Source organism: Methanoculleus sp. (genome assembly GCF_035363275.1).
GTDB lineage: Archaea > Halobacteriota > Methanomicrobia > Methanomicrobiales > Methanoculleaceae > Methanoculleus.
The window spans coordinates 1-56,789 of the sequence record NZ_DAOSET010000005.1; the positions used below are offsets into that span (position 1 = coordinate 1).

General features: G+C 62.5%; 53 protein-coding genes (1 of these 53 running past the window's edge). 31 read left to right on the plus strand and 22 right to left on the minus strand.

What is annotated here, in order from left to right; genetic code table 11:
• Positions 1-396: 396 nt before the first annotated feature.
• Positions 397-777: an ArsR family transcriptional regulator gene (locus PLN84_RS01620; RefSeq protein WP_292382897.1), complete on the plus strand. Its 381-nt coding sequence runs from the start codon at positions 397-399 to the stop codon at positions 775-777.
• Here the strand turns inward: PLN84_RS01620 and rpiA are convergent.
• Together rpiA and surE are read right to left on the minus strand one after the other, a co-directional pair.
• Positions 769-1,467 (minus strand): ribose-5-phosphate isomerase RpiA, encoded by a 699-nt coding sequence (rpiA, locus tag PLN84_RS01625; RefSeq protein WP_292382895.1) that lies wholly within the window; start codon positions 1,465-1,467, stop codon positions 769-771. The genes PLN84_RS01620 and rpiA overlap by 9 nt on opposite strands.
• A gap of 16 nt (positions 1,468-1,483) precedes the next feature.
• Entirely contained in the window at positions 1,484-2,275 is a 792-nt protein-coding gene (gene surE, locus PLN84_RS01630; RefSeq protein ID WP_292382893.1) for a 5'/3'-nucleotidase SurE, read from the minus strand.
• An 83-nt stretch (positions 2,276-2,358) separates the two neighbouring features.
• On the opposite strand from surE, the gene PLN84_RS01635 reads away from it, so the two are divergent.
• Positions 2,359-3,246, plus strand: coding sequence for an ATP-grasp domain-containing protein (locus tag PLN84_RS01635; RefSeq protein WP_292382917.1), 888 nt, complete (start codon positions 2,359-2,361; stop codon positions 3,244-3,246).
• A complete protein-coding gene (locus PLN84_RS01640) occupies positions 3,243-4,169 on the plus strand; it encodes a hydantoinase/oxoprolinase family protein (protein WP_292382892.1) in 927 nt (308 codons plus the stop codon). Before PLN84_RS01635 ends, PLN84_RS01640 begins: the two co-directional genes overlap by 4 nt.
• A gap of 77 nt (positions 4,170-4,246) precedes the next feature.
• Here PLN84_RS01640 and PLN84_RS01645 read toward each other — a convergent pair whose 3' ends face one another.
• The gene (locus tag PLN84_RS01645; protein ID WP_292382890.1) at positions 4,247-4,846 is read right to left on the minus strand and encodes a hypothetical protein; all 600 of its coding nucleotides are present in this window, start codon (positions 4,844-4,846) and stop codon (positions 4,247-4,249) included.
• A 377-nt stretch (positions 4,847-5,223) separates the two neighbouring features.
• Between PLN84_RS01645 and fdhF (PLN84_RS01650) the strand changes: the two genes are divergently transcribed.
• The 5 genes from fdhF (PLN84_RS01650) to PLN84_RS01670 all read left to right on the plus strand — a co-directional run bounded on the left by fdhF (PLN84_RS01650) (position 5,224) and on the right by PLN84_RS01670 (position 12,766).
• Entirely contained in the window at positions 5,224-7,290 is a 2,067-nt protein-coding gene (gene fdhF / locus PLN84_RS01650; RefSeq protein WP_292382889.1) for a formate dehydrogenase subunit alpha, read from the plus strand.
• A gap of 2 nt (positions 7,291-7,292) precedes the next feature.
• Positions 7,293-8,444: a Coenzyme F420 hydrogenase/dehydrogenase, beta subunit C-terminal domain gene (locus PLN84_RS01655; protein ID WP_292382887.1), complete on the plus strand. Its 1,152-nt coding sequence runs from the start codon at positions 7,293-7,295 to the stop codon at positions 8,442-8,444.
• Between the two features lie 228 nt (positions 8,445-8,672).
• Complete coding sequence (gene fdhF, locus PLN84_RS01660) at positions 8,673-10,739, plus strand: formate dehydrogenase subunit alpha (protein WP_348531868.1); 2,067 nt, start codon at positions 8,673-8,675, stop codon at positions 10,737-10,739.
• A gap of 2 nt (positions 10,740-10,741) precedes the next feature.
• Complete coding sequence (locus PLN84_RS01665; protein ID WP_292382883.1) at positions 10,742-11,980, plus strand: Coenzyme F420 hydrogenase/dehydrogenase, beta subunit C-terminal domain; 1,239 nt, start codon at positions 10,742-10,744, stop codon at positions 11,978-11,980.
• A gap of 483 nt (positions 11,981-12,463) precedes the next feature.
• Positions 12,464-12,766 (plus strand): hypothetical protein, encoded by a 303-nt coding sequence (locus PLN84_RS01670; protein WP_292382881.1) that lies wholly within the window; start codon positions 12,464-12,466, stop codon positions 12,764-12,766.
• A gap of 258 nt (positions 12,767-13,024) precedes the next feature.
• On the opposite strand, the gene PLN84_RS01675 is transcribed toward PLN84_RS01670, so the two are convergent.
• On the minus strand, positions 13,025-13,519 hold the full coding sequence (locus tag PLN84_RS01675) for a hypothetical protein (protein WP_292382879.1): 495 nt from the start codon (positions 13,517-13,519) through the stop codon (positions 13,025-13,027).
• A 184-nt stretch (positions 13,520-13,703) separates the two neighbouring features.
• Entirely contained in the window at positions 13,704-14,591 is an 888-nt protein-coding gene (locus tag PLN84_RS01680) for a DUF1616 domain-containing protein (protein WP_292382876.1), read from the minus strand.
• Positions 14,592-14,836: 245 nt separating this feature from the next.
• Here PLN84_RS01680 and PLN84_RS01685 point away from each other — a divergent pair, with 245 nt between their 5' ends.
• Both PLN84_RS01685 and PLN84_RS01690 read left to right on the plus strand, forming a co-directional pair.
• A complete protein-coding gene (locus PLN84_RS01685; RefSeq protein WP_292382874.1) occupies positions 14,837-15,394 on the plus strand; it encodes an archaellin/type IV pilin N-terminal domain-containing protein in 558 nt (185 codons plus the stop codon).
• A complete protein-coding gene (locus PLN84_RS01690; protein ID WP_292382872.1) occupies positions 15,372-15,971 on the plus strand; it encodes an archaellin/type IV pilin N-terminal domain-containing protein in 600 nt (199 codons plus the stop codon). Before PLN84_RS01685 ends, PLN84_RS01690 begins: the two co-directional genes overlap by 23 nt.
• Here PLN84_RS01690 and PLN84_RS01695 read toward each other — a convergent pair.
• Complete coding sequence (locus tag PLN84_RS01695) at positions 15,965-16,663, minus strand: metal-dependent hydrolase (protein ID WP_292382870.1); 699 nt, start codon at positions 16,661-16,663, stop codon at positions 15,965-15,967. The two genes, PLN84_RS01690 and PLN84_RS01695, sit on opposite strands and share 7 nt — an antisense overlap.
• Positions 16,664-16,759: 96 nt before the next feature.
• Here PLN84_RS01695 and PLN84_RS01700 point away from each other — a divergent pair, with 96 nt between their 5' ends.
• Positions 16,760-16,951 carry a hypothetical protein gene (locus PLN84_RS01700; protein WP_292382868.1) on the plus strand — a complete coding sequence of 64 codons (192 nt, stop codon included), beginning with the start codon at positions 16,760-16,762 and terminating at the stop codon, positions 16,949-16,951.
• Positions 16,952-17,001: 50 nt separating this feature from the next.
• Here PLN84_RS01700 and PLN84_RS01705 read toward each other — a convergent pair whose 3' ends face one another.
• A complete protein-coding gene (locus PLN84_RS01705; RefSeq protein ID WP_348531869.1) occupies positions 17,002-18,834 on the minus strand; it encodes an ABC transporter ATP-binding protein in 1,833 nt (610 codons plus the stop codon).
• A gap of 412 nt (positions 18,835-19,246) precedes the next feature.
• On the opposite strand from PLN84_RS01705, the gene PLN84_RS01710 reads away from it, so the two are divergent.
• The 5 genes from PLN84_RS01710 (at position 19,247) to uvrB (ending at position 27,034) form a co-directional block, all read left to right on the plus strand.
• Positions 19,247-19,714: a hypothetical protein gene (locus PLN84_RS01710; RefSeq protein WP_292382864.1), complete on the plus strand. Its 468-nt coding sequence runs from the start codon at positions 19,247-19,249 to the stop codon at positions 19,712-19,714.
• 239 nt (positions 19,715-19,953) lie between these two features.
• Complete coding sequence (locus tag PLN84_RS01715) at positions 19,954-20,331, plus strand: PRC-barrel domain-containing protein (RefSeq protein WP_292382863.1); 378 nt, start codon at positions 19,954-19,956, stop codon at positions 20,329-20,331.
• A 426-nt stretch (positions 20,332-20,757) separates the two neighbouring features.
• A complete protein-coding gene (uvrA, locus tag PLN84_RS01720; RefSeq protein ID WP_348531870.1) occupies positions 20,758-23,562 on the plus strand; it encodes an excinuclease ABC subunit UvrA in 2,805 nt (934 codons plus the stop codon).
• On the plus strand, positions 23,559-25,109 hold the full coding sequence (uvrC, locus tag PLN84_RS01725) for an excinuclease ABC subunit UvrC (protein WP_292382859.1): 1,551 nt from the start codon (positions 23,559-23,561) through the stop codon (positions 25,107-25,109). The genes uvrA and uvrC overlap by 4 nt, the downstream gene beginning before the upstream one ends.
• Positions 25,106-27,034 (plus strand): excinuclease ABC subunit UvrB, encoded by a 1,929-nt coding sequence (gene uvrB, locus PLN84_RS01730; RefSeq protein WP_348531871.1) that lies wholly within the window; start codon positions 25,106-25,108, stop codon positions 27,032-27,034. The genes uvrC and uvrB overlap by 4 nt, the downstream gene beginning before the upstream one ends.
• 606 nt (positions 27,035-27,640) lie before the next feature.
• Here uvrB and PLN84_RS01735 read toward each other — a convergent pair.
• The 3 genes from PLN84_RS01735 to PLN84_RS01745 all read right to left on the minus strand — a co-directional run bounded on the left by PLN84_RS01735 (position 27,641) and on the right by PLN84_RS01745 (position 30,095).
• Positions 27,641-27,865: a PspC domain-containing protein gene (locus PLN84_RS01735; protein WP_292382856.1), complete on the minus strand. Its 225-nt coding sequence runs from the start codon at positions 27,863-27,865 to the stop codon at positions 27,641-27,643.
• 84 nt (positions 27,866-27,949) lie between these two features.
• On the minus strand, positions 27,950-29,221 hold the full coding sequence (locus tag PLN84_RS01740; RefSeq protein ID WP_292382855.1) for an ATP-dependent DNA helicase RecQ: 1,272 nt from the start codon (positions 29,219-29,221) through the stop codon (positions 27,950-27,952).
• Between the two features lie 82 nt (positions 29,222-29,303).
• Positions 29,304-30,095, minus strand: coding sequence for an N-formylglutamate amidohydrolase (locus PLN84_RS01745; RefSeq protein WP_292382853.1), 792 nt, complete (start codon positions 30,093-30,095; stop codon positions 29,304-29,306).
• Positions 30,096-30,303: 208 nt separating this feature from the next.
• Here PLN84_RS01745 and PLN84_RS01750 point away from each other — a divergent pair, with 208 nt between their 5' ends.
• A complete protein-coding gene (locus tag PLN84_RS01750; protein ID WP_292382851.1) occupies positions 30,304-31,605 on the plus strand; it encodes a sodium-dependent transporter in 1,302 nt (433 codons plus the stop codon).
• Positions 31,606-31,667: 62 nt separating this feature from the next.
• On the opposite strand, the gene PLN84_RS01755 is transcribed toward PLN84_RS01750, so the two are convergent.
• Positions 31,668-32,162: a redoxin domain-containing protein gene (locus PLN84_RS01755; protein ID WP_292382849.1), complete on the minus strand. Its 495-nt coding sequence runs from the start codon at positions 32,160-32,162 to the stop codon at positions 31,668-31,670.
• A 142-nt stretch (positions 32,163-32,304) separates the two neighbouring features.
• Between PLN84_RS01755 and PLN84_RS01760 the strand changes: the two genes are divergently transcribed.
• A complete protein-coding gene (locus PLN84_RS01760; RefSeq protein ID WP_292382848.1) occupies positions 32,305-33,621 on the plus strand; it encodes a hemolysin family protein in 1,317 nt (438 codons plus the stop codon).
• Between the two features lie 4 nt (positions 33,622-33,625).
• Here the strand turns inward: PLN84_RS01760 and PLN84_RS01765 are convergent, their stop codons facing one another.
• From PLN84_RS01765 to PLN84_RS01785, 5 genes are all read right to left on the minus strand, one after another.
• Positions 33,626-34,174, minus strand: coding sequence for an FKBP-type peptidyl-prolyl cis-trans isomerase (locus PLN84_RS01765; protein ID WP_348531872.1), 549 nt, complete (start codon positions 34,172-34,174; stop codon positions 33,626-33,628).
• Positions 34,135-37,329 (minus strand): tetratricopeptide repeat protein, encoded by a 3,195-nt coding sequence (locus PLN84_RS01770; protein WP_292382844.1) that lies wholly within the window; start codon positions 37,327-37,329, stop codon positions 34,135-34,137. Before PLN84_RS01770 ends, PLN84_RS01765 begins: the two co-directional genes overlap by 40 nt.
• Positions 37,330-37,578: 249 nt before the next feature.
• Positions 37,579-37,965 (minus strand): rubredoxin, encoded by a 387-nt coding sequence (locus PLN84_RS01775; protein ID WP_292382842.1) that lies wholly within the window; start codon positions 37,963-37,965, stop codon positions 37,579-37,581.
• A 160-nt stretch (positions 37,966-38,125) separates the two neighbouring features.
• Entirely contained in the window at positions 38,126-38,554 is a 429-nt protein-coding gene (locus tag PLN84_RS01780) for a DnaJ domain-containing protein (protein ID WP_292382840.1), read from the minus strand.
• Between the two features lie 18 nt (positions 38,555-38,572).
• Positions 38,573-38,962 carry a DUF126 domain-containing protein gene (locus PLN84_RS01785; RefSeq protein WP_292382839.1) on the minus strand — a complete coding sequence of 130 codons (390 nt, stop codon included), beginning with the start codon at positions 38,960-38,962 and terminating at the stop codon, positions 38,573-38,575.
• Positions 38,963-39,005: 43 nt separating this feature from the next.
• On the opposite strand from PLN84_RS01785, the gene PLN84_RS01790 reads away from it, so the two are divergent.
• Both PLN84_RS01790 and PLN84_RS01795 read left to right on the plus strand, forming a co-directional pair.
• A complete protein-coding gene (locus PLN84_RS01790; RefSeq protein WP_292382837.1) occupies positions 39,006-40,178 on the plus strand; it encodes a proteasome-activating nucleotidase in 1,173 nt (390 codons plus the stop codon).
• A gap of 66 nt (positions 40,179-40,244) precedes the next feature.
• Positions 40,245-40,688 (plus strand): DUF5804 family protein, encoded by a 444-nt coding sequence (locus tag PLN84_RS01795; protein ID WP_292382835.1) that lies wholly within the window; start codon positions 40,245-40,247, stop codon positions 40,686-40,688.
• A gap of 250 nt (positions 40,689-40,938) precedes the next feature.
• Here the strand turns inward: PLN84_RS01795 and PLN84_RS01800 are convergent, their stop codons facing one another.
• Entirely contained in the window at positions 40,939-41,196 is a 258-nt protein-coding gene (locus tag PLN84_RS01800; RefSeq protein ID WP_292382833.1) for a hypothetical protein, read from the minus strand.
• 175 nt (positions 41,197-41,371) lie between these two features.
• On the opposite strand from PLN84_RS01800, the gene PLN84_RS01805 reads away from it, so the two are divergent.
• Positions 41,372-41,983, plus strand: coding sequence for a GNAT family N-acetyltransferase (locus PLN84_RS01805; RefSeq protein WP_292382832.1), 612 nt, complete (start codon positions 41,372-41,374; stop codon positions 41,981-41,983).
• Here the strand turns inward: PLN84_RS01805 and tnpB are convergent.
• On the minus strand, positions 41,918-43,312 hold the full coding sequence (tnpB, locus tag PLN84_RS01810) for an IS200/IS605 family element RNA-guided endonuclease TnpB (RefSeq protein ID WP_292558570.1): 1,395 nt from the start codon (positions 43,310-43,312) through the stop codon (positions 41,918-41,920). The genes PLN84_RS01805 and tnpB overlap by 66 nt on opposite strands.
• A gap of 280 nt (positions 43,313-43,592) precedes the next feature.
• On the opposite strand from tnpB, the gene preA reads away from it, so the two are divergent.
• Entirely contained in the window at positions 43,593-44,798 is a 1,206-nt protein-coding gene (preA, locus tag PLN84_RS01815; protein ID WP_348531873.1) for an NAD-dependent dihydropyrimidine dehydrogenase subunit PreA, read from the plus strand.
• A 246-nt stretch (positions 44,799-45,044) separates the two neighbouring features.
• Here preA and PLN84_RS01820 read toward each other — a convergent pair whose 3' ends face one another.
• Positions 45,045-46,283 carry a proteasome-activating nucleotidase gene (locus tag PLN84_RS01820; protein ID WP_292382828.1) on the minus strand — a complete coding sequence of 413 codons (1,239 nt, stop codon included), beginning with the start codon at positions 46,281-46,283 and terminating at the stop codon, positions 45,045-45,047.
• Positions 46,284-46,340: 57 nt separating this feature from the next.
• On the opposite strand from PLN84_RS01820, the gene PLN84_RS01825 reads away from it, so the two are divergent.
• From PLN84_RS01825 to PLN84_RS01865, 9 genes are all read left to right on the plus strand, one after another.
• Positions 46,341-46,829 carry a multiprotein bridging factor aMBF1 gene (locus tag PLN84_RS01825; RefSeq protein WP_292382826.1) on the plus strand — a complete coding sequence of 163 codons (489 nt, stop codon included), beginning with the start codon at positions 46,341-46,343 and terminating at the stop codon, positions 46,827-46,829.
• A 301-nt stretch (positions 46,830-47,130) separates the two neighbouring features.
• A complete protein-coding gene (locus PLN84_RS01830) occupies positions 47,131-47,922 on the plus strand; it encodes a 2-amino-3,7-dideoxy-D-threo-hept-6-ulosonate synthase (RefSeq protein WP_292382825.1) in 792 nt (263 codons plus the stop codon).
• Between the two features lie 4 nt (positions 47,923-47,926).
• Positions 47,927-48,712, plus strand: a complete 786-nt coding sequence (locus PLN84_RS01835) for a 2-amino-3,7-dideoxy-D-threo-hept-6-ulosonate synthase (protein WP_292382823.1) — start codon at positions 47,927-47,929, stop codon at positions 48,710-48,712.
• Positions 48,709-49,695, plus strand: coding sequence for a 3-dehydroquinate synthase II (locus tag PLN84_RS01840; RefSeq protein ID WP_292382822.1), 987 nt, complete (start codon positions 48,709-48,711; stop codon positions 49,693-49,695). The genes PLN84_RS01835 and PLN84_RS01840 overlap by 4 nt, the downstream gene beginning before the upstream one ends.
• Before the next feature lie 5 nt (positions 49,696-49,700).
• Positions 49,701-50,525, plus strand: coding sequence for a prephenate dehydrogenase/arogenate dehydrogenase family protein (locus tag PLN84_RS01845; RefSeq protein ID WP_292558573.1), 825 nt, complete (start codon positions 49,701-49,703; stop codon positions 50,523-50,525).
• On the plus strand, positions 50,522-51,316 hold the full coding sequence (locus PLN84_RS01850) for a prephenate dehydratase domain-containing protein (RefSeq protein WP_292382819.1): 795 nt from the start codon (positions 50,522-50,524) through the stop codon (positions 51,314-51,316). Before PLN84_RS01845 ends, PLN84_RS01850 begins: the two co-directional genes overlap by 4 nt.
• Positions 51,313-52,581 carry a 3-phosphoshikimate 1-carboxyvinyltransferase gene (gene aroA, locus PLN84_RS01855; RefSeq protein ID WP_292382818.1) on the plus strand — a complete coding sequence of 423 codons (1,269 nt, stop codon included), beginning with the start codon at positions 51,313-51,315 and terminating at the stop codon, positions 52,579-52,581. Before PLN84_RS01850 ends, aroA begins: the two co-directional genes overlap by 4 nt.
• The gene (aroE, locus tag PLN84_RS01860; RefSeq protein WP_292382817.1) at positions 52,578-53,942 is read left to right on the plus strand and encodes a shikimate dehydrogenase; all 1,365 of its coding nucleotides are present in this window, start codon (positions 52,578-52,580) and stop codon (positions 53,940-53,942) included. The genes aroA and aroE overlap by 4 nt, the downstream gene beginning before the upstream one ends.
• Positions 53,939-54,958 carry a chorismate synthase gene (locus PLN84_RS01865; protein ID WP_292382816.1) on the plus strand — a complete coding sequence of 340 codons (1,020 nt, stop codon included), beginning with the start codon at positions 53,939-53,941 and terminating at the stop codon, positions 54,956-54,958. The genes aroE and PLN84_RS01865 overlap by 4 nt, the downstream gene beginning before the upstream one ends.
• 99 nt (positions 54,959-55,057) lie before the next feature.
• Here PLN84_RS01865 and PLN84_RS01870 read toward each other — a convergent pair whose 3' ends face one another.
• The 3 genes from PLN84_RS01870 to PLN84_RS01880 all read right to left on the minus strand — a co-directional run.
• Positions 55,058-55,192 carry a hypothetical protein gene (locus tag PLN84_RS01870; protein WP_292382815.1) on the minus strand — a complete coding sequence of 45 codons (135 nt, stop codon included), beginning with the start codon at positions 55,190-55,192 and terminating at the stop codon, positions 55,058-55,060.
• Between the two features lie 404 nt (positions 55,193-55,596).
• Positions 55,597-56,226, minus strand: coding sequence for a type I 3-dehydroquinate dehydratase (locus PLN84_RS01875; protein WP_292382813.1), 630 nt, complete (start codon positions 56,224-56,226; stop codon positions 55,597-55,599).
• 53 nt (positions 56,227-56,279) lie between these two features.
• On the minus strand, positions 56,280-56,789 hold the 3' portion of the coding sequence (locus tag PLN84_RS01880; RefSeq protein WP_292382812.1) for a pyrroline-5-carboxylate reductase. The gene runs 294 nt beyond the window's last position; only the last 510 of its 804 coding nucleotides appear in the window; the start codon falls outside the window, past its right edge — the gene reads right to left on this strand; the stop codon is at positions 56,280-56,282.

Sequence of the window (56,789 nt, forward strand, 5' to 3'; positions counted from 1 at the left end):
GCTTTTTGGACCGTAAGGGCCGTAAGGGCCGTCGGTCTTCAGCCGTAAGGGCCGTCGGTCTTCAGCCGTAAGGGCCGTAAGGGCCGTCGGTCCCCTCCGACGCGGGAGGGGCGGGACGCGCTCCGGACCAGCATCAGGAGAGACAGAAGCGGAATGAAGTGCCCCCGTTTTCTCCTGCCGGTTATCCCCGGGCGCGATCTCCCGGGCCTGCCCTGCTTCCCGGGGAGCACCCCTTCCGCCGGTGCAAGCGCGATCCGGTAGAGAACAGATTGACGGTATCCGCTCGATACACCAATGCCTCTCTTAAAACCCACACAATCGAAAAATCTCCCATTGAAATAATAATATTTTTATAGTCAGATTTAAAACACTAAATACTAACTGAATGGTGAACGGATGAGGTCAGACAAGGTACGATATTTTACGCCACGTGACGAAGAACTCGCCGAGCTCTTAATCGGCATCGGCATCAAGCGAAACGTCTCCAAAGTGCTCGTATATCTTGCGAATATTGAAGAGGCGACGTCCCGCGACATCGAGCGGGGCACCGATCTCCGCCAGCCCGAAGTCAGCATCGCCATGCGCTACCTCAAAGAGTGCGACTGGATCGACACCCGCGAGAGCAAGTCGGAGAGCAAAGGACGGCCGGTGAAGATCTACACGCTTTCCCGCCCGATAACGGAGATCATGGATACCATCGAGAAAGAGAAGAAACGAGAAGCCCGGCACCAGTTAGACCTTATCCAGAAGATGCGGGAATGCATATCATTACAGTGATACGACGCGGCAGTCCTTCTCCTCACCGACAATAACTGTTATTTTTTCTCCGTATGCGGTAAATAAGCCGCACTCAAGCGCACCCGGGATGGCGGCTATATCCGCTTCCAGGCTCCGGGGGTCTGCAAGAGCCCCGAAGTCGCAGTCGAGGATGAAGTTCCCGTTGTCGGTGACGACCGGGCCATCCTTCTTCACACCGTCCCGGAGGACCGGAGCGGCACCGAGTGCGGCGAGGCGCCGAAAGACTCCCGCGGAGGCGAACGGGAGCACCTCGACCGGGACGGGCGCATTCAGGATATCGACCGTCTTCGTCGGATCGACGACGATGATCACCCTGTCTGCCGCGTCGCAGACGCACTTCTCCCGGAGGAGGGCCGCTCCGCGCCCTTTGATCAGGTGGAGGTCCGGATCGACCTGGTCGGCCCCGTCGATGGCGATATCGAGCCCGGGATGCTCGTCGAGGCTTGTGAGCGGGATGCCGTACTGGCGTGCCCGGATGGCCGCCTGGTAGGACGTCGGGACGCCGGCGATGGAAAGGCCGTCTTTTGCTATCCGCTCCCCCAGTCGCTCCATCGCAAAGAAGACGGTCGACCCGGTGCCGAGACCGACGACCATCCCGTCTTCGACCAGCCCGGCTGCGTGGTAGCCTGCGTTTTGTTTCGATGCCGCCTGCGCCGTAGGTATGGACATACTCTTCACGCTCCCCTCAGATACCCGTGCGGTCAAAGATGCCCCTGAGGTCGTCCGTGGCGCCGAACGCCGTGCAGTCGAGCGTGATGGGTGTTATCGAGACGTTGCCTTTCTGTACCGCGTGCACGTCGGTCCCCTCCGCCGCGTCGTCGTGCAGGGGCCCGTCGATCCAGTAGTAAGGGCGTCCACGGGGGTCGAGGCGCTCCTCCACGCCGGTGTAAAAGAGTTTCTCGGCAAGGCGGGTGATTTCGTAGCCACCGAGCACCGGTGTCGGGATATTCACGTTGATCACGTGGGCGCTCTGGGGGAACCCGTTCGCGAGGACTTTCCCGCAGATATCGCGGACCACCCGCTTCGCATCGAAGAACCGGTCCGTGACCCGTGAGGGGTCGTCGAACTTGTCGCCCTGGTCCTCCACCTGCAGCGAGAAGGCAAGGGCCGGCACCCCCTGGTTAGACGCCTCGAGCGCGGCCCCGACAGTCCCCGAGGTCATGATGGACTCGTACGAGAGGTTTTCACCGATGTTGATCCCGCTGACCACGAGATCCGGGTTCAGGCGCAGCGCAAACAGCCCGATGATGACGGAGTCGGTCGGTTTTCCGCCGACCGAGTATGCCGGCACCCCGTTCATCGTAACCTTTGTTGCTCGTATCGGCTCGAATATGGAGATCGATCGCCCCACGGCGCTCTGCTGGGTGGCGGGCGCGACCACGGTGACGTCGGCGATCGCCGCGAGCGCGTCGTACGCCGCCCAGAGCCCCGCGGACGTGATCCCATCATCGTTGGTGAGCAGAATCTTTGGCTTCATCCTTGTCTATAGGGATAGTCCCCGCGCATCAAATACTTGCCCGATCGTCAGGGTCAAGTGCCTGGCAGGCAACCTGTACTGTGATGAAGGCAATTCTCGCCGAATACTCCGTATGCAACGACCCCGGGCTTGCGCCCGAGGGTGCCGCCATGCTCGCCACGATAAGCGAGAGTTTTGAGAGGTGCGGCTACGACGTGGTGACCCCCGAGGGCTCCGATTTCGAGGGCGAGATCCGGAGGCTCGCGCCGGGGTGCGACGTAGGGCTGGTCATTGCGCCGGACCATCTCCTCTTCCGGTACACGCACCTCCTCGAAGGACTCACCCACAACGTCGGGTGCGGGAGCATGAACGCGGCCGTTTGCGCCAATAAACAACGGGCAGCATCGATCCTCGCCCGGAACGGGGTGGCGGTCCCCCCCGATGCCGGGGCAGGGAAGCGGGTCGTCAAGCCGATCATGGGCTGCGGCGCCCTGGGGGTCAGGCTGACGGACGAGGAGCCGGGCGCCGGCGAGTTTGCCCAGGCATACGTTGAGGGGGAGGCGCTGAGCGTCAGCCTGGTGGGGAGCCGGGTGACCGGCGATGTCTGCGAGTTCTACACGGGCAACCCCCCGCTTCTCCTCGCCGTCAACCGGCAGGAGATCGCCGTTGCGGAGGACGGCAGTTTCCGGTATCTCGGGGGCGAGACGCCCGTCCACCCCGACCGCGAGGAAGAGATCGTCGCGACCGCGGTCAGAGCGGTGAACGTCCTTGGGTGCCAGGGGTATGCCGGGGTCGACGTCGTCGCCGGCGACCGTATCTACGTGGTGGACGTCAACCCGAGACCCACGACCAGCCTGGTCGGCATCGCCGCCATCATGGAGGAGGAGATCGCCGACATTCTCTTCAGGGCGTCGCACGGCGAAGCGTTAGGTGAGGTGCACCTCTCCGGAAGGGTGCGGTTCGATACGGGCGGGAGGATCAGCCGGGTATGATCGGCATCGATATCGGCGGTGCGAACCTCAAGGTCGTCGACGATGCCGGCGTGCATATCCACTACTGCCCGCTCTGGCAGGGGGCACCGCTCGCCGATCTCCTCGAACCATACGCAGAGCCCGCAGCCGTGGTGATGAGCGGGGAACTCGCGGACTGCTTTTCGAGCAAGATCGAGGGGATCCGCTGGATCGTCGATGCCGTCCAGGGGGTCATTCCCGACGCCGCCTTCTACGGGACCGACGCAGCGTTCCATGCCCGGCCGGTCCCGGCCCTTGCCGCCGCAAACTGGCTGGCATCGGCCGACTACCTGAGAGGAGAGTATGCCGACGCGGTCCTCCTCGACGTCGGGAGCACCACCGCCGACGTCATCCCGCTCAACTGTTTCGAAGACCTCAAAGGGCTGACCGACACCCGGCGGCTGCAGAAGCAGTACCTCGTCTACACCGGCATGCTCAGGACGAACGTCGCCACAATCCTCTCGTCGGTCACGCTGGACGGGACGGTAACCCCGGTGAGCACCGAGTACTTCGCTGCAAGCGCCGACGCGCACCTCGTCCTCGGCCATATCGCGCCGGTTGACTACACCTGCCCTGCACCGGATAACGGCGAGAAGACCGTCGACGCTGCGCTCCGGAGGCTCGCCCGGGTTGTCTGCGCAGACATCGATGAGATCGGGAACTCCGGCGGCCTCCAGGTCGCCCGGCAGTTCTGGGAGGCCCAGCGGACGCTGATCGTCCGGGCAGTGGGGCGCGCACTCTTCCGGAGTGGTGCCGAACGGGTGATCACGGCGGGGGTAGGAGCGGAGATCTTTGCCCGTGAACTGGCCGGCATCACGCTGGAGCAGGAGATCGGGGAGGTCGCGGATGCACTCCCGGCCTACGCGGTGAGGGAGGTTGCGCTACGGCGAGCCGCTTGCGACTGACCCTCATCCTGCTGGCGGTCTCGATCGCCATCACGGCGGTGTCGCTGGCGCTCGGCTTTCCGTTCTTCTTTCTCTTCCTATTTATCCCGCTGATCCCGCTCTTCGGGCGACCCCCTGTCGTGAAGCGCTGTCCGGCCTGTGGATGGGAGACCGCAGGCAGCGAGCGCTTCTGCCCCTACGATGGGACGCCGCTCGTGCCCGAGGATGAAGGTGGCGAGGTTCAGCAGGGAGAGCGGTAGAAGGAGGCCAAAGAGTTCTGCTGCCGGTATCGTGCCGAAGTCGCGGGAGGCATAGTTTCTGATCGTCCCCCGATCGACGACGATCCTCATCGCCCGGAGGTATTGCGCCACCCGATTGAAGGGCATCTGGTGCGATAGGAGGAGACAGAGGTCGACGATGGGTGAGGCGAGGCGGGTGTCCGGATAGAACGGTGCGTCTGCGTAGCAGAGGGTGTTGCACCGCTGGCAGTAGAAACGCTTCACGTAGACCCGGATAGTGCGCTCCTTCTCATGATCAAGTATGACGGCAAACCGCTTTGCTCGCAGGTCGTGCCCGGTCACCGGACCGCCGCACGACGGGCAGACATCACGGTCGGTGAACGTTACGCCGTCCATTGCCACAAGGGCACCTCCCACCAGATCGGCGAGCATCGGCGAGACCGGTACTGTCTTCTTCACAATGGCTCCTCCCTGTTTCTGCAGGAAGTGTAGGTCCCCACCGATAATAACATATCCTCCCGGGATTCTCCGGCACAGGGATCATGTGAGTCCACGGAAGGGGCGCTCCGAAGAGGACCCGCCCGCGTCGACTCTGGAGCAGCGAGCGGCCCCTGGAGCCCTGTCCGGAGCAGCGGGTTTAGTAATTTTTGTTAACATCCGCTTATATGTGGATTGGTCGTCTGCTGAAATCCAACACGCCAAACCTCAAACGTACAATATAATGTGTTATCCTTCTAACGATACTGCTGTTAGGTTCAGGGATAAACCAAGTTAACTAATACAATTTAAGTACATTAACATCCGATATTCCGTTCGCCTTAGAGAGGTGTAAAAGTATGACGTTGAAGTATGTAGCCACAACATGCCCCTACTGTGGAACAGGCTGCAGTTTCAACCTTGTCGTTCAGGACGGCAAAGTTGTTGGAACGGCACCCTACCGCCGCTCACCCGTGAACGAGGGGAAGGTCTGCCCGAAGGGCACCTATGCCCATGAATTTGTGAACAGCCCGGACCGCCTCACGAAGCCGCTCATCAAGAAGGACGGCAAGTTTGTCGAGGCGACCTGGGACGAGGCCTATGACCTGATTGCATCGAAGTTTAGGTCCTACAAGCCCGATGAGTTCGCGGCGCTCTCCTCCGCCCGGGTCTCGAACGAAGAGAACTACCTGATGATGAAGTTCGCCCGTGGCGTCATGAAGTCCCGCCATGTCGACCACTGTGCCCGGCTCTGCCACGCCTCCACCGTCGCCGGCCTCGCCGGCGCCTTTGGCTCCGGGGCGATGACCAACTCCATCCTGGACATCGCTGAATCGAAGTGTGTCTTTGTCCTCGGGTCCAACACTTTTGAACAGCACCCGCTCATCGGCCGTAAGATCGTCCAGGCCAAGAAGAACGGCGCGAAGGTCATCTATGCCGACCCGCGCTACACCGCGACCGCCCGTCAGGCCGACCTTTACATGCCGTTCGTCTCCGGCTCCGATGTCGCCATCTTAAACGGCCTGATGCAGGAGATCATCCGGAACGGCTGGGAGGACAGGGAGTTCATCGAGAAGCGGACCAAGGACTACGAGAAACTCAAGGAAGTTGTCATGAAAGACACCTACAGCCTTGAGAACGTCTCGAAGATCTCCGGGATCCCGGTCGAGAGCCTCAAGACTGCCGCCGAGTGGTTCGGTACGACCAAACCCGGCGCGATCCTTTACTCGATGGGCATCACCCAGCACACCGTCGGTGTCGACAACGTCAAGTCGGTGGCAAACATCCAGATGCTGACCGGCAACCTGGGCAAGCCCGGCTCCGGCGTGAACGCGCTCCGTGGCCAGAACAACGTGCAGGGCGCCTGCGACATGGGAGCGCTCCCGGTCGTCTTCACCGGCTACCAGAAGGTCATCGACCCGGCCGCCCACAAGAAGTTCGCCGACGCCTGGGGCTTCCCCGACGGCATCTGCGAGCCCAAGAACGGCTACGAGGTCACCGTCATGATGGACGTCCTGACCGACAACCCCGGCGAACTCAAGTGCATGTACATCATGGGCGAGAACCCGATGCTCTCCGACCCGGACCTGACCCACGTCAAGCATGCTATCGATAACCTGGAGTTCCTGGTCGTCCAGGACATCTTCATGACCGAGACTGCCGAACTCGCCGACGTCGTCCTGCCCGCCGCCTGCTACGCGGAACGCGACGGGACCCAGACCAGCACCGAGCGGCGCGTCCAGATGTGGCGCACGGCCCAGAACCCGCCCGGCGAGGCAAAGGTCGACTGGCAGATCATCAGCGAACTCGCGGCAAAGATGGGCTACGCTGCCCAGTTCCCCTACCAGAGCGCCGAGGAGATCTTCAACGAGGTCGCGAAGGTCACCCCCTCGTATGCCGGCATGAACTACCAGCGGCTCAACCGGCCCGAAGCTCTCCACTGGCCCTGCCCCGCGGCAGACCACCCCGGCACGCCGATTCTCCACAAGGAGAAGTTTGCCCACCCCGACGGCCTCGGCATCTTCACCCCGATCGAGTGGAAACCCCCGGCGGAGGTCCCCGACGCGGAGTATCCGTTCGTCCTCACCACCGGCCGTGTCCTCTGGCACTGGCACACCGGCACCATGACCCGCCGGTCCGCGACCCTCGACGCCGAGGTCCCGACGGGCTGGATCGAGATCAACCCCGAGGATGCGAAAGCACTCGGCATCAAGGATAAGGAGACGGTTCGTGCGACCACCCGCCGCGGTACGGTGAACGTTCCCGCGAAGGTGACCAAAGACATCATGAAGGGCGTCATGTTCATGCCGTTCCATTTCAAGGAGTGTGCGGCGAACGTCCTGACAAACAACGCTCTCGACCCGATCGCGAAGATCCCGGAGTTCAAGGCCTGTGCTGTGAAGGTCGAGAAGATTACGGAGGCCTGAATATGGCTGCAATTGGAGATACGTTCTACGCATGGGCGGCCGACGCCGACGTGCTGAAGAAAGGAGAGTGCGGAGGTGCGATCACCGCCCTCCAGCAGTACGCCCTTAAGTCCGGCATGGTGGACGCTGTCCTCGCCATCAGGAAGGGTGCGGACCTTTACGACGCCGTCCCCACGCTCATCACCGACCCCGCCGAGATCGCACAGACGGCAGGATCCCTTCACTGCGGGACGCTCCTGCTCTCGAAAGTGGTGAAGGATTACCTTGATGCCAACAAGACCGCACGGCTCGGCGTCACGGTCAAGGGCTGCGACACGATGGGCCTGATCGAACTTGCGAGGCGCGATGCAGTCGATATGGATCGTCTCCTCCTTCTCGGAGTCAACTGTGGCGGCTCGGTCAGCCCGATCCTGGCCCGCAAGATGATCCGCGAGAAGTTCGAGGTCGACCCCGACCAGGTCCACAAGGAAGAGATCGACAAGGGCCAGTTCATCATTGAGTATGAAGGCGGCCACAAAGGAATCAAGATAGACGATCTCGAGGACGAGGGTTACGGCCGCCGGTCCAACTGCCGCCGGTGCCTCTACAAGGTCCCGCGCCAGGCGGACCTCGCCTGCGGCAACTGGGGCGTCATCGGTGAAAAAGCCGGAAATGCCACGTTCGTCGAGGTCTGCTCCGAGAAGGGCGCAAACCTCCTCGATGCAGCTGTTGCAGCCGGAGCCGTCAAGACCGGCGCCGTACCTGCAAAGGCACTCGAGATCCGCGGCAAGGTCGAGGGCGCGATGCTGGGTCTCGGCAACAAGTGGCGGAAGAAGAACTTTGAGGCGCTTGCATCCGACCTCTGGGGCACCATTGCCCGCGAGACCGGCCGGTGCATCAAGTGCTACTCCTGCATCGAGAACTGTCCGGTCTGCTTCCCGGTCGCAGAGGAACTCAAAGGAAACTCCAGGATGATCACTTCCGGAGAGGTTCCGCCGAACCCGATGTTCCACCTCCGACGGTTTGCGCACATCTCCGACTCCTGCATCAACTGCGGCCAGTGCGAAGAGCTCTGCCCGATGGATATCCCGCTCGCGCTCTTCTCTCATGCCATCAGGACCGAGGGTGACAGCGCGTTCGAGTCCAAACTCGGGAAGGCGCCCTACACCAACTAATCCTTTTTTCTCTCCGCTGCAGCTCATCCGGCGTTATTCCAGGAGCGCCCTGACCTATAAACCCGGACGATATCGCCGCATGCAGATCCGGCCGATGATTCACGGTGTTGGCACCGACCTCACAGAAGGGAGGGGCGTGCGACCCACACATATTCATCAAAAACCGGCTTGTTAATCACTAGTGTTAAATATTCCCATCGTCAATATCTGTGCATCCGAGGTTTAACCATGGATCTCAAGTATGTACAGACAACGTGCCCGTACTGTGGTACGGGATGCAGTTTCAACCTCGTCGTGAAGGACGGGAAGGTTGTCGGCACACAACCTTACAAGCGTTCTCCGGTCAACGAGGGGAAGGTCTGCCCCAAGGGGACCTACGCTCACGAGTTCGTGAACAGCCCGGACCGTCTCACGAAGCCGCTCATCAAGAAGGACGGCAAGTTCGTCGAGGCGACCTGGGACGAGGCCTATGACCTGATCGCGCAGAAGTTCAAGTCCTACAAGCCCGACGAGATCGCCTGCCTCTCTTCCGCTCGTGTCTCGAACGAAGAGAACTACCTGCTGATGAAATTGGCACGCGGCGTCTTCAAGACCCGGCACATCGACCACTGCGCCCGGCTTTGCCACGCTTCCACCGTCGCGGGTCTTGCCGCCTCCTTCGGCTCCGGGGCGATGACCAACTCGATCCTCGACATCGCCGAATCGAAGTGCGTCTTCATCATCGGGTCCAACACCTTCGAGCAGCACCCGCTCATCGGCCGCAAGGTCATGCAGGCAAAGCTGAACGGTGGAAAGCTCATCGTATTCGACCCGCGCAAGACGCCGACCGCAAAGCAGGCTGACCTCTACGCATCCTTCTACTCCGGCACCGACGTGGCCATCCTCAACTGCCTGATGGGCGAGATCATCCGAAACGGCTGGGAAGACAAGGAATGGGTCTCGACCCGTGCAAAGGGATACGAGGAACTCAAAGCGGTCGTGCTCAGCGACACGTACCTCCCCGAGAACGTCGAGAAGATCTCCGGTATTGCCGCTGCCGATCTCAAGACCGCAGCCGAGTGGATCGGTACCGCCGAATCCTCCGCACTCCTCTACTCGATGGGCATCACCCAGCACACGGTGGGTGTCGACAACGTCAAGTCGACCGCAAACATCCAGATGCTCACCGGAAACATCGGCAAGCGCGGTGGCGGCGTGAACGCGCTCCGTGGCCAGAACAACGTGCAGGGCGCCTGCGACATGGGAGCGCTCCCGGTCGTCTTCACCGGCTACCAGAAGGTCATCGACCCGGCCGCCCACAAGAAGTTCGCCGACGCCTGGGGCTTCCCCGACGGCATCTGCGAGCCCAAGAACGGCTACGAGGTCACCGTCATGATGGACGTCCTGACCGACAACCCCGGCGAACTCAAGTGCATGTACATCATGGGCGAGAACCCGATGCTCTCCGACCCGGACCTCAACCACGTCAAGCACGCTCTCGAGAGTCTGGAGTTCCTGGTCGTCCAGGATATCTTCCTGACCGAGACTGCCCAGATGGCCGACGTTGTCCTCCCCGCCACCTGCTACGCAGAGAAGGACGGGACCCAGACCTCCACCGAGCGGCGCGTCCAGATGTGGCGCAAGGCCCAGGACCCGCCCGGCGAGGCAAAGGTCGACTGGCAGATCATCTGCGAAGTGGCAGCTGCCATGGGCTACGCCAAGCAGTTCACCTTCCAGAGCGCCGAGGAGATCTTCAACGAGATGGCCTCCCTCACCCCGTCCTACCACGGCATGACCTACGAGCGGCTCAACAGGCCCGAAGCGCTCCACTGGCCCTGCCCCACTGTAGAGCACCCCGGCACACCCATCCTGCACATCGGCAAGTGTTCGCACCCCGACGGCATGGGCGTGATGCACCCCATCGAGTGGAAACCCCCGGCGGAAGTTCCCGACGATGAGTACCCCTATCTCTTCACCACCGGACGCTGTATCTGGCACTGGCACACCGGGTCCATGACCCGCCGCTCTGCGACCCTCGATGCTGAGGTCCCCACCGGCTGGATCGAGATCAGCCCCGAGGATGCAGAAGCGCTCGGCGTCCAGAACAAAGAAATGGTCCGTGTGACCTCCCGCCGCGGGACCATCGACGTCGCCACAAAGGTGACCAAAGACATCAAGAAGGGTGTCATGTTCATGCCGTTCCACTTCGCCGAGTGCGCGGCGAACATACTGACTCACAATGCCCTTGACCCGATCGCGAAGATCCCGGAGTTCAAGGCCTGTGCTGTGAAAGTTGAGAAGATTACGGAGGCCTGAAAATGGCAGCGAAAGGAGACACGTTCTACGCCTGGGCAGCCGACGCCGCCTGCCAGGAGAGAGGCGAATGCGGCGGAGCGGTCACCGCTCTGCTGACGCACGCGCTTAAGTCCGGCATGGTGGACGCTGTCCTTGCCGTCAAGAAGGGACAGGATATTTACGATGCTGTCCCCACGCTCATCACCGACCCCGCCGAGATCGCCCAGACGGCCGGCTCGCTCCACTGCGGGACGCTCCTGCTCTCGAAGCTGGTCAAGCAGTACCTTGACGGCGCCGAGAAGATGCGGATCGCCGTTCCGGTCAAGGGTTGTGACGCGATGGGCCTGTACGAGCTCGCGAAGCGCAACCAGGTCAACCTGGACAACGTCCTGATGATCGGGCTCAACTGTGGCGGCTCGGTCAGCCCCGTGGCTGCCCGGAAGATGATCCGCGAGAAGTTCGGGGTCGACCCCGACGACGTCGTCAAGGAAGAGATCGACAAGGGCCAGTTCATCATCGTCACGAAAGACGGCCAGCACAAGGGCATCTCGATGGACGAGCTCGAGGAGGAGGGCTTCGGCCGCCGCAGCAACTGCCGCCGCTGCAAGATGAAGGTCCCGCGCCAGGCGGACCTCGCCTGCGGCAACTGGGGCGTCATCGGCGATAAGGCCGGGAAGGCCACGTTCGTCGAGGTCTGCTCCGAGAAGGGTGCAAACCTCCTCAACGGTGCCGTGCAGGCTGGAGCCGTCAAGACCGACGCCGTGCCCGCAAAGGCACTCGAGATCCGCGGCAAGGTCGAGAACGCGATGCTGAAACTCGGCGACAAGTGGCGGGCCCGCTACTTCGAGGGACTCGGCGAAGGGAAGGACCGCTTAAAGAAGATCATGAACGATACTTCCCGGTGCATCAAGTGCTACGCCTGCATCGAGAACTGCCCGATCTGCTACTGCGTCGAGTGCAGCACGAAGAAGTCCTACCTGGTCACGCCCGGTCAGGTCCCGCCGCCCTTCATGTTCCACCTGATCCGCTACGCCCACGTCTCGGATTCGTGCATCAACTGCGGCCAGTGCGAGGAGAACTGCGCGATGGATATCCCGAATGCGCTCTTCATGCACGCCCTGCAGGCGGACATGGAACAGATGTTCGGCCACACCCCGGGTGTGGACATGGAGCTCCCGGTCCTCGCGCTCGTCGAGGAACAGACGGAACGCAAGCGTCTCTCCGACACCGGCAGCGACCAGATCTTCGACATCTTCAAGTAAGGGGAAGACTCCCCTCTTTTTTTGGCAAGGCTGCAACCGGTGAACCACGGCTCTCCGGCCCCGTGCGGCGGGCAGCGGTGGACGGTGCCGCGTCGAGGGCATAGCCACTCCCCTTCGCAAGCGTTCCCGGGGGAACTTCCGGGCACGGCTATGGCTGCCCCCTGGGAGGTGGGGTGGTTCGATTTGACTGCTTCTGACTCATGATCTGTGGGGCAACCCGGGCATCGATGTGAGTGGTGATAGGAATCACTGTGTTTGGCAATGGGTTTCGGAAAAAGAAGGCCACGCGATGGTAAATTGAACGAGAGAGGGGAAGAGTTGAGCGAAGTACTTGAATTCCATCTCGAAAGAATTATCATACCTCAATGGTCTACAGTGAACACCGCTCTGAGAGATAGCAATAATTATCGGGACAAGTGTATCTGGTCCCCCTTTTTAAGCGTGCGATGACCGCAGAGCGATGAAAAATGAGGAGGTTTTGGTATGACGAGATACTATTCCAGCTGGCACATTAATCCCGCACTGATTCCCACCAATCCGGAGGAGCGGATGAAGCTCTGGCACACGCTGCTCGAACGAGTGAAAGCTGAAATGAAGATGGGTGCACTGACAGAATGGGGGATCTCTCCCAGTTTCAACGGTTATTCGATCCGGGACGGGGATGAGAAAGGAATTATGGCTGCAACCTCAAACTGGACACCCTTTATTCTCGTGGATAGTCTTGAACCTATTCTTACTTCAGACGAGGCACTTGACTCGGTGAAACGGCTTGAAACTAAAAAGTAATACTATCACCCTTTTTTGAAAAAGGACATCAGTCGAACACGATCCCCGGTGGAACACCCCTTCGTCGTGATGAAGCAGGCGTTTCATGCAGGCCACCGTTGTCAGGTGCTAACATGAGCGAGTATTGGGTCCAGGGGGGCCCGGGGAAGATCCGGCTCCAGCACCCGGGGCCACGAAACAGGGTCCTATACTGCAGAATCCAGGTAACGGTCCCGCAGTAAGATGGTATACGAAAAAGAAGGGATTGTAAGGTCCCGCTCACGGAAGCGTGTGGGAGAGGGCCGGGATAGCAAACTGGTTCTCGAACGTCTCCTCGTGGCCGTCCGGGAACCGGACCAACGTCAGGTTCGGGGAGAAATCGGCATCGACGAGCGGTGCAAACCAGTAACTTTCAAGCACCTCCTGCGCTCCGGTGAAGTCGAGTCCCGGCGTCGAGTAGACGTTCCCGTCATCGGCGCTCTTGATCCTGGCAAAACTCTGGATCGAGAATGTAGCGGCGTTGCTCTCGACCGAAGTCACCGTTACCGGTGTCCCGCATGCCCCCTCGAGCGCGGACTTCAGTTCCTGCTCCGGCTCAGCGATCTTGAAGAAGACGGCGATCCTCTCGATCCACGAGAGAGTGTAGTTAAAGGTGATATCTGCGCTTCCATCCTCGTCCACGGTTATCAGGAGGTTGTCTGCGCTGAAAGCCCCGACAGGGACAGTCATGAGCGCCAGAACCAGGAGGGAGGCGACCACAATTCCGCGTTTCATCTGTGTACCTCGAAGAACTGTATGCCGTCCGGATTGATAAATATTTGGAAAAACTCGTTGTACATGCAATTACAGTCCATCAGGGACGACTCTCCGATCCGGCGACCCGCTCCCGTCACGGAGGCCGCGTTATCGGGGTCGCTTGAGAACAGCATGCAGGCGACCCCTTCTCCCCGGCCTGCCGTCAGTGCACCCGCAGCCAGAGGCGCAGATTGCGGTAACTTGCATCGGTGAGGTTGTTCACCGGGATCTCATCGGGCGGCGTCTCTTTGAAGAGGAGGAACTCGATCCTGTCCGTATCCGGGTCACTGATCCGGAAGGTGTAGGGTTGCTCTACGGTCTGGTTATGGGGCACCGTGACGGAGAATCGGTCGAGCAGCGTCGCCGAGACGATCGTCGACTGGTTCTTTGCGGTATCAAGCCTGCTCTCCACGGCAAACGTCTCCACCGTGTAGGTAACCTCCTGATGCTCGTGGTTCCCGATCCCGATGATGACCGTCTGCGGCGTTCCGGCCATGAACTCCGTCGGGTAATCGGCTGCCGTCCCCTTCGGCCCGAGGATGTAGAACTCGGTGAACCTCTCTCCCTCGTCCGGGGCGACGACGATGAAGATCGTCGTCCCGATGGCCACGAGGAGGGCGGCAACGAGGACGATACCCAGGACCCGGTTGATCCGGGACGCGGAGCTGCCCGAGCTCTCCTCCTGCCCCGCGGTGAGGAACGTGCCGAACGGGACCGTACAACGGCTTTCTTCCGGCAGGCCGCAACGCCGGGACCCTGCGATAAGACCGGTGATGACGCTGGATGCCGCAAGAGAGGCGACAACAGGGAGGATCCGGATATCCGGGTGGATGTAATTCAGCACGAGGCCGAAGAGCAATACAATAGCGATGGCGAGCCCTGAGATGAATGGCAGGGCAACGAGTACGTGAGGGAGACTCCCGCTGATGACCGGGAGATAAACGCCAATGAGGGCGAGGATAACCCATAGATGGGCGAGGTTTACATCCGGCGGGACGGTATGGTGACCGGCAGGACAGATGAAGCGATCGGCGGGTGGTTCAGGCGGCATTCTGGTACCTCATGAAAAGCCCTGCTATAAATAGGTTCTCCGGGGACGCCCATCTCCGGTTCCCGCGGCGTCGACGGGCGTGACTTCCCGAAGCGGGCTCCTCTGCCGGGCGAGTGATCGCCGTGATCGGCGGCTTCCCGCACTGGAATCGCCCTGCCCGAAGAAGGTCCGGTGGCACCTATGGCGATACGACCCCGGAAAAAATCAGTATATTTTAATTGGAGTGTGACAAACGTGCGATCAGTATGCTACGGGAGGAGAGGGACGATCGGGCTTTCACGGGACTTGAGGCGGCCATCATCTTCATCGCCTTTGTTGTCGTTGCATCGGTCTTTGCCTACATCGTTCTCGGGATGGGCATGATTACAGCGCAGAAGAACCAGGAAGTGATGCATGCCGCCCTCGAAGAAGCCGGGTCCGCTCTCCGACCGGGATACGTGGTCATCGCCAGACTGAACTCATCAAGCGTGCTCGATACTGTGGAGTTCGACCTTGAGACCGCGACCGATCTCGCCGCGGTCGATATGGGGAGCATGACCTACACCATCGCCACAAAGGAGACCCTCGTCACGTTCTCCCCCGGCGATACCCGCGTCACCGAAAACTGGCGGTATCAAAAAGATGCCGGAGACTTCCTGGAGGCAGGGGAGGTCGTCACGGTGAACCTTAAGGTCGATAGTGCAGGCATCCGGCCTGGTGATACGTTCACCATCGAGATGACCGCCGCGGGAGGGGCGACCGCTTCACTGACCAGAACAATTCCCACGGGCATTGAGACGAATGTTCACTTCGAGATCTTCTGATACGTCTGGCCTGTCTGATGCCGGGTTCACCGGCCTGGAAGCGGCAATCGTCCTCATTGCATTTGTCGTCGTTGCATCGGTCTTTGCCTTTGTCGTTCTGCAGGCAGGGTTCTTCTCTGCACAGCAGGGTCAGTCGGTTGTTCATCAGGGTGTCGGACAGGCCGGGTCAAGTTGCATGGTGACCGGAAACGTCTACGGCATCAGCAAGAGTCACAACTACATCGAATCCATCATCATTCCGGTCAGACTCACCGCCGGCGGCGAGCCGATCGATATGACCACGGTCTCTGTCCGTATCGTCGGTCCCCGGCATAAGGGGCTACTCACGCAGAGCGAACCTCTTGTTACCAGGGCTCCCAAGAGCGGGTTCTGGAGTATCCAGGAACAATTGAACAGCGACTGCGACCTCCTTCTCGAAGCCGGGGAAGAGTGTTTCTTGAACATCGCGCCGCAGACCCTGACCGACTGCGCTCCATACGGATCGTTTGTCGTCGAGATCAAACCGGCGGGGAGGGCGGCGCTCCGTGTGGAGAGAACCGTCCCGGGCTGCATCACTACGATCACGTCTCTTCACTGACGGCTCTGCCCGGCGTTCAGGAGGTCCCGGTACCTGAGCGTCCCGGCGACCCCGACGGCACCCACCAGTCCAAGCATCAGGCAATCCTCCGGCCCGCCCCCTGTCATAAGGATGCTCTCCGGGAGGCCGGCCGCCCAGGCGTAGAGGGAGGCAAGGGCGAGGAGGCCGAGGAGCGGAATGGAGACGCTGACGAGTTTGCGAGCGGCCGGAAGAAGGTCCGGCCGGGGATTCCAGCAGGCGGTGAGGGCGATGCCGGCCGATGCGAAAAGAAAGACCCACTCCGAGAGCGACGAAGCCTCTGCAAGCAAGGCGTTGCCGAAGTAGTTGGTGTACTCGTAGGGCTGATACGGACCGAGGAGCGGGAAGCACCAGGTGACGGGTAATGTCCACATCGTGTCGAGGACCTGGTGGGAGAGCCCGCCCGCTGCGACGGCGAGGAGTGCAAACGACCCCTGTCGCCGCTCGACGGCGATGCCGAGAGCGAGGAGGAGCACGAGGAAGAGCAGCCCGTGCGCGAATATCCGGCCGGAGTCGAGAGAATCCGCGAGCAGGATGTGGCCCACTGGTTTGTCGATCAGGTCGGGAAGGACGGCCCCGAGGGCGGAGAAGCCGATGAGCCGCCGATCGCCCAGGTGCCTGGCAAGCGCGAGCCCGAGGACGAGGCCGAAGAGGAGGTGGCAGGCGATGAACATCCATCATGGAATTGACGCCTGCCGGCATATAACCCTGCGGTGCGGGCGTATGCGCAAACGATTATGGCCGGCGAAGACCGATAGTTCCCCATCAACATGGCAACGCTCGAGAGACGGGAACTCCTCATCATCTTCGCATCCTTCCTCATTGGCAGTGCAGCAGGCTGGTGGAGCCGCATGCACTGGCAGAGCAGCCTCGCTGCCGTCGCTTCGATGCTCATCGGGACCGTCGTCGGCTACTTCATCATTCTCGCCGTCCTCCGTGCCGTGGGTCACCCGGTCGGGTAGCCGGCGTGGAACGGAATGCGGCGGCACACTCCATCGGCCTGCGGTCGAGATCAGGGGGCGACCGGTCGGGACCCGGGGTCGATCCCGTCTGCGGCTCCCCGACACTCCCGCACCCGTCCGCCCTCGATCGTGAGGACGCGGTCGGCAAGTTCCAGGAGCGATGGACGGTGGGAGATGAGGATGGTCGTCCGGCCCCGGGTCAGCACCCGGAGTATCTGCCGGATCCGGTCCTCGGTTTGCAGGTCCAGCGCCGATGTGGGCTCGTCGAGGATAAGGATGGGCGCGTCTTTCAGGAACGCGCGGGCGATGGCGACCCGTTGCCGCTGGCCGACGGAGAGCTGGGTCCCGCGATCCCCGACGATCGTCCCGTAGCCCTCGGAGAACTGCATGATATCCTCGTGGATCTGCGCCTTCCGTGCAGCCCCTATCACCTCCTCGAAGGTCGCGTCAGGCTTGCTGTAACGGATGTTCTCCTCGATGGTGGTGTGGAAGAGAAAGAGGTCCTGCGAGACGAGCGATACCTGCCGTCGCAGCCACCGGGGGTCGAGCGATGAGAGGTCGCGCTTATCAAGCGTGATCGTGCCGCGCTGCGGCATAAATGCCCGGAGAATCAGGTTGATCAGCGTCGTCTTCCCCACGCCGGTTCTCCCGACGACGGCGACCGTCTCGCCGGGACGGGCGACGAAAGTTGCGTCCCGGATGACCGGGTCCGACTCAGCATAGCCGAACCAGACGCCGGAGAACTCAATCAGGCCCTGCACGTCGGCGGGCGCAATCCCCCCGGTGCCGGGGGCGGTCCCCGCCTCGCCGCTCATCCGGAAGAGTTCGCGCAGGCGGCCGGCGGACGTGAGCGCGGGCTGCATGACGACAGGAAAGGCGAAGAAGGTGTTGACGGTGGGGGCGAACGTCACGATGTAGACCGCGAACGCGACAAAGTCGCCAACGGTCATACCGCCGGCGAGCACCTCGTTCCCGCCGAACCAGAAGGCTGCGATCAACATGAGCGACATCGTGCCGATCCTGAAATACTCCGAGAGCGCCGAGAGCATCGTGTTCCGGATCCGGGCATTGACCATGTTCCGGAGCGTCCCGGAGACCTTGCGCACCTCCCGGTCCTCCGCGGCGTGCGATTTCACGGTATCGATGCCGGAGATCACCTCCTGGAGGTCCCGCGAGACATAGGCCTGCCGCTCGCGTTCCTGGTGGGTGGCGGCGCGGATCCTTCGGATGAAGACAGCGTTGACCAGCAGGTAAAGGGGGATGAAGGCGATGACGACAAGGGTCAGCCTGAGGTTCAGGATGAAGAGGATGACGAGGGTGAAGGCGACGTAGAGGGCGTTTGCGATGATCTGGGGGAGGTACTGGGAGAAGGTGTACTGCAGGATCTGGACGTCGTCGGAGAGGCGGGACATGATGTAGCCGGTCTGCTGCGACTTGAAGTAGGAGAGCGGGAAACTCAGGACATGCTCGACGAGGGTGGTCTGGAGATTGAAGGCGTAGCCTTCTCGGAACCGGGCAGTCCAATAGTTTCGGGCGAGATCCATGCCGCCGGTAAAAAGTCCGAGCGCGAGGAGGGCGACGGTGAGGATGTTGAGCGACGAGAGGATCCCACCGGCTTCCGCGAGGAGAGTATCGGGGAGCGGGGTCTCCCCGAGGAGGATGTTGTCGATGAGGAACTTGATGCTGAGTGGGAGAACGGTCTTTGCGGCGGAGACGAGCGCCGTCGCTACGAGCGCCAGCACGCCCACGCTCCAGATCGGCCGGGCGAACCGGAGGAAGAAGACGAGGTCGGAGAACTGGAGGTCCCTGTCGACCTTCGCCGGCTGCCGCATGATATCCCGGGTGAAGGCGACGGTTCGCCGGCAGTAGTCTGTGATGCTCATGGTATACGGGTCCGCTTAAGGAGCGACGGCTCCGTTGCAATTCCATACGCTCCTCGTGTATAATACCTGCGCACCGGCGGCCGGGGCAAACCAGAACAGCATCGTGCGCCGAGATGCGATTCCCGGATGGTATCGTCAAACGCCTGCCGTTTCTCCGGGGCGGTTGTGGGGGCACTGGCGATCGGTGCGGTCTTCCTCCTCGGTCGCGTGGAGATCCACCCGGATCCGGTGATGACGGTGGCGTTCCTCTTTGGCGGGGGCTCATCGCCGGACTCTTCACCCGGAGCACGGCGAAGGACGGCGCCATCACCGGCGCCATATGCGGGGCAGTCGTGGCCCTCATCGTGGCCTCCGCCACAACCCTCATGAGTCTCGTCGAGAGCAGACCTCAGTATCCCCGTTCCGGACGACCTTGATCTTCTACACTCTCGTCCTCACTGCACTCCTCCTTCCCTACAGCGCCATCGGCGGGGCAGCCGGGGATGCGGCGGGAAACGGTATCCGGAGGGGCGCGGCCGGGGCGGGCGAGCGGACCCGGTGGCTCAGGATCGGTGCCGGCACGGCCATCATCGCCGGTTCGACTCTTATATTTGGTTTTCTCGGCCCGCTGATTGTAGTTTCTCCGCTCGTCGGCGGCGTTATCGCGGGGTACGCTGCCGGCAGCAGGCCGGAGGACGGTCTCGAGGCCGGGCTTGTCACGGCGCTCTTCGGGACCGGTCTCTTTTCTATCCCACTACTCTGGACTGCTTCTTCCGGCACGGGGTTCGTCGCCGGGCTCGCGGGGATGGCAACGGTCGCGCTGGGATTATTGTTCCCTCTCTTCGGGGCCGCCGGTGGGGCTGCCGGTGCGGTTATGCGTGGGAACCTCCGGCAGGACTAGTAGCGGTCGGTCGAAGAGGTCGTTGCTCGCCGGTCGGGGAAGGTTATGGCTGCGATGCTCCCTGTTGCCTGTGACAGAGGAAGCCGGGGGTACTGCGCTCCGCTGTCGCACGGAGAACGGCTTTTTCCCACAATATGTTCTGATTATTATATTATCACAAAAATTAAATACTCCCCGGCCCGTATCGACTCCGTTGGAGTGGGAACCTCTGTCCCACGGATTCTGGAGATGTGATGTAGATGAAAGGGGCTACCACAACGGTGGAGAGACGAAGTATTGTACGAGGGAGAGATCTTGCGGATTACTCGGTTCGGAATCCGCGGGGTGAAGACCTCGGGAGTATCAAGGATGTCGTGATCGATATCAGCGAAGGCTGCATCGCCTACGCCGCCCTCTCGTTCGGGGGTATCATGGGGCTCGGCGATAAGCTCTTTGCCGTCCCCTGGGAGGCGCTTCAGTACAACGGGGCTGACGACGTCTTCGTTCTGGACGTGTCCAAAGAGCGGCTGGAGAACGCACCCGGGTTTGATAAGGACAACTGGCCAACGACCGCCCAGCGCGAGTGGCTCACCGGCATGTACAGTCACTACGGGTATACGCCTTACTGGGAGCGGTGAGCCCCGGGGAAGAGCAGGAACCGGATCGGTTCGCGGGCCCGTGTGCAGACCCGGGTCCGTGACCGGCGTGTTGCACCGATTCCTCCCCCGACTCAAGTCGGGGGGCTCCTCGGCCCATGATCCTGAATATCCTTTTTTTCGCACCGGGCCGCCTGACGAGCGCATACTCGTTATTCCCACCCTTCGACCGAACGGGTCTCTCAGCGTCCCGGGAGCCGGAGGGGGGTCTTCTCGCCCACAGGGATGATGCGAACCGGTGATCTGCGGGGGTGGGGGTCCGTGCCGCGATACGTTCGCCACCCACGCCCGGGCCCCAACGGCCCCTCCAGGCCCGTCTGCACCCGAGCCTTTCGTCGGAATTTTTATTTAAAGATTTGGATCGCAAACGGCTATGAAGTATCAGGACAAAGAGATCTGCATACAAAAATGAAGAAAATCGTCATCAAGGGGGCACGGGAGCACAACCTCAACAATATCACCGTCGAACTCCCGCGCGACCGGCTTATCGTCCTCACCGGCGTCTCCGGATCGGGGAAATCCACGCTTGCCTTCGACACCATCTATGCCGAAGGGCAGCGGCGTTACGTGGAGTCGCTCTCCGCTTATGCACGGCAGTTCCTCGGGCTGATGCAGAAGCCGGACGTCGACAGCATCGACGGGCTCTCGCCTGCCATCTCCATCGAGCAGAAGACGACGTCAAAAAATCCCCGGAGCACCGTCGGCACCGTCACCGAGATCTACGACTACCTTCGGCTCCTCTTTGCCCGGATAGGAAAACCGTTCTGCCCGGAGCACCAGATCCCCATCGAGGCCCAGTCGCCGGAGAAGATCGCCGATCATATCGCCGAGGTGATGGCCGGGACGGTTACCATCCTCGCCCCGGTCGTCCGGCAGAAGAAGGGGACCTACCAGCAGGTCTTCAAGGACCTCGACCGGGAAGGCTACACCCGGGTACGGGTCAACGGCGAGATTCGCCGGACCGACGAGGAGATCGCCCTCGATCGCTACCGGAAGCACGACATCGATGTGGTCATCGACCGACTCTCCGTAGACGAGCGGTCCCGGCTCGTCGAAGCGATCGAAAACGCCCTTGCAAAGTCCGAAGGGCTCGTCATCGCCGTCGACGAGGATGGCCGGGAAGAGACCTGCTCATCGCTCATGGCCTGCCCGATCTGCGGGATTGCGTTTGAGGAACTCCAGCCCCGGATGTTCTCCTTCAACAGCCCGTTTGGCGCGTGTGATGAGTGCAACGGTCTCGGAATCAAGATGGAATTCGACCCCGACCTGATCATCCCCGACAGGAACAAGTCCATCGCCGAAGGTGCCGTCATGCTCTACCGGAACTTCCTTGACGGTTACCGGAACCAGTACCTCAGCGGTGTCGCAAAACACTTCGGGTTTTCGGTCTTAACGCCGATCAAGGACCTCACCGAGCAGCAGTATACGGCGCTGATGTTCGGCTCGCCGGAGCACCTTCGCCTCTCGATGAAGATGAAGAACGGGGACGCGTGGTCGCGTTCCGGGACGTGGGAGGGTCTCGTCCCACAGACCGAGCGGCTCTACCGCCAGACCCAGTCGGAGTACCGCCGCCGCGAACTCGAGAAGTTCATGCGGGTCCTTCCCTGCCCGAAGTGCGGGGGCAAGAGGCTCAAAGATAAGGTCCTTGCCGTGAAGGTTGCCGGGAAGTCCATCGTCGAGGTCACCGACCTCTCCATCACGGGGGCACTCTCATTCTTCCGGACCCTGGACCTCACCGAGAGCGAGCGCGAGATCGCAAAACAGGTCCTAAAGGAGATCATCGCCCGGCTCGAGTTCCTGAAACAGGTCGGCGTCGGCTACCTGACCCTCTCGCGGAGCGCAGGCAGCCTCTCGGGCGGGGAAGCACAGAGGATACGCCTTGCAACACAGATCGGGTCGAACCTGACGGGTGTGCTCTACGTCCTCGACGAGCCGTCCATCGGGCTGCACCAGCGGGACAACCGGAAACTGCTCGAGACCCTGCAGCATCTCCGCGACCTGGGGAACACTCTCGTCGTGGTGGAGCACGATGAAGAGACAATCCGGAGCGCCGACTGGGTCGTCGACATGGGACCGGGGGCCGGGCTCCACGGCGGCGATATCGTTGCACAAGGCCCTCCGGATGCTGTCTCGGCAAACCCGGCCTCGCTCACGGGCCGTTATCTCTCCGGCGACCTCAGGATCGAGGTCCCCCCCGATCGCCGGAGGAGCGATCGGTTCATCCGCCTTGCGGGCTGCCGGGAGAACAACCTGAAAGGCATCGACGCGAATGTCCCCATCGGCGTCCTGACGGTCGTCACCGGGGTCTCGGGGTCGGGGAAGTCCACGCTCATATACGAGACGCTCTACCGGGCGCTGATGCGGGAACTCCACGGTTCGCGGGAACCCCCGGGGGAGCACGACAGCCTCACGTTCGACGACGAGATCGACAAGGTGATCGTCATCGACCAGAGCCCCATCGGGCGGACGCCGCGCTCGAACCCGGCGACCTACACCAAGGTCTTCGACGAGATCCGGAAGGTCTTTGCCGGGACCAAGGAGGCGAAGGTCCGGGGCTACAAGCCCGGCCGGTTCTCGTTCAACGTCAAAGGCGGACGGTGCGAGGCCTGCCAGGGCGACGGGCTCATCAAGATCGAGATGAACTTCCTCCCCGACGTCTACGTCGAGTGCGAGGAGTGCAAGGGGGCGCGCTACAACCGCGAGACCCTCGAGGTGAAGTACCGGGGCAAGTCCATCGCCGACGTCCTCGAGATGAGCGTCGAGGAGGCGATCGCCCTCTTCGAGAACGTCCCCTCGATCAGGAACAGGCTCGATACGCTCTCCCGGGTGGGGCTCGGCTACATCAAACTCGGCCAGAGTTCCACCACCCTCTCGGGCGGCGAGGCGCAGCGGATCAAGCTGACCCGGGAACTCGCAAAGCGGGCCACAGGGAAGACAATCTACCTCCTCGACGAACCGACGACCGGGCTGCACTTCCACGACGTGAAGAACCTGATCGCCGTCCTCGACGACCTGGTGGCCCGGGGAAACACGATGGTCGTGATCGAGCATAATCTGGACGTGATCAAGTCCGCCGACTACGTCATCGACCTTGGTCCGGAGGGCGGGGACGCCGGCGGTGAGGTCGTCGCGGCCGGAACCCCCGAGGAGGTCGCTGCGGTGGAGGGGAGCCACACAGGCGCGTTCTTAAAAGAGATCCTTAAAACACCATGATCGATCCCCAGAAACTTCCAACCGAGCCCGGGTGCTACCTCTTCTCCGACGACGAGGGCACCATCATCTACGTCGGGAAGGCAAAGAACCTCAAGCGGCGCGTATCAAGTTACTTCTCCCGGCACGACCTCGACCCGAAGACCAGACGGCTCGTCGCCGCGATCGCCGGGATCGACTTCATCGTCACCGATACCGAGGTCGAGGCGTTCATCCTCGAGAACACCCTGATCAAGAAGCACCAGCCGAAGTACAACATCGACCTCAAAGACGCGAAGAGATACGCCTACATCCACGTCACCGACGAGCCCTACCCCCGGATCCACACTGCCCGTCAGCCCGATGGTAACGGCCGCTACTACGGGCCGTTCGTCTCCGCACGGGAGCGTGAAGACCTACTTCGCCTCTTAAAATCACTCTTTGGCCTCCGGTCATGCCGGCGCCTCCCCCGGCGGCCGTGCCTCCGTGCACACATCGGCTCGTGCAGCGCCCCCTGCAGCGGGAGGATAACCGAGGACGACTACCGCGAGCGGGTCCGGAGGGCCGAGGCGGTCCTGAAAGGGGATATCGCCGGGCTCATCCGGACGCTCAGAGAGGAGATGGCGGCGCACGCGGAACGGCAGGAGTACGAGCGGGCGATGGAGCTCCGCGACCAGGTTGCGGCCCTCGAAGGGCTTCGGGAGCGGCAGCACGTCGACCGGCAGAAGACCTACAACGAGGATATCGTCAACTATATCGTGAGCGAGGGAACCGTCTTTCTGATGCTCTTCAACGTCGACCGGGGAACGCTTGCCGGGAAGCATGAGTACACCTTCGACGAGACGGAGGGGTTCCTCGAGGAGTTCCTCGCCCGCTACTACGCCCAGAACGAGCCCCCGGAGGAGGTGATCCTCCCGGAGCCGGTCGACGACGCGGTTGCCGGCTACCTCTCCCACCTCCGGGGCGGCAAGGTCCGGGTGGTCGTGCCGCAGCGGGGCGAGAAGAAGAACCTCCTCGACCTGGTCAGGAAGAACGTCGAGATCGGGTTCTTTGGGGACCGGATCAAACTGGACGAACTGAAGCGCCGCCTGCACCTCCCGGATCTCCCGGTCGCGATCGAGTGCTTCGACATATCCCACCTCTCCGGGACGGCGATGGTGGGCTCGATGGTCCGGTTCCTCTGGGGGAAACCCGACAGGCGGAACTACCGGCGGTTCCGGATACGGACGGTCGAGGGGGTCGATGACTTCGCCGCCATCGCCGAGGTGGTCCGGCGCCGCTACTCGCGCCTGCAGAAGGAGGGCGGCGAATTCCCCGACCTGATCCTCGTGGACGGCGGGAAAGGGCAGCTTGCGGCGGCAACCGCGGTGCTCAGGGACCTCGGGATCAAGGTCCCGATCGCGGCCATTGCAAAGCGCGAGGAGGAGGTCTTCGTGCCGGGCTTCTCCCACCCCCTGCCCCTTGAGAGGCACGAGAAGGCGTCGCTCTTCCTCCAGGAGATCCGCGACGAGGCGCACCGGTTCGCGATCACGTATCACAGAACGCTCAGGAAGAAGACAGTGGCACCATGACGGCATTTCACTTGAAAGCAGATTTTAAGCCTACCGGATCGCAGCCCGACGCGATACGGAAACTCACCGGCGGGCTCGCCCGCGGCGAGCGGTTCCAGACCCTCCTCGGGGTCACGGGGTCGGGGAAGACGTTCACGATAGCAAACGTAGTCGAGGCGGTCCGGAAACCCACCCTCGTCGTCGCCCACAACAAGACGCTTGCTGCCCAGCTCTACAACGAGTTCAAGTCGTTCTTCCCGGAGAACCGGGTGGAGTACTTCGTCTCCTACTACGACTACTACCAGCCCGAGTCATACATCGCAAAACGCGACCTCTACATCGAGAAAGACGCCCAGATCAACCCCAAGATCGAGCAGATGCGGCTTGCGGCGACCGCATCGCTCCTCTCGCGCCCCGACACCATCATCGTCGCCTCGGTCTCCTGCATCTACGGCCTCGGCAACCCCGCGAACTTCCAGGGAATGGGATTTGAGGTAAAGGTCAGGGACCGGATGCGGCGAGACGACATCATCCGGAGGCTCATCGAGATTCAGTTCGAACGCAACGACATCGAACTCGCGCCGGGCCGGTTCCGGGTGAAGGGCGACACGATCGATATCGTCCCCGGCTACTTCAACAACATCATCCGTATCGAACTCTTCGGGGACGAGGTGGACCGGATCAGCGAGATCGACAGGAACTCCGGCCAGCGGCTCGAGACGATGGACTACTTCTTCGTCTACCCGGCCCGCCACTTCGTCGCCCCGGAGGAGGAGAAGGAACGGGCGATCGTCTCGATACAGGAGGAACTTGAGGAGTGGCTCCCGAACCTCGGCATGCTCGAGGCGCACCGCCTGCGCCAGCGGACCCTTTACGACATCGATATGATCCGGGAGACCGGGACCTGCAAGGGGATCGAGAACTACTCCCGCCACTTTGATGGGCGAAAAGCCGGGGAGCAGCCCTACTGCCTGCTGGACTACTTCCCGGAGGACTTCATGATGGTGATTGACGAGAGCCACCAGACCCTGCCCCAGGTCCGCGGGATGTACCACGGCGACTACTCGCGGAAGAAGTCCCTCGTGGACTACGGGTTCCGGCTCCCGTCGGCCTTCGACAACCGGCCGCTGAAGTTCGACGAGTTCTCGGGCTACATGCGAAACGTCATCTTCGTCTCGGCGACCCCGGGGGATTACGAGCTGGAGCGCTCAAGCGTCGCGGAGCAGATCATCCGGCCGACGGGGCTCGTCGACCCGGCGGTCGAGGTCCGGCCGATCGAGGGGCAGATCCCGGATGTCATCGCCGAGATCCGTGCCACGATCGAACGCGGCGACCGTATACTCCTGACGACCCTCACGAAGAGGCTCGCCGAGGAACTCTCGGAGTACCTGGCCGAACAGGGAATCAAGACTCGCTACCTCCACTCCGAGATCAAGACCATCGAGCGGACCGAGATCATCCGGCAGCTCCGGCTCGGGAAGTACGACGTCCTCGTGGGGATCAACCTCCTCCGCGAGGGGCTCGACATCCCCGAGGTCGGGCTCGTGGGAATCCTCGACGCCGATAAGGAAGGGTTCCTCCGCGACGCGAGAAGTCTGGTCCAGACGATCGGCCGGGCCGCCCGGAACGTGAACGCGAAGGTGGTGCTCTACGCTGACACCATGACCGACTCGATCAAGAAGGCGATGGCCGAGACCGGGCGGAGGCGCGCGATGCAGATGGAGTATAATGCCCTGCACGGCATCACGCCGCAGACGATCACAAAGCCGATCCGGGAGAAAGAGATCGATATCACCGACGTCAAGCACGTCCCGAAGTCGGAGATCCCGAACCTTATCATCGAGCTCGAGACCGAGATGCAGGAGGCGGCGGAACGCCTTGAGTTCGAGCGGGCGATAGCGCTGCGGGATACGATCCGGAAACTGCAGGGCGGGGAAACGCGGTAGGGGGCTGGCCCATCGAAAAACAGACGGGAAAGGCGCTCTGACAGTGGGGGTTGCAGTCACCTGCCGCTGATGAATGAAACCAATTGGGTGCGCGAAGGCCCGGTACGCTGGACCGTGAGGAGTGCGAGCATAGTGAGCTTGAGAAGGCCGAAGGCCTTTGGTGCAAGCGTAGCGGCGAGTTTGAGCACTGTGTTAGGTGCGAGGATGTGGCTGCACTCATTTCTTTTCGCGGGAGGCGGTTGGCCGTGCGTGCCGGTTAGCCTGTTCAGAATGTAGGAGTTCAGGTGATCTGTGTGTCCCTTCGCCCCGGTTCACGAGGTGTTCAAATTCTCTGTGGTCACTTGCCTACTTGCGGGGACTATTAAATTCCAGTCTGTCACTCCACCCATACACCGATTGCCACCTGCTATCGCCACGCACTGCCCCCGCCCCCTGGGGCGGGGGAGGAGCGCGAAGCGCGGGCGGGGTGGGGTCACAGAGGTATGACAATCTGTTGACTTTGAACCTGAACACTGAAGATACAAGGTAGAGACAGGGGAGGGGGGCATGCCCCCTCGAGGGCCTTCGGCCTTCTCATACTCCTGCCCTGCAGGCGGACCCTCCCCTTCACACCTCAACACTCCCCTCAACCGGGCGCATCGTCCCGCGCTGGGGCAGGATGATCCAGAGCAGGATGTAGATGGCAATCCCGGGCAGGAATCCCGTGAGCGCGGTGACGATTGCCCAGATCACCCGGATGACATTCGGGTCAATCTCAAGGTATTCTCCGATGCCGCCGCATACCCCGGCGATCCACCGGTCGTTTCGTGAGCGGTATAACTTCTTCGCCATGACAACTCGCCGGGGCCCCTTTTACCGTATGCGTAATAGGTGTTTCCCCGGAGGGGGAGGGGAGCGGCGGCAGTCCCGAACGGTTCAGCCGGCCGCCGGGCGAACGGCACCGGACTTCCGGCGCGTCGATCGCCGCCGGGACTTTTCGGCCGGCCGGTCCGGGGGGCAGGCGTCGCATCCGCCGCAGGGAAGAGCGTCGTAGCGTTCCCCGAAGTAGGCGAGGAGCCGCTCCCGCCGGCACCCCGTCGTGGTGCAGTAGTCCACCATCCTCTGGAGTTTCGAGCGTGCGACCTCGCGCTGGAACTCGGACGGGAGGTCGCGGTCGATGAAGGAACGAAGGCGTTTTGCGTCGTCGTCGTGGTAGAAGAGGATGCAATCACTCGCACCGCCATCCCTCCCGGCCCGGCCGCTCTCCTGGTAGTAGGCCTCGAGCGTCTTTGGCATATCGTAGTGGACGACGAACCGCACATCCGGCTTATCGATGCCCATGCCGAACGCGCTCGTCGCGCAGACGATCCCGACCTTCCCGCCGATGAACCGGTCCTGGGTCTTTTCCCGGGCGGCCGCCGTCATCCCGGCATGGTAAGAGAGCGCCGGAAGACCGTCGGCCCGGAGCCGGGCAGCGAGCGTCTCGGCTCCCTCCCTCGTCGCGGTGTAGACGATCCCGGCGTCGGTCCTCCTGCCCCGCAGGTAGGTGCGAAGTTGTTCGTATGCGTCCTCTCCCTTCGGGACGACGGCATACCGGAGGTTCTCCCGGTTGAAACTCCCGACGTAGACCGAAGGGTCGTTGAGGTTGAGCTGCCGTGCGATGTCCTCGCGGACGTCCGGGGTCGCGGTCGCCGTCAGGGCGACCATCGGCACACCCGGGAACCGTTCCTTGAGGACCGCGAGCGAACGGTACTCCGGGCGGAACTGGTGCCCCCACATCGATATGCAGTGCGCCTCGTCGACCGCAATCAGCGTGACAGGGAGGGATGCCGCGAGGTTGAGGAAGTCGTCGCTGACCGCCTTCTCCGGCGAGACGTAGAGGATCTGGACCAGGTTCTCCTCGAGGTCCGCAAGGACCCGGCGTGTCGTTGTGTAGGAGCCGGAAGAGTTCAGCGCTTCGGCGCCGATCCCGCGTGCCTGCAGATCGTCGACCTGGTCCTTCATCAGGGCGATGAGAGGCGAGATCACCAGCGCAACGCCGTCGCCGATGAGCGCCGGGACCTGGTAGCAGAGCGACTTACCGCCCCCGGTCGCAAGTACGGCGAGAGCGTCGCGCCCGTCCAGGATGTCCCGGATGATCTCCTGCTGGTAGGGCTTGAATGCCGTATGCCCGAAGTAACGCTGCAGGATCAGGTGCGTTCGGTCCATCACTATATAAGTGGGTGCTCTACCGGCATAGTCTCTTCGACCCCCGAAAATCGGGCAACACAGCCCGATCCGGTGGTGGTTCTTACCTTGAAACCTCGTCCCAGAAGCCGGTGAACGCGGCGAAGATCCGCTCCCGGAGCCCGGCAAGCCGTGCCTCGTCGACCTCGCGATCTTCTGTTTCGTAGAGGCCGCGGTTGATCTCGACCTGGACCCAGGGGATCCGCGTCCGCCGGTAGTGCGCCACCGATATGAACCCGCCCCGGAAGGGGTCGTTCATCGCAACCCTTCCTTCGCCGTCGAACTCTGCCTGGAACGACCGGGCAAGCGCCTGGAGCCACTCCGGCGGGCAGGTCACGAGGGCGCCTTTCTTCAGGGGATTCCCGTATCGGTCGCCCCGGTTACTCAGGCAAAAGAGCGGGCGTTCTCGTCCGACGTCCATCCGGACCGGGGGGGAACGCGGCAGCATGCTGTGGCAGTCGAAGGCGATCCTGATCGGAAGGGTATCGAGGGCCCGGGCCAGCCGTCCATGGAACGGGTGGTAGTAGTTCTGCAGGAGGAGCCCGATCAACTCCCTCCCGGGCACCCGGCCCTTCCGGAATACCGGGGTCCCGTCCTGCGTGATGACCTTGACCACACCGTCCTGGACCCGTGGAGGGTAATCGTAGGGCGCCCGGTTGGTGTCGACGAAGATCCGCGAGAGATCGAAGTCAATCAGCGTCTCCACCGCATTATCGAACCCGTACAGGAGGCGCGTATGGGGATCGCTGTTGAAGATGATCTCCTCTCGCGAGAGGTTAACGAGACTCCGGACCTCGGGCGGAACAGAGACGCCCCCGTGGGGAATCGAGACAAGGAAAGGATACCGGCCGCTCAACCTCCTCCACCTCCTTCGGGATCGCTTCGGGAACCGGCGCTCATGCTGCCTCCAAACGCTGGTGTATATGAGGCACCGGTACTAAAGCGCACCGGTCGCAGAAGTCGGCACAGGCTGCCGGCAGCATGGGGAGGAGGACAGTTCGGCCGACCGGGCACGCAATTTATAATGGCGGGGCCACCATCTAACGATCGGAGGCCGGTTTGAGATGGTTCAGGATAGAGAGCAGTGGTCGTCAACCCTGGGATTCATTCTCGCAAGCATCGGCTCGGCCGTAGGGATAGGCAACATCTGGCGGTTTCCCTACATCGTGGGTGTCAACGGGGGCGGAGCGTTCCTGGTCCCGTACGTGATCTCCGTTCTCCTCTTCGGCGTTCCCTTGATGATGCTCGAACTCGCCATCGGCCGCTCCACGGGGAAGTCGGTGGTCTCCGCCTTCCAGTCGATACACCGGCGTTTTACGTTTGCAGGCCTCATCATCGTCGCCGTCGTCAGCCTGATCCTCGGCTACTACCTGGTTATAACGGGCTGGGTACTCGCGTACGCGCTCTCCTTTATCATCGGGCAGCCGATGGCGTTCGATATGTTCACCGATTCCTATCTCCCGCTCATCTTCTTCCTCCTCTCAGGGCTCACCGTCTTCGTGACCGTGCGCTCCGGGGTCCGGAAGGGAATCGAGAGGGCCTCCCGGTACCTCATCCCGGTCCTCATCGCGATCCTCCTCTTCCTCGTGGCCTTCTCCCTCACCCAGCCCGGGGCGGTCGAGGGGATCGGGTTCTACCTCGCTCCGGACACCTCAAACCTGACTGACCCCGGCGTCTGGATCGCAGCGTTCGGGCAGGCCTTCTTCTCGCTCTCCGTGGGCATGGGGATCCTGCTCACCTTCGGGAGTTATCTCCGCAAAGAGAGCCTCTTTCGGAGCGGCATCATCATCGCCGCCGCCGATACGCTGATCGCGATCCTTGCCGGGCTCATAATCTTTCCCCTCGTCTTCACCTCGGGCCTCGACCCCGCGGCCGGGGTGAACCTCGCGTTCGTGACCCTCCCCTCCGCTTTTATCCGGATCCAGTTCGGTATGATGCTCGGAGCGCTCTTCTTCCTCATGCTCTTTGCCGCAGCCCTCACCTCCGCGGTCTCCATGCTCGAGGTTCCCGTGGCGGCGCTGATGGACTCTTACGACTGCCCGAGAAGGCGTGCGACGCTCCTTGTCGTTGCCGCAATCATGCTCCTCGGCCTGCCGTCCGCCCTCAGTTACACCGCCCTGAAGTTCTCAGTCTTCGGGATGCCGTTCCTCGACCTCGCCGATTATGTCTTCGGGACGATCGGCCTCATCGCCGCAGCACTGATTGTCGCCATCGTCGGCGGGTGGTTCATGAACCGCATCCGGATCTGTGCGGAGATCGGCGGGTGCGGATGGCGGCAGAGAGTGTATATGGCGCTCATCCGCTACGGGGTTCCTGCCGTCCTGCTGGTCACGCTGGCAGGCAGTCTCCTTCGGGGTGCAGGATGAGCGGGGCCGCCTTCCCCGGCCCGTACTCCCCGAGAACCCTCGTCGGAGCGTCGGAAAAAGGGTTAAAACTTCGGCACCTGCTCTTCTTCCCGCCTGCTCGCTTCCTCTGCGCGGAGGATCTCAAGGACGTCCTGCATATCGGGAACCGTCGTCGTCGGATACTTCTCGACGAATATGACGCGCTGGAACTCATCGATGACGATGTTTGCCCGCCGGGCATAGCCCTTCGTGCCGTCAAAGACGTCGTACATCTGCGCAACCTCGCCGTGAGGCCAGAAGTCTGCAAGGAGCCGGGTCTGTTTGATGCCGAGACTCTCCGCCCACGCCCGTTTGCAGGGGACGGAGTCCACACTGATGCCGAGGGCAACAGCATCCAGGGCATCGAACGCCTTCCGGTTCGTCTCCAGCGCCTGCATCTGTCGTGCACAGATGCTGGTCCAGGCCAGCGGGTGAAATGAAAGGATAACCCGCTTTCCCGAAAAGCCCGATGAGCGGATCTCGTTTCCGTTCTGGTCGGGAAGCGAGAAGTCCGGTGCCAGTTCGCCAAGTTCGACCATCGTGCATCACCCGGTGAGAATCGGGCCCGTCGATGATAAACATTTCTCATGGTCGACCCGGGTCGTTCCCGGTGCCCGAGGGCTTCATCTGCCCCTCCGCGAATCCCGCAAGTTTAAGACTTCTGCCATTGAGAGTAATACGATGCCCCTGGCTACCGATATCGCGATCATCGTCCTGCTGATACTTGCAAACGGCTTCTTCTCGATGACAGAATTTGCGCTCATCTCTGCGAAAAAGTCACGCCTGCAGAAGAAGGCAGAGGACGGCGATGCCGGGGCGGCGACCGCCCTCAACCTTGCCGAGGACCCGACACAGTTCCTCTCCACCGTTCAGGTCGGGATCACCGTCATCGGGATCCTCTCCGGAGCTTTCGGTGGGGCGACGCTCGCGGGCCCTCTTGCGGAGGTATTCACCGGAATCCCACTGGTTGCCCCATACAGCGGTCCGCTTGCGGTCGTAATCGTCGTCGCCGTCATCACCTACCTGACGCTCGTGATCGGCGAACTGGTGCCGAAGCGGGTGGCGATGAACAACGCCGAACGGATTGCATCGTTGGTCTCGCGCCCGATACGGCTCCTCTCCCTGGCCGCCGCCCCGCTCGTCCGGGTGCTGACCGCCTCGACCGAGGCGATCCTTATGGTGCTCGGGGTGCGCAAGCCCTCGGGCCCGGAGGTTACTGAAGAGGATGTCAGGGTCCTGATCGGTCAGGCCACCCAGGCGGGCGTGTTCCAGGAGGCGGAACAGGATATGGTGGAGAGCGTCTTCCGCCTCGCCGACCGGCGGGTCAGCGTACTGATGACCCCGCGTCCCGACATCGTGGCCGTAGACGTGGAGGATTCCCTCGAAGAGAACTGGCAGATGATGGTGGCGTCGGGGCACATCTACTTCCCGGTCTTCCGCGAGCACCTGGACAACCTGCTCGGCATCGTCTCTGTCCGTGACCTCTGGGCGCGGATGATCGCGGGCGAGACGCCCGACCTTACGAAGGCTATCAAACCCGCCCTCTTCGTGCCCGAGAGCGTTCCTGCGCTCTCGGTTCTCGATGAGTTCAAGACAACCAGAGCGCGGATAGCCCTTGTCACCGACGAGTACGGGAGCATCCAGGGGCTGGTCACCATCCACGACATCATGGAGTCGATCGTCGGCGGCATCCCGTCGACCGGGGAGGTGCCGGAGGGCCAGGTGGTTCGCCGTGAAGACGGGTCGTGGCTTCTCGATGGGATGCTCCCGGTCGACGAGCTCCACGACCTTATCGGCACCGATACCCTGCCCGGAGAAGGGCACGGATACTACCAGACGCTCGGCGGGTTCGTGATGATGTATCTTGAGCGGACACCGAAGACCGGAGACAGGTTCACCTGGAAGAATCTCCAGTTCGAAGTCCTCGATATGGACGGCTACCGGGTCGACAAGGTGCTCATCATGCCGTTGGCCGCCGGCGAGGAAAAAAGTGAGTAGATTTTTACCCGATCTCAACGAGCGTGACGGTGAACGTGAGGTCAACACCTGCAAGGTGGTGGTTCGCGTCGATGGTGACCGCGTCGGGAGATACACCGGCGACCCTCCCGGGCAGCACCTGCCCGCCTGAGAGGGTTATCCCGACCTGGTCTCCGACGGTCAGGTTCTCGCCCCCCGGGATCTCGGCCGGGTCGGCGACAAAGACGAGTTCCTCCCGGTGCGGCCCGTAGGCCTGGTCGACAGGAACATGGATGGTCTTCGTCTCTCCGACCTGCATCCCGACGACACCCGCATCAAACCCGGGGATCACCGCATTGCTGCCGACGACAAACTCGAGCGGCTCACGTCCGGCGGAACTGTCAAAGACCGTCCCGTTCTCGAGTGTTCCGGTGTAGTGGACCCTCACAGTATCCCCGGGCTTCACCACCGCCTGCCCGCCGTCGCTCGCAACGCAGCCTGAGGCAAGGATCAAGGCGCACGCGATCAGGAGGACGGAATACACCTGCTTTCTCCTCATAATTCTCCCCCGCTCTCGAGCGCCTTGCCGAAGCATTCCACTGCCTCTGCAAACCTGCCCTGTCGATCAAGCGCTCTTCCTTTCAGGTACCATGCCCGGGCATGCCGGGGGTCCATCTCCAGGACCTTATCGAAGCATGCGCCTGCCTGATCGTGTCTGCCCAGGTGACCGAGAGCGAGCCCCTTGCAGAGCCAGGTGTGAATGTCCCCACCGCCCAGTCCGATCGCCGTATCGAACGCACTGACGGCATCGGCATGTCGTCCGAGCGTATCCATGAGCATCCCGGTGACGTTCCAGATAGCCGCGTTCTTCGGGTCGATCTCGACTGCCTTCTTGTAACTCATCAGGGCGTCATCGTACCTGCCCGCCTTTTCGAGCACCGCTCCCCGCATAAAGAGAGCGGCGGGGTTATCAGCCTGGATGACGATGATCTTGTCGATCGACCTGACCGCCTCCCCGTAACGGCCAAGATGGATGAGGGCCGATGAGCGGGCATGGAGGGTCTCGATGCTGGCCGGTTCCCGGTCGAGCACCCGCGTATAGACGTCGAGCGCATCCTCGTGCCTGCCGGCCTTCTCGTGCGCCTCCCCGAGTCTCCGCAGGGTGAGGGTATCCGCCGGATCGGCCCTGATCACCTTCTCGAAACATTCCACCGCATCGACGTAACGCCCGAGCCACATGAAGATCTCCCCGCGCCGCTGCCAGGCAGCCCGGTTCTCCGGGCTGGCTTCGATGATGCCGTTGGAACACTCCAGCGCCTCGTCATACCGGCCCATATGCACAAGGGCGCTCTCGAGGGTGTACCACGCCTCAGCGTCGCGCTCATCGCCTTCGAGCACCAGCGCATACTGTCTGATTGCGTCGCCGAACTTCCCGTCCCGCTCAAGCGCCATCCCAAACGCCATTCTCGCATCCCGGTCGTCGGGAGAGATCTTCAGGTAACGCTCGTACGCTTCGGCCGCCTCCTGGTGCCTGCCGACGGCCTCCAGCATATCCGCCCGGATCTTTGTGACCGCCGCATTCGAGGCGTCGGAGGCGAGCACCCGGTCGCAGCACTCGATCGCCTCCTGGTGCCTGCCAAGCCGCGCGAGGGCGACGGCGAGGGCAAAGAAGGCACCGATATCTTCCGGCCGCCCGGCGGTCACTTTCGCATAACACTCCGCTGCATCCGCGTACTGCCCCATCCTCTCCAGGGCCCGGCCCCGGTTAAGCCATGCAAAGAGGTCTTCCGGGTCGGCGAGGGTGACCTGCTCAAACCGCTCGGCGGCCTCCTCGTACCGCCCGAGCGCCGCGAGGGTGATCCCGAGGTTCATCAGGTCTCCCCCGGCATCCGGATTGGCTGCAAGGAGCGTCTCGTAGCAGTCGGCGGCTTCCGCATAGCGCCCGAGACCCTCGAGGATCCGGGCTTTCCGTGTAAGTATCCCGGGACCTGCCTCCGCCACCCGGTTGATGGACTCGAGCGCCTTCTCGTATTGTCCCAGGTGTTCGAGCGCCGTGATTCGGCCAAGGAGGGCAGCCCGATCGGCCGGGGCCCCGAGGAGCGCCCGGTCAAAACAGGCGAACGCCTCCTCGTACCTGCCAAGGTGCATGAGTGCGTCTCCCCGGTTCTTCTCCGCTGCCGTATCCCCGGGGTTGGCCGCAAGAAGGACATCAAACGTCTCCGCCGCCTCTGCATACCGTGAGAGGTGCATCAGGGCATTCCCCTTCCGGTGCAGGGTGTGCGGGTCGTCGCCAGCGGTGTCCCGTACCCGGTCAAGAGACGCCAGGGCATCGTCGTACCTGCCGAGGTCTTCGAGGACGTCCGCTTTCATCGAGCGGGCGGCGATGTTATGCGGCTCTTTCGCAAGAATTACATCAAGGCGACGATTGGCCTCGTCATACCTGCCGAGACGGACGAGTGCGATGCTGCTCTGGAGCAGCGCGGAGGTGTTTCCCGGGTCGGCCTCGAGGAGTTGTTCGAAGTTCTCCTGCGCCTCCGCATAGCGCCCGAGGTTGAGCAGCGCAACCCCCCGGCAGTTCAGGATGATCTCGTTTCGGGTATCGATACTCGACGGCTTCTGCTTCCCGGGACCCCCAGACCCGTCTCTCTCGAAGAGCGCAAGGTCGGTGCCGCTCCCGATCCACTTCATCCCGGTCATCGACTGGTTCTCGAGCACCCGGTCGAACGACCGGATCGCCTCGGCGTACTGGCCGAGGCGGAAGAGCGCCATGCCGCGGGCGTACCACACCTGGCCCTGACCCTGATCGTGCTTCAGGATCTGGTCGAAACTTTTGACCGCCCGATCGTAGCGGCCGAGTGTATCGTAGACCAGCCCCATGGAGTACCGGACCGGGATATGATCCGGATCGGCGAGGGCGACCTTATCAAAGCATTCCATCGCGCCGGTATAGTCTCCAGCCCTGAGGAGGAGTGAACCGCGGTGATACCAGGCAGGCATATTCCCCGGATTGACGGCGACGATCTCTCCATAGCAGCCGGCGGCGTCCCTGAACCGGCCGAGATGCTCGAAAGCCAGGGCTTTGCCGTAGAGTGCGTCGAGGTTGCGAGGTTCCGTATCGAGCACCCGGCCGAACGTCTCGACGGCATCGGGGTAGTCCCCCCGGTACAGGAGAGCAGCCCCTTTCTTTGCGAGCGCATCGGTACTGTCAGGATTCGCCCTGAAGATCCTCTCGAAGGTGGCCGCCGCTTCCCGGAAGTCACCGGCCCGTTCGAGCATCCTCCCGAGTATCTCACGGAGGACGACATTCTCCGGGTCTCCGTCCAGCGCCCGCCTGTAGGCTGCTGCCGCGTCGGCATACCGGCCGAGCCGTTCAAGCATCTCCCCCTGCCAGTAAGAGGCGTCCGTGTCCGCGGGTTTTCCCTCGACGATCTTCGAAAAACATCCTGCCGCCTCCTCATAGTTGCCGGTTCGGGCGAGGGCGTGCCCAAGTGCCCGCAGTGTCCCTGCCTCGCCCGGAGCCGACTCAAGCGCCTTTCTCAGCCAGACCAGGGCTTCGTCGTCCCGGCCGAGGCAGGCGAGCGCCTGACCCATGGAGAGCCGGACCGGGCCGTTCTCCGGATCGATCTTGAGCGCCTTCTCGAAACTCTTCACTGCCTCACTGTAGTTCCCGGCCTCAAACTGAGCGGTTCCCTGCTTTATCGAGGGGTTCGCGTTCTTCCCCTGACCCAGAATATTACCGAAGAAATCCATCCGACACCATCTGCCGTTGCACGTTATATGGTCGTATTTTTCCCGCCATGCATCTCTCGACGGCACGTCCATGTTATGGTGGCCGCGTGTTCGCTAAGAAATAGTGCGTTCGCCACTATTTGAGAAGACCGGTTTGTCCTACGGATCAGCTCCTGCCCGTACTGTTGTCGCGGCCATCGAGAAATGGGTGTCGCCGCGGGAGGTATGCGGTGCTCGCACAAAACCGGGAGAGAGGCAGGTCGGGCCGCCTCAGATATCCAGGATTGGCTCGAACTGCGCCTTGCCGACCGGCCCGTGGAAACTCGTGATCCTTGGGTCCATCCCGCAGACCGGGCATACGTAGTCTTCCGGCAGATTCTCAAATGCAGTGCCTTTCGGGTAGCCACGGAGCGGTTCCCCGCGGTTTTTATCATACACGTAGCCGCAGATCTTGCAGACGTACCTCGTCGGCTCCCAGGGTTCGAACCCCCATGTTCCTATCGGCCCTTTGCCGGTCGCACCGCAGACCGGGCATACGTAGTCCTCCGGCAGATCCTCAAACGCAGTGCCTTCCGGAACGCCCCGGTGGGGTTCGCCCCGTAGCGGCGAGTAGATGTAGTTGCAGTACTTGCACCGGTATCGTTTCACTTTCTCCATACGGATCACGCTCACCCAGGGTGATCACCCTGCGCAATAACCCGGTGAGGGAGGTTCCACCAGATAAGGTTTCCGTGAATACGGGAGCCGGAGGCCGGGGGCTCCTCACTCTCCCGAACCTGCGACAGGGTATCCCCGGGACTCCTCCGGGGAGCGGGAACTACTGCCGCTTGCCGCCCGCGGCAACGCGGAAGAGGAGCGAGAGCGCGAGCATGAGAGCGATCAGGATGCCCCCGAAGAAGAGAAGGAGGGCAAGGCCAAGCCTGCCGATTCCGGACACGGGCACCTCCCCTCGCCACGAGAACCCCGGCGCCCACGCCGTCTGCCCGTTCTCCCCGGCCGCCTGGCTGCGGAACGGGTCATGCGGTGCAAAACTGGCACCTCCCCGGAGGGCGAGGTCGTAGCGCGCCCGGGCGTCCGGGTCGATCAGTGTCTCGTATGCCTGCTGGATGGCGATGAACCGCTCGCTCGCACCCGGGTCCGGGTTGACGTCCGGGTGATACTGTTTCGCAAGGTTCCTGTACGCCGCCCGGATCTCGTCGGGTGCGGCGTCGGGGGAGATGTTTAGGATCTCGTAATAGGTCTCCACAGCAGCCCTCACGCGGTCTCAGTCCGAGGAGACCTCGCCCGTATCCCCGTTCACCGTCACCCGGATGCCGGGGGCGAGACTGGAGAACTCCGGCGGGAGGCGGTCGACCATCGGGATCCCCGCGATGATCGCCCCGACCGCGATGATGGGCTCGGCTTCCGTGTTGATGATCGCCGCAGGAGCACAACCGTTCTGCTTTAACGCGTAGATCACGTAGGATCCGACCGTCGATCCCTTTCCATACGGGAACGCCAGAACGCGCCCGGCGATGGACTGACCCTCGAGCGGATGCTCGCACTCGACGACGGTACCGGTCTCGGGGTCCACACCCGAGAGGAATGATATGGGTTCGGACGAGACGAGGAGGTCCCCGCTCGCAACACCCCTGGATATACTTCTGCCCTGCATCTTCACTGCCACCACATTATAATGTGGTTGGAGATCCAACTATATGAGTAACATGGACGAAACCATTGGCAGCACTCCTGGCAGCGAACACGATATGCTTGCCCTCCAGGTTCAGGATTTAAAGGCACAGATCCTGGATTACAAACTTAAAAATGAGTTGCTCGAAAAGGAACTCCTTCAACTCAGAAAAGAGAACAGCCAGCTCAAGAAGGTGCCGTTGTTTGTTGCCGCTGTGGTCGATGTGCTTGAGAACGGCGAAGTGTATCTCCGGCAGCAGGGTAACAACCAGGAATATGTCACTGTAGTCAACGAAAAACTCCACCGCACCCTCAAACCAGGGATGAAAGTGGCGGTGAACAATACGCTCTCCATCGTCAAGACGATCGGCAATATCTACGATTCGAGGGTCAGGGTCATGGAACTCGACGAACAGCCGAACGTGACGTTCGAGCAGGTCGGCGGCCTGAAAGAGGAGATCGAGGAGGTCAGGGAAGCGGTCGAGTACCCGCTCACGAAACCCGAGATCTACGAGCGCATAGGCGTGGAGCCCCCGAAAGGCATCCTCCTCTACGGCTCGCCGGGGACCGGGAAGACCCTCATCGCAAAGGCGGTTGCGCGCCAGTCGAAGGCACGGTTCATCAGGATGTCCGGAAGCGAGCTCGTCCACAAATACATCGGGGAGGGCGCGCAGCTCGTGCGCGAACTCTTTATCCTCGCCCGCGAACGCGCTCCGGCGATCGTCTTCATCGACGAGATCGATGCGATCGGGAGCATGCGCACCAATGACGGGACCTCCGGCAGCGCCGAGGTCCAGAGAACGCTGATGCAGCTGCTCGCCGAGATGGACGGGTTTGGGAACCGCGGCAACGTCCGGATCATGGCGGCGACGAACCGCATCGATATGCTGGACCCGGCCCTCCTCCGCCCGGGCCGGTTCGACCGGATCATCGCGGTTCCGCTCCCCGACGCCGGAGCACGCCTCGAGATCCTGAAGATCCACACCGCGAAGATGACGCTTGCCGGGAATGTGGACTTGCCCGGGATAGCGGAACTCGCCGGGAACACCACCGGTGCGGAACTGCAGGCGGTCTGCCGCGAGGCCGGGATGTTGGCGATCCGGCGGGACGCCGATGCCGTCGACCAGGCAGACTTCCTCGCGGCGATCAAGAAGGTGAAGCGCGAGGTGGCGATACCCGACAGCCGCATGTATCTCTGATGGGGATTCGTCCATCCCCCAGCATTCAGGAACTCTTATCGCTCTCTCCGGCCCATCAGGTATGCAATGAACGTCCTCCTCATTCAGCCGGAGGGGGTTGACCTCTACGCCACCCTGCTCAAGTCCGAGACCAGCAGGGGAGCTCTTCGTTTTTACCAGCCTGATCGGCTGGTCTACGGCATACGCATCCGGACCGCGTCGCTCGGGAGTGCGCTTGCCCTCGTCTCCGAACTCCGGTGGTATATCCAGCGCTACGTCGAGGAAGTCCTCTTCGAGCCTGAGGAAGGAACCTTCTACTCGTCAGGGCTTGCCCGGCAGATCTACGAGCGGGACGTGAAACCCGCTCACCCGTGGCGGTACCGTTGCCTTTACCGGATCTCCGGGGACCACATGGCGGATACCATATGGATGGACGAGGGCACGACGCCGGAGGCGTATGCCGACCGGACGGAGCCCGACGATACGATGCTCGAGGTCTGGTGCGCCGAAGACGAGTACCCGGCCGGGTAGAGCGGGACGGCAGGAATTGTGCGTCACCGGACTGCGCACCTGCGATGCTCGTGCTCCGGTTCATTAGAACCGTCGCGCGTCCCGGCAGTCACACCCTTCGGCCAGTCGTTCCCCCAAAGGCAATAGCCACCATGGTCCACTGCAGGGGGGGACATGCCGAGGAAAAAGGCCGATCCCGGGGGCAAACCGGGCCCAGCACCAATCCCAGCAGGGTAGAGGTGAAGACCTGGAAATGGGTTTGAACAGATCTCTAAGTTCTGGAAAAACGCGGATTTATCTCCTGAGCCCTGGCGTAACAATGATCGGCCTCATCAGGTTTGCCCGGACTTGACAGAACCTCCCCCTTCATCCACCAGACCACAGCATACTCCGGATTAAGTTCAAGAGCCCTGTCTACGGATGGAAGCACGTCCTGATACCGTCCCGGATTGTAGGGTGCGACACTTTTACCAGGCCAGGCATCTTCAAATTCGGGATCGAGTTCGAGAGATATGTTAAAACATTTCATTGCCTGTTCCCCTCAGGAGGGTATCGACACTCGCGAAGTCGTCCAAGGCGCTTTTCCGGGAAAGACGATATTCGTTTGCATTCCATCGGTGCTCGGGCTCCCGCTCTTCCGCCGGGATGCCCTCCTCATCGCAGAACGCTCTCCTCCTATATAGGGAAAGGGCGAAGATTGATACATGCAGCAGAGCTGGATCGGCGGGGATTTGAGGTTCTCCTACTGTACCGAGCACGACCTCCCCGACATATCCCGGATGCTCGCGAAGGCGTCGGTCTGCAGGTGGATGTTCTTCGGGCCGAACACAGAAGAGGCCACCCGCTCCTATTTCCTCCCCCTGATCGAGGAGATGCAGGCAGCGCTTGCGGAGGGAAGAACGCCGGATCACCATCTGTTCACGGTAAGAATGAAGCGCACCGGGGACTTTGTCGGGCAGTGCGCACTTCTGCCGGTCGATTACAGCCCGAGATCGTTCCTGATCGGTTACCAACTCGACGATACCTACTGGAAAAGAGGTTACGGCACCCTGGCCTGCACCTTCCTGGTCTTCTTCGCGTTCACCGCGCTCGACGGTTACCGGCTGAACGGCGATACCGTCGCAGGTAACATGGCATCGCGGCGGGTGATGGAGAGATGCGGCTTTGTTCTCGAGGGTACCCAGCGGCAATACTGGCATGCCGGGGACGGATATTACGATCGCCTGGTCTTCGGCCTCCTCGCGAGCGATCTAACCCCGGAGCGTCGTTCGGGACTGAGAGAGACGTTCACGGCCGGGTCCCCGGCCATGCATTGATGATGAGTATACTTCTCCGGGAGTGAGAGAGCTGTGAAAAGTCCGGGTGTGCTGCGCGCGTGTGTATCCCGTTCCGATACCCTTTCTCATTACCGCCCCTGCAGGTTTTTTCCTCAACCGCGTGTGAACTACCCCGCGCCTCTCGGGCGGGGCTTCCTGCTTCATTCTCCTCCCCATCGGGAGCGAGTCCACAGGCTCGACGGTGCGTTCCACACCTGCTACTCCAACAAGATTCTGATCTTGGAGAGCGAATTTTTTGATATTGATCGCCGCGTTGATGTCGCGGTCGTGGTGAGTGCCGCAGTCAGGACACACCCATTCTCTATGCGAAAGGGTGAGATCCCGCTTGAGGTATCCACAGGTGCTGCATATCTTTGATGATGGTTCAAACCTCCCGATCTTCAGGAGCGTCTTGCCGTACTTCCGGCACTTGTACTCCAGCATCGTGAAGAACGTGCTCCACGATGCATCGGAGATGCTCCGGGCAAGGCAATGGTTCTTCTGCATACCGGCGACATTCAACGATTCCACTGCTATCGCTTGGTTCTCGCTCACGATTCGATTAGAGAGGTTGTGCAGGAACTCGTTCCGCTGGTTGGCGACCTTCTCGTGGCACCGGGCAAGTTGCTGGATCGCCTTCTTCCGATTCTTCGATCCTTTTACCTTCCGGGATACTCGCTGCTGCAATACCTTCAGGCGCTGGAGAGAGTTTTTCAGGAACCGGGGGTTCTCAACCTTCTCCCCGGTCGAGAGGGTGGCGAAATCGGCCAGGCCAACATCAATCCCGAGCGTCGTATCCAGAGCAAACGGTACCGGTGCGGGTTCGGGTTTCCCGTCATCGACGAGGATACTGATGAACCATTTCCCGGTCGAAGTCACCGAGACCGTTGCATACTTCATCTTCCCGGTGAATGTCCGGTGGAGAGTTGTCTTGGCCTCACCGATTTTCGGGAGTTTGATCTGACCTCGCTCGAAATCCACGGTGTAATGCTGGGGTACCTGAAAGGACTGTACCGGATTCTTCTTTGACTTGAACCGGGGAAACCCTTTCTTCTCGCGGAAGAACCGGGTGAAGGCATTGTCGAGGTTCTTGTTGGCACTCTGGAGTGATTGAGAGTTGACCTCCTTGAGCCACGGATGCTCTTCCTTGAAGGCGGGAAGGCGGGTGTTCAGGTCAAAGCAGGAGAGTTTTTGACCTTCCTGTTCGTATGCCCGGATCTTTTGTTCCAGAGAAGAGTTATACACAAACCGACAGGCATGGATGTGCTGCAGGAGGGATGCAACCTGCTCCCGGTTGGGATACATCCGATACTTGTAGGCTTGAAGCATACAAGTATTACGTGTCTTTATAATAATATCTATTTTCAGGTAATTCGTCGGGAATATGACGAAGAGGCTCCGCTTTCATCCCCGGCCTTCAGGCCGGGGTCTTCTCGCTCCGCCCCTTCAACCCCGGAAGATAAATCGCCCGGCTCCACTTCGTATGAGCCCGTTATTGTTTCGGGGCTCTACGAGGTGGCGACGAATGGTGAACATGGGACGGGGAAGAACCCTGCCGGATAATAACGTCCATAAGGAACTCCAGCACACTTCAGATGAGGAAAAATCCATGTCCGTACCCGATCTCTCCCTCGAAACCACCGTAGGTCCGCTTACGCTCAAGAACCCGTTCCTGCTCGCCTCGGGTCCGCCGACCGCATCGGGCGAGCAGATCCGGCGCGCGTTCCGGCTCGGCTGGGCGGGTGCGGTCACGAAGACCATCGTCCCGGATGCGATGGAGATCCAGGATGTTTCACCCCGTTTTGCAGCCTGGAAAGACGAGAGTTCTGGACTCCTCGGCTTTGAGAACATCGAACTCTTAAGCAGGAAGGATGAGTCCTACTGGTCCGGGGAGATCGCCGCCATTCGGAGGGAGTACCCGGACAGGGTCCTCGTTGCGAGCATCATGGCCTCGCCCGATCCGGAAGAATGGCAGGAGTTCGCCTGCACCGTGCAGGACGCCGGGGCGGATGCGATCGAGCTGAACGTCTCCTGTCCCCACGGGATGCCGGAGCGGGGGGTCGGTGCGGCCATCGGGCAGCACGCCGACCTGGTCCGCGAGGTGACCCGGGCGGTGCGGAAGGTCGCCGCGGTTCCCCTGATCGTCAAGCTCACCCCCAACGTGACGGATATCATGCCGGTTGCCGCGGCCGCGGTCGACGCCGGGGCCGATATCCTCTCGGCCATCAACACGGTCCAGTGCCTCATGGGCATCGACCTCGATACGCTCGAACCGCGCCCCTCGGTTGCCGGGGCGAGCACCTACGGCGGGTACTCGGGGCCCGCGGTGAAGCCGATCGGCCTAAAGGTGATCTCGCAGATTGCCCGGGAGCTCCCGGTCCCTCTCATGGGGATCGGCGGCATCTCCCGGTGGCAGGACGCTGCCGAGTACATAGCGGCCGGGGCGTCGGCGGTCCAGGTATGTACGGCGGTGATGTGGGAAGGGGCAGGGATCGTCCGTGAGATGGATAGAGGTCTGTCGGGATACCTTGCAGAGAAGCAGTTTGCGGGAGTCGGGGCACTCAGGGGCCGCGCCCTCCCCCGCATCGGGACACATGCATCCTTATCGAGGAGCATTTACCGGTTTGCAGCCGTAGGATTCCCCGAGCGGTGCATATCCTGCGGCCGGTGCGTGAAGGCCTGCCGCGACGGGGGATACCATGCGGTATCGATAGTCGACCAGCGCGTCGCGATCGAGAGAGATCGGTGCGACGGGTGCAGCCTCTGTTCCCACGTCTGCCCGGAAGGCGTGATCGTCATGCTGCCCGGTTTGTAAACGGGTGCGGCTCACCCATAGCGCCACCCGGGTGTCGGACCATCAGCCCCGTCAGGACTCGTATCGCGTAGGGCAGCCGCTTTAACAGAAAAAAGGGATTGCATCAGGCGAGATACTGCATCTCTGAGGGATTGATCGCGACGGCCAGAGCGTATCGCTCGATTATGAGCCCCAGTTCTGAGAGAAACTTTGCCGGGTGTCTCCTCATCGGATTCAACACGACGTGCGCAAAAAAGGAAACGCCCTTCAGGCGAACATCTCGCCGAAGGTCGTGTGGAAGTGGTGGCGGTCGAAGTCCACCGAGAGTTTGTCGATTGCCTTCATGAAGTCGTCGCTGTTGACGGCGTCGCGTTCCATCCTGATGGCGAACATGCCCGCTTCCATACATATTGCCCGGAGGTCGGCGCCGTTCTTCCCCTCGGTGAGCCGGGAGACCTCCGAGAGGTTGACGTCCTTGTCAAGGTTCATGTGCAGGGTATGGATCTGCAGGATCGCAAGCCTTCCTGCGTGGTCGGGGAGCGGTATCTCGATCATCCGGTCGAACCGGCCCGGGCGGAGGAGGGCGCGGTCGAGGATATCGATCCGGTTCGTGGCGGCGATGATCTTGACGTCCCCGCGGTTGTCAAAACCGTCCATCTCCGCGAGGAGCTGCATCAGCGTCCTCTGGACCTCCCGGTCCCCGGAGGTCGTCGAGTCGTTCCGGTGTGCACCTATCGCATCGATCTCGTCGATGAAGATGATTGACGGCGACTTCTGCTTCGCGAGGTCGAAGAGCTCCCGGACCAGGCGGGCCCCCTCGCCGATGTACTTCTGCACCAGCTCCGAGCCCACCACGCGGAGGAAGTGTGCGTTCGTCTGGTGGGCCACCGCCCGGGCGAGGAGCGTCTTTCCCGTGCCGGGCGGGCCGTAGAGCAGCACGCCCTTCGGCGGGGAGATGCCGACCTTCTCAAAGAGTTGCGGCTTTGTCAGGGGGAGCTCGACAGCTTCCCTGACCTCTTCTATCTGCGGTTCGAGGCCGCCGATCTTCCCGTAAGTCTCCTCCGGGGACTCGACCAGTTCCATACCGTAGATCTGCGCGTCGTAGCTTGTTGGGAGCACATCCACTATCGCCAGGGACTGCTGGTTGAGCGTGCATCTCACACCCGGTTTGAGGAGATCGGGGTCGATAAGTTGTGACGTACGGACTAAAAATCGTGGCCCTGCGCTGCTGCGCACAATCACCCGGCTGTTGTCGATAACGTCGGTAACGGTCCCGATCACGAGAGGAGGGCTTCTGAGCTGTTCGATCTCGCTCTTGAGTTTTCTGAGCTCGCGCTCGTAACGGATCTTCTGGGTCTCAATATATCGTTTTTCGGACTCCATCTGACGGAACTGCTCGCGTAGCTCCAGGTTTCGGTTTTCGAGGTTTGTAATCCGTTCCAGGAGATACTGGTAGATGTCTTCACCGGTATCCTTCTCTGGCGCCTGCCGAACGATATCTCCCATGGGTCTCCTCGAATAATTATATAGGTTAAAATGAATATAAAGTTGTTTGCGAGACTTATGCAGTGTGAACTATGCGGCGCTCCCATACAAGGACCGTCGAAAACCATCCAGATCGAAGGTGCAGAACTCTGTGTCTGCCTCCGATGCGCAAAACACGGTACAGAAGTCCAGCAACCGCGACGAAGGGGTGCCCCGCAGACGAAACCGGGTGTCGCCGTTCCACAGGCCCGGAGGAGGCCGCGGGACGTCTTCGACCTGATGGAAGGCGAGCTCGTCAGCGATTACGCCGACCGGATCCGGGTCGCCCGTGAAGGGAAAGAATGGTCTACGCTCGACCTTGCACAGGCAATCAGGGAGCGCGAGCTCCTCGTCAAAAAGATAGAGAAGGGAGACCTCATCCCTGAAGACGACGTCCGGCGAAAACTCGAGAAAGCTCTCGATATCAGGCTGATTGACTCGGCCGAAGACAGCACCTCCGTCGGCGGGCCGGGACGGGTGACCATGACCGTCGGCGACGTTATATCGTTCAAGAAGGGCCGGAAGTAAGACCCTCTTCCATATTTTTTCCCCGGGGACCGGTTCGTCCCGGATTCTCTTCATGCACGAAGATCCGGCATATTTTTATACTTGCACGCGTAACAACATACCTAATGCGTGGTGAATGTTTTTTCGCCGGTGAATGTTTTTACCTCGGCTAACGAAGTAACCACCCCCGCAGGAGCAACCAGCCAGTTTTTTATCGCCGATGTCCGTAATTTCGGAGCGGCAGCGTTCTATCGCTATTTTACCCCGTTTTAAATCATTCCCGGGATGACGGTAATCGCTCAAATCCGGGAGGATCTTGATTATGAGAGGAAAAGAGATTCGTCTGGAACGTATCATGGATCGAAATACCGGCAGGACCATCATCGTGCCGCTCGACCACGGCGTGACGCTCGGCCCCATCCCGGGGTTGGTCGACGTCGGAAGGACCATCGACCTCATCGCCGAAGGGGGGGCGAACGCGGTGATCGGTCACGTGGGGCTTGCACTGCACGGGCACCGTGGGCATGGACGGGATGTCGGCCTGATCATGCACCTCTCGGCGAGCACCAGCATCGGCCCGGACCCGAACGAGAAGGTGCTCGTGAATACCGTCACGAACGCCCTGAAGATGGGCGCCGACGGTGTCTCGGTGCATATCAACGTCGGGGCCGACTCCGAGGCACGGATGCTTACAGACCTCGGGCGGGTCGCCGTCGAGTGCATGGAGTGGGGGATGCCGCTCCTTGCGATGATGTACCCGAGGGGCAGGAAGGTCGCGGACGAGCACGACATTGAATGCGTCAAACTCTCCGCACGGGTGGCCGCTGAACTCGGCGCTGATATCGTCAAGACCGTCTACACCGGCGATGCGGACTCGTTCCGGGAGGTGACGCAAGGGTGCCCGGTGCCGGTCGTGGTCGCAGGAGGCTCGAAGACCGACGAACGCGCGATCCTCGACCTCATCGAGGGCGCGATGGAAGGAGGAGCCGCCGGGATATCGATCGGGAGGAACGCCTTCCAGCACCCGGCACCCGACCGCTTGATCCGTGCCGCGGCGGTGATCGTCCACGAGGGGCGGTCGGCAGAAGAAGCGATGGAGATTCTGAGGACGTGAGAAGATGATAGGCAAAGAGATCCGCCTCGAGCGGATAATGGACAGAAACACCGGCCGCGCCGTGATCATCCCGATGGACCACGGGTTCACGATGGGCCAGATCGAGGGGCTCTGCAACATGACCAAGACCGTCAACGCGGTGAGCGAAGGGGGAGCAAACGCCATCGTCCTTCACAAGGGGATGGTGAAGGGAGGACACCGGAAGCACGGGAAGGATATCGGCCTCATCGTGCACCTCTCCGCAAGCACATCGATGAACCCGGACCCGAACGATAAGGTGCTCGTCTGCACCGTGGAGGAGGCGGTCGCGCTCGGCGCCGATGCGGTCTCGATCCACATCAACCTCGGCGCCCCGAACGAATCAAGGATGATCGAGTCGGCGGGCGCGGTGGTGCGGGACTGCAACCGCTGGGGGATACCGCTCCTGATCATGATCTACCCCCGCGGCAAGGGGATTGACCCGACCTCGCCGCAGGCGATCGGACACTGTGTCCGGGTGGCCGAAGAGCTCGGGGCCGACCTGATCAAGACAACCTACACCGGCGACCCGGAGACATTCCGCCGGATCACCGCGGCCTGCTCGGTGCCGGTGATGATCGCCGGCGGCGAGAAGGGTGGGGACCTCGAGACGCTTACGACCATCCGGGACGCCATCGGGGCGGGCGCGGCGGGTGTCTGCATGGGGAGGAACGCCTTCCAGCGCGAAGACCCCGGCCGGTTCATAGGCGCGATCGCGCGGGTGGTGCATGGGGGCGTAAGCCCCGCCGAGGCACTGGGGACGGAGCGATGAAGCAGTTCTGGGTCGATATCAGGCCGTGGAGGAAGAATCTTGCGACCGCCGCGATCGAGAGCGGTGCCGACACCCTGGTGGTGGACGACGCAGAGCACGTGCGGGAACTCGGGCGAGTGACGACCGTCGCAGAGAACGGCGACCTCGTCCCGGGAAAAGACGTCTTCGAGATCGAGATCGTCGATAAGGCGACCGAAGAGGAGGCGCTCCGGCTCGCGGCCCGGGGCCCTGTCATCGTCCGGACACGGGACTGGACGGTCATACCGCTCGAGAACCTCGTTGCGCAATCGAGCCGGATCATCGCCGCGGTCACGAACGCGGATGAGGCGACGCTCGCCCTGACCGCCCTCGAGCGCGGGACGGCAGGAATCCTCCTCTCGACCGACGACCCGGCGGAGATCCGGCGAGTTGCAGAGACGGTCGCCGGCGCCGGCGCAGCGGTTCCCCTCACGACGTTCGAGGTGACCCGGATCGTCCCCGTCGGAATGGGAGACCGGGTCTGTGTGGACACCTGCTCCCTCCTCACCGACGGGGAGGGGATGCTCGTCGGCAACACCTCCTCGGCGTTCCTGCTCGTCCACCCCGAGACCCTGGAGAACCCCTACGTGGCGCCGCGACCGTTCCGGGTGAACGCCGGGGCGGTGCATGCCTACATCCTCCTCCCCAACGGGAAGACGGCATACCTCGCCGACCTCGCGATAGGCGATACGGTGCTCGTTGCGGAGCATACCGGCGCGACCCATGATGCGGTCGTCGGCCGGGTGAAGATCGAGCGCCGCCCCCTCCTCCTCGTCGAGGCGAAGGCCGGCGACGCAACCGTGAGCCTGGTCCTCCAGAATGCCGAGACGATCCGGCTTGTTCGAGAGGACGGGTCGGCCGTATCGGTTGCGAACCTCGCGGTAGGCGACAGAGTGCTCGGCAGCATCGCGGAGGGCGGGCGGCACTTCGGCATCGCCGTCGCCGAGACGATCCTGGAGAAGTGACGGCGATGCTTGCAGGTATCATCGGCGGCACGGGGCAGATGGGGCGGTTTTTTGCGGGAGTCTTTGAGGAAGCCGGCTGGGAGGTGATCGTCTCAGGGACGAAGACCTCCCTCACCAACCGGGACGTCGCGGAGATGGCGGACCTCGTCATGGTCTCGGTGCCGATCCACGTCACCGTCGGGGTGATCCGGGAGGTCGCAGGGTTATTGTCGGAGGAGCAGGTCTTCTGCGACCTGACGTCCCTCAAGGTCGAACCGGTCCGTGCGATGCTCGAATCGCGCGCGGAGGTGATCGGGCTCCACCCGATGTTCGGGCCGGGCGCCGCATCGCTCCGGGGCCAGACAATCGTCGCGACGCCGGCCCGGTGCGGGCCTGAGACCCTCGAAGGCCTCCTCTCCATCTTCCGCGACCAGGGGGCGGCGATCACCCTCTCGACGCCTGAGGCCCACGACCGGATGATGGCGGTGATCCAGGGGCTCACTCACTTCATAACGCTCGCAAAGGCGGAGGCCATCCGCCGGACCGGTACCGACGTCGGAGAGACCCTGTCGTTCACGAGCCCCGTCTACCGGATCGAGCTGGGGTTCGTCGGGCGCCTCCTCGCCCAGGACCCCGGGCTTTACGGCGACATCCTCCAGATGAACCCGGTCGTCCCGGAGGTGCTCAGCGAGTTCGAGGAGGCGGTCCGGACGCTCCGCGCGATTGTGGAGTCCGGCGATGACGAGCGATTCCAGGCGTTCTTCACAGAGAATGCTGCTTACTACGCCTCATACCTCGGCGCCGCGACGGCAGAGACGGACGACCTCATCAACCATGTGGTGAACCGATGACCGTCGCAACACTCGGGCCGCCCGGGACGTTCAGCCACGAACTCGCCGCCGCACTCTATGGTGACGATATCGAACTCCTGCCGACCATTCGCTCGATCATCGAGCGTGTGGCGAGCGGCGCGGCAACTGGCCTCGTGCCGATCGAGAACTCGGAGGCCGGCGGCGTGGGGGAGACGCTCCAGGGGCTCCTGGAGTTCGGCGTCTCCATCACCGGAGAGGCCTACATGCCTGTCCGGCACCACCTCGCGGCCCGCGGGGAGCCCACACGCCTCTCGGTCATCTACGCCCACCCGCAGACGCACGAGCAGTGCTCCATCATCCTCGACCGCCTCGGTGTCGAGGTCGTGCACACGAGCAGCAACGCCGCAAGCGCGGTCGCAATGCAGAGAGACGAGGACGCCGGTGCGGTCGTCCCGGAGATGGCGGCGACGATCTACGGTCTTCCCGTCGTTGTCCGGGATATCCAGAACAGCAGGGAGAACACCACCCGATTCGTAGAGATATCCTCAGTTCCCCGCGCTTCCGCGGGATGCACGAAGTGCAGCCTCCTCGTGGACCCTGATACCGACCGGGTCGGCCTCCTCGCCGATATCCTCGGAGTCTTCGCCCGGCGCGGGATCAACCTGACCCGGATCGAGTCGCGGCCGTCGCGGCGGGGCATCGGGAAGTATGTCTTCTTCATCGACCTCGAGGTCTCGGAAGGGTTGCAGGAGGCAAGGGAGGAACTCAAAAGCATGACCAGTGTCAGGGAACTCGGATGCTACGCCCGCATGGAGGTGCCGGGTATATGATCGTCAGGGTATCGCAGACCGGACCGGTCGATGCGATGTTCGAGGCTCCGCCCTCCAAGAGTTACACCCACCGGGCGCTGATAGCAGGAGCGCTCGCCGCGGGAAAAACGCGTATCGAAGGGCCGCTGCGCGCTGTCGATACGGAACTGACCGCCCGGGGGCTCGATACCCTCGGCGTATCTCTCGAGTGGCTGCCGGGGAAGATTGCCGTCACCGGGTGCGGCGGCGCCTTCCCGGCGGCGAGAGAGGTCACCATCGACTGCGGGAACTCCGGGACGACGCTACGGCTCCTCGCCTCGGCGGCGCTCCTCTCGCAGCACCCGGTGGTGCTGACGGGGAGCCCGAGGATGCTCGAACGGCCGGTCGGCCCCCTTGCCGGGGCGCTCCGCACGCTCGGCGGGGAGGTCACGTTCACCGGTGAGCCCGGTTACCCGCCCATCCGCATCTCCGGCAGGCTCCGCGGCGGGAAGGCAGAGATCGACGGGAGCGTAAGCAGCCAGTTTATATCGTCCATCCTGATGGCGGCGCCCTACGCGGATAACGATGTGGAGCTCGCGCTCCCGGCAACCCCGGCCTCGCGGTCCTACCTCGATGTGACCGCGGACGTGATGCTCCGGTTCGGCGCCCGCCTCGATCGGCGGGGCTACGACTGGTTCCGGGTGGAGAGCGGCGTCCCCTACCAGGGGAGGGCTTACCGGATCGAGGGCGATTACTCATCGGCTTCCTACCTCTTCGCGGTCGCGGCCGTCTGCGGGGGGCGGGCCACGGTCACAGGCTTGAACCCGGCGTCGGTCCAGGGTGACCGCCGGTTCCTCGATGCCCTCGAGGCAATGGGGTGCCGGGTCACCGCAGGGAGAGACGTGGTGACGGTGGAGCGAGCGGACGACCTTGCCGGGATCGAGATCGATATGTCCTCGTCCCCCGACACCGTCCAGACGCTCGCGGCGGTGGCGGCAGTCGCAGCGTCGCCGACGACGATCACCGGGACGGCGCACCTGCAATACAAGGAGAGCGACCGCGTCGGGGTGACGGCGGATACCCTCCGGAGGATGGGGGCAGGAGTCGAGGTCGGGGAGAACTCCCTCACGATCACCCCCGCGCCCCTCCACGGCGTCGCCGTCGACCCGCACGACGATCACCGGACGGCGATGGCGTTTGCCGTGCTCGGCCTCGCGGTCGGGGGTATGGCGATCCGTGACCCCGAATGCGTGGAGAAGTCCTTCCCCGGCTTCTGGGAGGCGCTCTACAAGGAGGGCCTGCTGTGAAGGTCGCCCTCACCGGATTCCGGGGGACCGGAAAGACATCGGTCGGCCGCATCCTCGCGAACAGCCTCGGGCTGCCGTTCTTCGATACCGATGCGCTGGTGGAACAACTGGTAGGGATGCCGATCCCGGAGATATTCCGGCAACACGGGGAGGCCGGCTTCCGCGCTCTCGAGCGGGAGGTGATCGCGTCGCTTTGGGATGTGGAGGGCGTGATCAGCACCGGCGGGGGGGCGGTCATGGACCCGGCAAACGTCGCGGACCTCCGGCGGCACGGCAGGGTCTACCTCCTCTCGGCCGCGCCCGAGATAATCGTTGAGCGGATCGCCGGGAGCAACCGGCCGGGGCTGACCGACCTCTCGCCGGCCGAGGAGGTGCGCACGCTCCTCGCCCAAAGGAAGAAGGCATACATCGGTGCGGCCGATACCTGCATCGATACCGGCACCCGCCCGCCCCGCGAGGTCGCAGGGGTGATCCTCCGGCAGATTGCCGGGGAGGACGGCATCTCTCCCGGAGAGAGACGTGACCGCGACACCCTCCTTGAGCGGTTCGGGCTAGTGGCCCTGCGGGATATGCTCGAACGGGACCCAGGCCTCCGGGTCTGCGCCATCGCCGGCCACCCGTGCGCTCACAGCAGGAGCCCGCTCCTCTACAACCGGCTCTTCGAAAACTTCGGGATGCACTACCATTACACCCTTCTTGAGTGGCCGGACGCGGCGACGATCGTCCGCCTTGCCTCCCTCCTCCCGCTCAAGGGCTTATCGGTCACGATCCCGTTCAAGACTGACGTGATGCGCCACCTCGACGAGGTCGACGAGCACGCAGCGGCGATCGGGGCGGTGAACACCGTGGTGCGGTGCGGTGGAAGGCTGTACGGCCATAACACCGACTGGGTGGGCGTGCGGGCCCCGCTCGCCCACCGGCGGGGCGCCCGGGCGGTGGTCCTCGGCGCGGGGGGTGCGGCGGCCGCGGCAGTCTACGCCCTCCTCTCGCTCGATATGGACGTGACGGTGCTTGCCCGACGGCCGGAGGCAGCGAGGACGCTCGCCGACCGGTTCAGGTGCCGGTGGGGGGCACTGGAAGAGTTCAAGGGGAGCGACGCCGATGTTGTGGTACACACGACCCCGGTCGGGATGGAGCCCGATACCCGGAGCCTGCTTACCCCCTGCGACCTCGAGCGGAAGACGACCGTATTCGACCTCGTCTACACACCGCCGGCAACGCCCCTCATCAGGGCGGCAGGGGAGGCCGGGTGCGAGACGATACCCGGCACGGAGATGTTCGTCCACCAGGCGGCGGAGCAGTTCCGGCTGATCACCGGGATCGCGGTGACGCCTGAACTCGTTCGGGAGATGCTTGCATGAATACGTTCGGGAGAAACTTCAGGTGCACGACGTTCGGCGAGAGCCATGGGTTGGCGGTGGGTGTGGTCGTCGACGGCTGCCCGCCGGGGGTCGCCCTCACGGAGGCGGATATCCAGCCTTACCTCGACCGGAGGCGGCCGGGGAAGAGCCCGCTTGAGTCCGGGAGGCAGGAGGCCGACCGGGTGGAGATCCTCTCGGGGACATTCGAGGACAAGACGACCGGCGCCCCGATCGCGCTCGTCGTCGCCAACCGTGACGTCCGGTCGGAGGACTACGACGCGCTCCGGGACGTCTTCCGGCCGGGGCACGCGGACTACACCTGGCAGGCGAAGTACGGGCTCCGCGACCACCGGGGCGGCGGGCGGAGTTCGGGTCGCGAGACCCTTGCACGGGTCGCGGCAGGCGCCGTCGCAATCCGTTGCCTTGAGCCCCAAGGCATCGCGGTCCGGGGGAGGGTCGTCGAGGTCCACGGCGCGACAGAGCCGGCAGCGATGGAAGAGGAGATCCGTGCTGCCCACGATGCCGGCGATTCCGTGGGCGGGATCGTCGAGGTGACGGCTGCCGGGTGTCCGGCGGGCCTCGGGGATCCGGTATTCGGGAAGCTCGATGCTGCCATCGCCGGGGCGATGATGGGGATCGGCGCGGTGAAGGGCGTCGAGGTAGGTGAGGGGTTCGCCGCCGCCCGGCTCTACGGGAGTGAGATGAACGATCCCATTCGCGAAACCGGGTTTACGAGCAACCACGCGGGTGGCGTCCTCGGCGGGATCAGCACCGGGCAGGAGATCGTCGTCCGGCTCGCCGTCAAGCCGACGCCCTCGATACGCCGGGTCCAGCAGACCGTCGATACGGCCGGGGCGGAGCGGGAGATCTCGGTCGGGGGGAGGCACGACCCCTGCATCGCGCCACGGGTGGTCCCGGTCGCGGAGTGCATGCTCGCGCTTGTCATCATGGATGCGATGCTTGAGCAGGCGAAGTACCGGGGGCTGGGTGCGACGGGCTGGAGGGCCGGAGCTTGAGCACCGCAAGGTGCGAGGTGTGGCGGTTCGTTAGGACGGCGCTTCATACTCCCGGACAGACCACCCGGTCGCGCGATCAACGGACCAGCCGGGAGGCCACTACCTTCTTCGCCGCTCATGGAGCCTGCCGTCGCCGGTCACCAGGCAGGTCTCGCACCGGACCGTAGCGGCAAGAAAGAGGGCGTCGTAGACCGTGATCCCGTGGCTGCACGCCAGATCGTATGCCGCGGGCATCAGGTCACGAGCCGGACCACGTGGCCGTGAGATCGACTATAGTACAATCCTCCACGATCTCATTGCTCTCTGTGTGATCCTCTCCGGGAAGAAGACCGCTGCGATGATGCCGCGAGTCCAGCACAAGGCTATCGGAGATCGCGATCCTCCCGGATCGGATCTGCGCCAGGAGGCCCTTCGCCTGAGGAGCGATGGGCTTCCCGTGCCAGGAGTTGGGCCTTGCGTCTTCTTCGTACCGACCGCTCGATGAAGGTGCAAACCTCATCCTGCCATGCCGGGATTGTCCAGTCCGTCGATCATCTTTCGGACCCGGGAATCGATACGGATGCTGAAAACAGAAGTTGTAGACATACTATCACGTATCCGGTTCTGATACGTGAAGGGGATCGTGAGATCTTCCATACTCACTTCAGCAGATCCGCGAGCTGCCGCATCTCCCGGATATGGTACTGCCCTTCGGCCGTCGGGGTGCCGGCATGGCAGAAGACGAACTCCGACCCGAAGAGGGGCAGGACTGCGCGGGCAGAGCGGAACTCGGCGCCCATGATGCTTGTACAGATAGGTTTCTGCGCCCGGTGGGTGAACGTGACGAGTTCGACCAGGTCGTCCCGGGTCCGGGGTTTCACGACGATCTTCGGGATGTCGCCGTAGGACCTGAGCAACTCTTCGATCTTTCCGAGCTCCGGCAGGGTGGGCATCTCTGCCGTGTGCAGCGAAGCGAGGATCTGGACACCCTGGCTCTTGATGAACGGCGCGTGGTCCCGGCAGCGCGCCTCCACGTCAACGAGATCGACGTATCGCGCTATCGGCTCGATGATTCGGGCCCAAAGAGCGGCGTCCCCGACGAACCGCCCTCCCTCCTCCCTGCTCCTGAGCGTGGCAATCAGGGGGATGGCGGTCTTCTCCCGGATCGCACGGACCTGGTCCAGCAGGTCTCCCTCCATCCGGTCGAGCCTGACCTCGATGAACGTCGGGTTGTACTCCACCACCTCGTCGATAACGCCGGCATCCTCCACAGAGACGACGATCTTCATACGCACCGGAGTATAATCGCTCCATCATTTAAATATCTGCCCGGTCATTCCCGTCAACTCCTCCCCACCGCACCGCAACGTTCCAGCATGGCGGCGACTACCTCGTCAAAGACCCCCGGCAGCCGTTCCCGGAGCCCTTCCACCCCGGCCTCCGTGACCCCACCGCCGGTCGCAACCTCCCCGATCAGGTCCCCCGGCGCCTTGCCGGTCTCCCGGAGGTAGGCGGCCGTGGCCGCGACCATCTCCGTTGCAAGCACGAGCGCCCGGTCCGGCGGGAGTTCGCTCGCACGGGCTGCCGCGCCGGCCAGTTCCTCGATGATTGCGGCGAGCAGTCCCGGCCCGCAGCTCGAGAGGAGCGTGGCCGCCGTGAGGTCCGCCTCTCCGACGCGCATCACGTTCCCGATGGACGAGAAGAGCCCCTCCACCCGGCGGGCGTCATCCTTCCCCACCCGCCGCCCGTGGCAGACTAGCGTTGTCCCTTTCCCGATCGCGGAGGTGACCGTGGGGATGACGCGGGTGACCGGCCCCGGATATAGCCCCTCAAGGTCTTCAAGGCTGACGCC

Coding starts and splice junctions, on each gene's coding strand:
- PLN84_RS01830 (WP_292382825.1), top strand. CDS start 47,131: ATGAGAGGAAAAGAGATTCGTCTGGAACGTATCATGGATCGAAATACC.
- PLN84_RS01670 (WP_292382881.1), top strand. CDS start 12,464: ATGACGAGATACTATTCCAGCTGGCACATTAATCCCGCACTGATTCCC.
- PLN84_RS01735 (WP_292382856.1), bottom strand. CDS start 27,865: ATGGCGAAGAAGTTATACCGCTCACGAAACGACCGGTGGATCGCCGGG.
- PLN84_RS01715 (WP_292382863.1), top strand. CDS start 19,954: ATGAAAGGGGCTACCACAACGGTGGAGAGACGAAGTATTGTACGAGGG.
- PLN84_RS01700 (WP_292382868.1), top strand. CDS start 16,760: ATGGCAACGCTCGAGAGACGGGAACTCCTCATCATCTTCGCATCCTTC.
- PLN84_RS01840 (WP_292382822.1), top strand. CDS start 48,709: ATGAAGCAGTTCTGGGTCGATATCAGGCCGTGGAGGAAGAATCTTGCG.
- PLN84_RS01680 (WP_292382876.1), bottom strand. CDS start 14,591: ATGCCGCCTGAACCACCCGCCGATCGCTTCATCTGTCCTGCCGGTCAC.
- PLN84_RS01760 (WP_292382848.1), top strand. CDS start 32,305: ATGCCCCTGGCTACCGATATCGCGATCATCGTCCTGCTGATACTTGCA.
- PLN84_RS01640 (WP_292382892.1), top strand. CDS start 3,243: ATGATCGGCATCGATATCGGCGGTGCGAACCTCAAGGTCGTCGACGAT.
- uvrA (WP_348531870.1), top strand. CDS start 20,758: ATGAAGAAAATCGTCATCAAGGGGGCACGGGAGCACAACCTCAACAAT.
- PLN84_RS01685 (WP_292382874.1), top strand. CDS start 14,837: ATGCTACGGGAGGAGAGGGACGATCGGGCTTTCACGGGACTTGAGGCG.
- PLN84_RS01755 (WP_292382849.1), bottom strand. CDS start 32,162: ATGGTCGAACTTGGCGAACTGGCACCGGACTTCTCGCTTCCCGACCAG.
- PLN84_RS01870 (WP_292382815.1), bottom strand. CDS start 55,192: ATGCCCGCGGCATACGATCTGGCGTGCAGCCACGGGATCACGGTCTAC.
- PLN84_RS01770 (WP_292382844.1), bottom strand. CDS start 37,329: ATGGATTTCTTCGGTAATATTCTGGGTCAGGGGAAGAACGCGAACCCC.
- PLN84_RS01695 (WP_292382870.1), bottom strand. CDS start 16,663: ATGTTCATCGCCTGCCACCTCCTCTTCGGCCTCGTCCTCGGGCTCGCG.
- PLN84_RS01740 (WP_292382855.1), bottom strand. CDS start 29,221: ATGGACCGAACGCACCTGATCCTGCAGCGTTACTTCGGGCATACGGCA.
- fdhF (WP_292382889.1), top strand. CDS start 5,224: ATGACGTTGAAGTATGTAGCCACAACATGCCCCTACTGTGGAACAGGC.
- PLN84_RS01785 (WP_292382839.1), bottom strand. CDS start 38,962: ATGCAGGGCAGAAGTATATCCAGGGGTGTTGCGAGCGGGGACCTCCTC.
- PLN84_RS01790 (WP_292382837.1), top strand. CDS start 39,006: ATGAGTAACATGGACGAAACCATTGGCAGCACTCCTGGCAGCGAACAC.
- uvrC (WP_292382859.1), top strand. CDS start 23,559: ATGATCGATCCCCAGAAACTTCCAACCGAGCCCGGGTGCTACCTCTTC.
- tnpB (WP_292558570.1), bottom strand. CDS start 43,312: ATGCTTCAAGCCTACAAGTATCGGATGTATCCCAACCGGGAGCAGGTT.
- PLN84_RS01865 (WP_292382816.1), top strand. CDS start 53,939: ATGAATACGTTCGGGAGAAACTTCAGGTGCACGACGTTCGGCGAGAGC.
- PLN84_RS01825 (WP_292382826.1), top strand. CDS start 46,341: ATGCAGTGTGAACTATGCGGCGCTCCCATACAAGGACCGTCGAAAACC.
- PLN84_RS01820 (WP_292382828.1), bottom strand. CDS start 46,283: ATGGGAGATATCGTTCGGCAGGCGCCAGAGAAGGATACCGGTGAAGAC.
- PLN84_RS01850 (WP_292382819.1), top strand. CDS start 50,522: ATGACCGTCGCAACACTCGGGCCGCCCGGGACGTTCAGCCACGAACTC.
- uvrB (WP_348531871.1), top strand. CDS start 25,106: ATGACGGCATTTCACTTGAAAGCAGATTTTAAGCCTACCGGATCGCAG.
- aroA (WP_292382818.1), top strand. CDS start 51,313: ATGATCGTCAGGGTATCGCAGACCGGACCGGTCGATGCGATGTTCGAG.
- PLN84_RS01705 (WP_348531869.1), bottom strand. CDS start 18,834: ATGAGCATCACAGACTACTGCCGGCGAACCGTCGCCTTCACCCGGGAT.
- PLN84_RS01750 (WP_292382851.1), top strand. CDS start 30,304: ATGGTTCAGGATAGAGAGCAGTGGTCGTCAACCCTGGGATTCATTCTC.
- PLN84_RS01875 (WP_292382813.1), bottom strand. CDS start 56,226: ATGAAGATCGTCGTCTCTGTGGAGGATGCCGGCGTTATCGACGAGGTG.
- PLN84_RS01635 (WP_292382917.1), top strand. CDS start 2,359: ATGAAGGCAATTCTCGCCGAATACTCCGTATGCAACGACCCCGGGCTT.
- fdhF (WP_348531868.1), top strand. CDS start 8,673: ATGGATCTCAAGTATGTACAGACAACGTGCCCGTACTGTGGTACGGGA.
- PLN84_RS01805 (WP_292382832.1), top strand. CDS start 41,372: ATGCAGCAGAGCTGGATCGGCGGGGATTTGAGGTTCTCCTACTGTACC.
- surE (WP_292382893.1), bottom strand. CDS start 2,275: ATGAAGCCAAAGATTCTGCTCACCAACGATGATGGGATCACGTCCGCG.
- PLN84_RS01620 (WP_292382897.1), top strand. CDS start 397: ATGAGGTCAGACAAGGTACGATATTTTACGCCACGTGACGAAGAACTC.
- preA (WP_348531873.1), top strand. CDS start 43,593: ATGTCCGTACCCGATCTCTCCCTCGAAACCACCGTAGGTCCGCTTACG.
- PLN84_RS01800 (WP_292382833.1), bottom strand. CDS start 41,196: ATGAAATGTTTTAACATATCTCTCGAACTCGATCCCGAATTTGAAGAT.
- PLN84_RS01835 (WP_292382823.1), top strand. CDS start 47,927: ATGATAGGCAAAGAGATCCGCCTCGAGCGGATAATGGACAGAAACACC.
- PLN84_RS01690 (WP_292382872.1), top strand. CDS start 15,372: ATGTTCACTTCGAGATCTTCTGATACGTCTGGCCTGTCTGATGCCGGG.
- PLN84_RS01795 (WP_292382835.1), top strand. CDS start 40,245: ATGAACGTCCTCCTCATTCAGCCGGAGGGGGTTGACCTCTACGCCACC.
- rpiA (WP_292382895.1), bottom strand. CDS start 1,467: ATGTCCATACCTACGGCGCAGGCGGCATCGAAACAAAACGCAGGCTAC.
- PLN84_RS01775 (WP_292382842.1), bottom strand. CDS start 37,965: ATGGAGAAAGTGAAACGATACCGGTGCAAGTACTGCAACTACATCTAC.
- PLN84_RS01675 (WP_292382879.1), bottom strand. CDS start 13,519: ATGAAACGCGGAATTGTGGTCGCCTCCCTCCTGGTTCTGGCGCTCATG.
- PLN84_RS01655 (WP_292382887.1), top strand. CDS start 7,293: ATGGCTGCAATTGGAGATACGTTCTACGCATGGGCGGCCGACGCCGAC.
- PLN84_RS01845 (WP_292558573.1), top strand. CDS start 49,701: ATGCTTGCAGGTATCATCGGCGGCACGGGGCAGATGGGGCGGTTTTTT.
- PLN84_RS01765 (WP_348531872.1), bottom strand. CDS start 34,174: ATGCTTCGGCAAGGCGCTCGAGAGCGGGGGAGAATTATGAGGAGAAAG.
- PLN84_RS01665 (WP_292382883.1), top strand. CDS start 10,742: ATGGCAGCGAAAGGAGACACGTTCTACGCCTGGGCAGCCGACGCCGCC.